The sequence below is a fragment of the Methylobacterium sp. E-025 genome (assembly GCF_022829705.1).
Lineage (GTDB): Bacteria > Pseudomonadota > Alphaproteobacteria > Rhizobiales > Beijerinckiaceae > Methylobacterium.
On the sequence record NZ_JAKSYR010000109.1, the window covers coordinates 110,488 to 154,364 of the forward strand.

The following is a 43,877-nucleotide window of genomic DNA, read 5'->3' on the forward strand; positions in this document are numbered from 1 at the left end:
GGTCGAGAGCCGGTGGGCGATGGCGAGCACGGTCTTGCCCTGCATCAGGGTGTCGAGGCTCTCCTGGATCGCCGCCTCGACCTCCGAATCCAGCGCCGAGGTCGCCTCGTCGAGGATCAGCACCGGGGCGTCCTTGAGGATCACCCGGGCGATGGCGATGCGCTGGCGCTGGCCGCCCGAGAGCTTCACCCCGCGCTCGCCGACCTGGGCGTCGTAGCCGCGCCGCCCCTTGTGGTCGACGAGGTCGTGGATGAAGGCGTCGGCATGGGCGAGCTCGGCGGCGCGGGCGACCGCGTCCATGGTCGCGTCGGGGCGGCCGTAGGCGATGTTGTCGCGGATCGAGCGGTGCAGCAGCGAGGTGTCCTGGCTGACCATGGCGATGGCGCCCCGCAGCGAATCCTGCGTGACGCGCGCGATGTCCTGGCCGTCGACGGTGATGCGGCCGCTCTCGACGTCGTGCAGGCGCAGCAGCAGCGAGGTGATCGTGGTCTTGCCCGCGCCGCTGACGCCGACGAGCCCGACCTTCTCGCCGGCCCGGATGTGCAGCGACAGGTTCTCGATCACGTTGGCGTCGCCGCGGCCGTAATGGAAGCCGACGTTCTCGAAGCGGATGTCCCCGCCCGCGACCTTCAGCACGGCGGCGTCGGGCGCGTCGACGAGCCCGTGCGGACGGCTGATCGTCTGCATGCTCTCCTGGATCACGCCGACGTTCTCGAACACGCCGCGCACGGTCTGCATCACCCAGCCCGACATCGCGAGCAGGCGCAGCACCAGCGCGAGGCCGGCGGCGGCCTCGCCCGTGGTCATGCCGCCGCGCTGCCACAGCATCAGGCACAGGGCGCCGGTGGCGAGCAGCAGGGCGCTGTTGAGGATGCCGAGCAGGGTCGTCGTCAGCGTCACCAGCCGGAACTGGTGCAGGTAGGTCCGGGTGTTGCTATCGATCGCCTCGCGCACGGCCGCGCGCTCCTCGCGGTCGCGGGCGAAGAGCTTGACGGTGAGGATGTTGGTGTAGCTGTCGACCACCCGCCCGACCAGCGCCGAGCGGGTCTCGGCGGTGCGGTGCGACCGCTCGCGCGCCCGCGGCACGAACCACGCCGTCAGCCCGGCATAGGCCGCGATCCAGGCCACCACCGGCAAGGCCAGCCACACCGAGATCGACGAGAACAGGCCGACCGCGGTGATCGCGTAGATCGCCACGTAGAGCAGGGTGTCGATGAACACGACCGCGATCTCGCGCACCGCCGGGCCGACCTGGACGATGCGGTTGGCGAGGCGGCCGGCGAAGTCGCCCTGGAAGTACGAGAGCGAGTGGCCGAGCGTGTAGAGGTGGGTGCGCCAGCGGACCTGGTTGGTGGTCTGCGGCACGATGAGCTGGTTCGAGGCGACCTCGTGCAGCCAGATCGTGGTCGGCCGCACCACCACGAGGAACAGCGCGGCGAGCGCCAGCGCGAGCCCATGATCCTGCAGCAGCGTCGTCCGGTCGGCGCCGTTCATCAGGTCGATGAACCAGCGCATCAGCAGGTAGAGCGAGGCCTCGACCGTGCCCGCCACCACCGCGATGACGAACAGGGCGGCGAGCGCGGCCCGCATCGGGCGCAGGTAGAACGCGGCGAAGCCGAGCACGGTCTTGGGGGGCATCCGCTCCGCGTCGAAGGGCGCGAACGGGTCGATGCGGCGCTCGAGCCAATCGAGGAACATGGTGTCACGGTGCTTTGCGTCGGGGAGGCGTGACCCTCATGTAAGCCCGCGGTCGTCCCGGCCAAGCGGGGAGCGATGCCGCAGCGCGTCGGGGCTGCCATGCGTCGGCACGGATCGGCCGTGCCGGCGTGGATTGGTCGGCGGCGCCGAAGCGGATATCCCCGGAGCATGCTCCGCCTCGCGCTCTACCAGCCCGACATCCCCCAGAACACCGGCACGCTGCTGCGCATGGCGGCCTGCCTCGGGCTCTCCGTCGAGATCGTCGAGCCGGCGGGCTTCGACGTGTCCGACCGTCACCTGCGCCGCTCGGGGCTCGACTACCTCGACCACGTCGCGATCACCCGGCACCGTTCCTGGGCGGCGTTCTCGGAATGGCGCCTCCAGGCGGGAATCCGCCTGGTGCTCGCCACCACCGCGGGCGCCCTGCCCTACACGGGCTTCGCCTTCCGCGACGGCGACTGCATCCTGATGGGCCGCGAATCGGCCGGCGTGCCCGAGGCGGTCCACGCCGCGGCCGACGCGCGGGTGGTGGTGCCGATCCGCGCCGGAATGCGCTCGCTCAACGTCGCGGTCGCCGCGGCGATGATCTGCGGCGAGGCGATCCGGCAGGGGGCCGGGCCGACGGCCTGAGGCGCCCGGCCCGCGCGCGCCCGACGGTGTCGCCGGGCGCCTCGCGCCGGTTCGCCGCCGTGGGCGGTGGCTCGCGCCCGCGCGATCGGCGTCACGCCGTCACGCCGTCACGCCGTCACGCCGGCGCGCGGGCCGCGAAGACCTCCTTGGCGGCGAACAGGCCGTTGAGGGCGGCCGGGAAGCCGGCATAGACCGCCATCTGCATGATCACCTCGGTGATCTCGTCGCGGGACAGGCCGACGTTCAGGCCCGCCTCGATGTGCACCTTCAGCTGCGGCGCGGCGTTGCCCATCGCCGTCAGCGCCGCGATCGTGGCGATCTCCCGCGATCGCAGGTCGAGGCCGGGGCGGCTGTAGATGTCGCCGAACGGGAACTCGATCAGGTAGCGGGCGAAATCCGGGGCGATGCCGGACAGCGCCGCGATCACGTGCTCCCCGGCCTGCCCGTCGATCTCAGCGAGCGCGCGGGCGCCCCGCGCGTAGCGGCTTTCCGGGGTCGGGCTCTGGTCGGTCGTCATCGTGCATCCCTTCGGTCGAGCAGGCATAGCCGGCGATCTTCGTGTCGAGGGCGGCCAGGGCGTCCTGCAACGCGGCGACGTGCGTGCGGACCTGCGCGCGATGCCGTTCGAGCAGCAGGCGCCGTTCCGGAGCCGTCGCCGGTCCGGCGCGCCGCAGGGCCGCGTAATGCAGCATCGTCCGGATCGGCATGCCGGTGGTCTTGAGACGGTCGAGGAAGCCGATCCAGGCCAGGATCGACCCGTCGTAGTCCCGGTGCCCCGCGGCGTCCCGCTCGACGAACGGCAGCAGCCCGATCCGCTCGTAGTAGCGGAGGGTGTGGGCCGTCAGGCCCGAGCGTTTGGCGAGTTCGCCGATCCGCATGCACCGCTTGCCTCTCGGCCCTTTGACCCTTTGGGCCCTCGCCACGATGCCACGGCTTCGAGCGCGCTCGAAGTCAAGCGCGGGTCGAAGCCCGGTTTCGCGATGCGTGAATTGACGCCGCCGGGGCGGAGTGGGACATCCCGTCCATGACGATGCCGGACACCGAGACAGCCCGCCCCCGCCTGCCCAAGGCCGACGTCACGGCGCTCAAGGCCGAGGCGACCGCGTGGTTCACGACGCTGCGCGACCGCATCGTCGGCGCGCTCGAGACCTTGGAGGCCGAGGCCGAGGGGCCGTTCCATCCGGACGCACCCGCTGCGGCTGGGCACTTCGAAAAAACCCCCTGGGAGCGGACCGACCACACCGGCCGGCCCGGTGGCGGCGGCACCATGGCGATGCTGCACGGCCGGGTGTTCGAGAAGGCCGGCGTCCACGTCTCGGCGGTGCACGGCGAGTTCGCGCCGGAGTTCCGCGCCCAGATGCCGGGCGCTGCGGAGGATCCGCGCTTCTTCGCCACCGGCATCTCGCTGATCGCGCATCCGTGGAACCCGAACGTGCCGACGGTCCACATGAACACCCGCTTCGTGGTGACGACGAAGACGTGGTTCGGCGGCGGGGCCGACCTCACCCCGGTGCTCGAGCGCCGGCGGACGCAGGACGACCCCGACACGCAGCACTTCCACGCCTGCCTCAAGGCAGCCTGCGACGCCCACGCCCCGGCGGCGAACTACGACAAGTACAAGCAGTGGTGCGAGGAATACTTCTACCTGCCGCACCGCAAGGAGCCCCGCGGCGTCGGCGGGATCTTCTACGACTACCACTGGACCGGCGACCCGCAGGCCGACCTCGCCTACACCCGCGACGTCGGCGGCGCCTTCCTCGCGGCCTATCCCGAGATCGTCCGGCGCAACGTCGCGACGCCCTGGACCGAGGCCGACCGGCTGGAGCAGCAGGTGCGGCGCGGGCGCTACGTCGAGTTCAACCTGCTCCACGACCGCGGCACGATCTTCGGCCTGAAGACCGGCGGCAACGTCGCCTCGATCCTGTCGTCGCTGCCGCCGACCGTGCGCTGGCCGTGAGCGAGGGCCTCCCCAAAAGCTTCGCCCCGCAGCAGGACGCGGCGCTGAAGGCCATCGCCGCCTGGCGCAAGGACAAGGGCGCCGCCCAGGTGTTCCGGCTGTTCGGCTACGCCGGCACCGGCAAGACCACGCTGGCCCGCCGCATCGCCGACGACGTCGACGGCTCGGTGGTGTTCGGCGCCTTCACCGGCAAGGCGGCCTCGGTGATGCGCCAGAAGGGCTGCCAGGACGCCGCGACGATCCACTCGCTGATCTACCGCACCAAGGAGACGGAAGAGGGCGGCCCCGCCTTCTCGCTGAACCGCGCCGGGCCGGCGGCCAAGGCCGACCTCATCGTCATCGACGAGTGCTCGATGGTCGACGCGGACCTGGGCCACGACCTGCTGTCGTTCGACAAGCCGGTGCTGGTGCTCGGCGACCCGGCGCAGCTGCCGCCGGTGCGCGGCGGCGGCTTCTTCACCGAGGCCGAGCCCGACGTGATGCTGACCGAGGTCCACCGCCAGGCCAAGGACGACCCGATCGTGCGCATGGCGATGACGGTGCGCGAGGGCGGCCGGCTCGCGCTCGGCGAGTACGGCGCCAGCCGCGTGGTCTCGCGCCGCGCCATCGACCCGACCCAGGTGCTCGACTGCGACCAGGTGCTGGTGGGCATGAACAAGACCCGCCGTCTCTACAATGGGCGGCTGCGGGAGCTGGCCGGCCACGTCGACCCGATGCCGGCGGTGGGCGAGAAGCTGGTCTGCCTGCGCAACGACCGCACGAAGGGCCTGCTCAACGGCTCGACCTGGACCGTGCAGGCCCTGCGCGCACCGCCCCGCCCCGACACGATCCGCCTCGACGTGGTGCCGGAGGACGACGCCGGCACGCGCAAGCGCGCCATCGACATCAAGGTTTTACGCGCCGTGATTTCCGGGTCGGAGGAGGAGATCCCGGCCTTCCTGCGCCGGGAGACCGACGAGTTCACCTACGGCTACGCCCTCACCGTCCACAAGGCGCAGGGCTCGCAGTGGGACAAGGTGGTGCTGTTCGACGAATCGTTCGCCTTCCGCGAGCACCGGGCGCGGTGGCTCTACACCGGCCTGACCCGCGCGGCGCAGGCGATCACGGTGGTGGTGTAGGACCGGCTCTTCCCTCCCCCGACGGATCTCGTGCTCGCCCGAGATCCGCACCCTGTGTGCCCAAGTCGGGCAGGCCCGACTTGGGTGCGGGGGAGGGCTTGCAGTCTCAGAGCTTCGTCCCGAAGATCTCCGCCACCTGCGGGATGTCCTTGTCGCCGCGGCCGCACAGGTTCATCACCATGAGATGGTCGGCCGGCTTCTTCGGGGCCATCTCCAGCACCTTGGCGAGGGCGTGGGCCGGCTCCAGCGCCGGGATGATGCCCTCGAGCATCGAGCACAGCTTGAACGCGCCGAGCGCCTCCTGATCGGTGGCCGAGAGGTAGGTGACGCGGCCGGCCTCGTGCAGCCAGGCGTGCTCGGGGCCGATGCCGGGATAGTCGAGGCCGGCCGAGATCGAGTGCGCGTCCGCGATCTGCCCGTCGTCGTCCATCAGCAGGTAGGTGCGGTTGCCGTGCAGCACCCCCGGCCGTCCGCCCGAGAGCGAGGCGGCGTGCAGGCCCGACGAGACGCCGTGGCCCGCGGCCTCGACGCCGAAGATCTCCACGTCGCGGTCGTCGAGGAAGGGGTGGAACAGCCCCATCGCGTTGGAGCCGCCGCCGATGCAGGCCACGAGCGAATCGGGCAGCCGCCCCTCGGCCTCCAGCATCTGCTCCTTGGTCTCGCGCCCGATGATCGACTGGAAGTCGCGCACCATCGCCGGATAGGGGTGCGGCCCGGCGACCGTGCCGATGCAGTAGAACGTGTCGGCGACGTTGGTGACCCAGTCGCGCAGGGCCTCGTTCATCGCGTCCTTCAGGGTCTTGGTGCCGGACTCGACCGGGATCACCTCGGCGCCGAGCATCTTCATCCGGAAGACGTTCGGGGCTTGGCGCGCCACGTCGACGGCGCCCATGTAGACCACGCAGGTCAGGCCGAACCGGGCGCAGAGGGTCGCGGTGGCGACGCCGTGCTGGCCGGCGCCGGTCTCGGCGATGATCCGCTTCTTGCCCATCCGGCGGGCGAGCAGGATCTGCCCGAGGACGTTGTTCACCTTGTGCGAGCCGGTGTGGTTCAGCTCGTCGCGCTTGAAGTAGATCTTCGCGCCGCCGCAATGCTCGGTCAGCCGCTCCGCGAAGTAGAGCGGGCTCGGCCGGCCGACGTAGTGCTTGAGGTAGCCGTCCATCTCGGCCTGGAACCCCGGGTCGGCCTTGGCCGCGGCGTAGGCCTCTTCCAGGGAGAGGATCAGCGGCATCAGCGTCTCGGCGACGAAGCGGCCGCCGAAGATGCCGAACCGGCCGCGCTCGTCGGGGCCGGTGCGGAACGAGTTCGGAGGGGGAGAGAGGGTCACGGATCGCGTCCTTGTTCGCGAGGGTGGGGTCGCGACGCGGTGATCGCGAAGGGCGGTCCGGGTGCGTGGCGCACCGGGCGCGCCGGGTCGGGTCCGGTTTGCGGTAGGATCGCCCCGCGGGTCAACACGCGCCCGCGCATGGCGGCCGGGGCCGACCGTCGCGGCGGGACGAAAAAGGGCCGGGCGTCGCCGCCCGGCCCTCGTCGTCCGATCCCGTCCGTGCCGGGCTATTGCGGCTTGTCGGCGGGGACGCCCTGCTCGCTGCCGTTCGCCTTGAGATCCTGGGCCTTCTGCTCGGCCGCGGGGTCGGCCTTGGCCGGCGCCTCGGTGGTCGCGGGCGCCGGCGGCGCGGTCGGCGCAGGCGCCGTGTCGGCGGCGGGCGACGGCCCGCTGCTTTCGGGCGCCGACTTCTGCTCGACCGCGTTGCGGTTCTCGGAGCCGGCGCCGGCGGGCGCGCCCGGCGGCTTCTCGGTCACCGGCTTGGCGCCCTCCGCCTTGGTGTCGGCGGGCTTGGCCGGGCTGTCCTTGCCCTCGGAGGCCTTGCCGGCCGCCGGCTTCTCGGAGGTCGGCTTGTCCGCCGGCTTGGCTTCGGCGGGCTTGGCTTCGGCGGGCTTGTCGGCGGGCTTGGCATCGGCCGGCTTGGCATCCGCCGCCTTCTCGACCGCCGGCAGCGGCTTGGGGCTGTCCGACAGGGTGTGGAGGTAGGCGATGACGTTGGCGCGCTCCTGAGGCGAGCCGATGCCGGCGAACGCCATCTTGGTGCCCTTCACGTAGGCCTTGGGGCTCGTGAGGAACTCGTCGAGGTCGGCGTAGGTCCAGGTGCCGCCCTTCTCCTTCATGCCGGCCGAGTAGTCGAAGCCCTCGTGGCTGCCCTTCTTGCGCTCGACCACCTCCCACAGGTCGGGGCCGACCTTGTTCGGGCCGCCCTTCTCGAAGCTGTGGCAGGCCTGGCACGCCTTGGTGCCGCCCTGGCCCTTCTCGACGTTGGCGGAGGCCAGCCGCACGGCGATCGGCTCGACCTTGGCGGCCTTGGGCGCCGCGGCGCTCTCCTCCTTGGCCTCGGGCAGGTCGTAGCCGGCCTTGCCCGCGGGCTTGGGATGGTAGATCAGCTCGGCGACGAAGCCCGATCCGGCCACCAACAGCAGGGCGCCGAGCACCGCACCGGCCACCTTGTTCAGCTCGAACGAGTCCATGCTTTCTTCAACTCCTGTCGCGCTGCGCGGCGGGCGAATCCGCGCCCGGCCTGCCGGCGCCGGACTTTGGAAGATTTCGAGGGTGCTTAGCCGTTCGAAGCCGACCTTGACAATGGCGGAATGGGTGACAGTCGGCACACGATTGGTCGCACGCCGCCGCCCGCCTCGACGCGCCCGGGCGGCGCGGGGTGCCCGCGCCGCGCGCCCGAGGGCCGGCGCACGGCTTCGATGACAAGCCGGCGGGCGCCTGTTAAGCACCGGCCCGCGGCCCGGCCGCCGTCCCGCAGATCGCCCGTCGATGTCCGATCCCCTCGTCCTGATCCCCGCCCGCCTCGCGGCGACGCGGCTGCCGAACAAGCCCCTGGCGCTGATCGCCGGCGAGGCGATGATCGTGCATGTCTGGCGCCGCGCGGTCGAGGCCGGGATCGGGCCGGTGGTCGTCGCCACCGACACCGCCGAGATCGCCGCCGCGGTCGAGGCGGTGGGCGGCGTCGCGGTGATGACGCGGGCCGATCACCCGTCGGGCTCCGACCGCCTCGCCGAGGCCCTGGAGATCGTCGACCCGCAGGGCAACCACGACGTCGTCGTCAACGTGCAGGGCGACCTGCCGACGATCGATCCGCGGGCGATCGGGGCGGCGGTGGCGCTGCTCGCCGACCGCGCGGTCGACATCGCCACGCTGTGCGCGCCGATCGTCGACCCGGCGGAGGCCGAGAACCCGAACGTGGTCAAGCTCGTCGGCCACACGGTCGGGCCGGAGCGCCTGCGCGCGCTCTACTTCACCCGCGCCCGCGCCCCCTGGGGCGACGGGCCGCTGTTCCACCATATCGGCCTCTACGCCTATCGCCGCCGGGCGCTGGCGCGCTTCATGGCGCTGCCGCCGGGCGAGCTCGAGACCCGCGAGAAGCTGGAACAGCTCCGCGCGCTGGAGGCCGGGATGCGCATCGACGCCGCGATCGTCGACGACCTGCCGCTCGGCGTCGACACCCCCGCCGATCTGGAGCGCGCCCGCGCGCTGCTCGGCGCCCGCCGCCTCAACTGACCGTTGCGATGACCGATCCGAAGACCATCAGCTACCAGGGCGAGCCCGGCGCCAACTCGCACATCATCTGCGAGGAGGCCTACCCGGACTGGACCGCCCTGCCCTGCCCCACCTTCGAGGACGCCTTCGCGGCGGTCACCGAGGGCCGTGCGCAGGCGGCGATGATCCCGATCGAGAACTCGATCGCCGGCCGCGTCGCCGACATCCACCACCTGATCCCGACCTCGGCCCTGCACATCGTCGCCGAGCACTTCCTGCCGATCCACTTCCAGCTCATGGTGCTGCCGGGCACGCGGATCGAGGACCTGCGCTCGGTCCACACCCACGTCCACGCGCTCGGCCAGTGCCGTCGCATCATCCGGCGGCTCGGCCTCAAGGCGGTGGTGGCCGGCGACACCGCGGGCGCCGCCCGCGAAGTGATGGAGGCGGGCGATCCTTCCCGCGCGGCGCTGGCGCCGGCTCTGGCGGCGGAGGTCTACGGCCTCGACATCCTCGCCCGCGACGTCGAGGACGAGGCCCACAACACGACGCGCTTCGTGGTGTTCCGCCCCGAGGCCCTGCCGGTGGCGGCGGGCGACCGCCCGATGGTGACGAGCTTCGTCTTCCGGGTGCGCAACATCCCGGCCGCGCTCTACAAGGCGCTCGGCGGCTTCGCGACCAACGGCGTCAACATGTCGAAGCTCGAGAGCTACATGGTCGACGGCGAGTTCACCGCGACGCAGTTCTACGCCGAGGTCGACGGCCATCCCGAGGAGCCGGGCCTCGCCCGCGCGCTGGCCGAGCTCGCCTACTTCTCGCGCGAGCTGCGGATCGTCGGGACCTACCCGGCCCACCCGTTCCGCGACGCGGCGCGGCCGGCGGCGGAGTAGCTCACTCCCGCCCGATCACCCGGTCGACCACCACGTCGGACCAGAAGCCCGGCCGGAAGCCGCGCTTGAGCGCCTCCGGGTCGTAGACGGTCTCGACCCAGGTCAGGAAGTCGAGCCCCTGCCCTGCGCCCTCCAGGGCGTAGCGGGCGAAGAACGCATCCAGGATCCCGGTCTTGGCGAAGCGGAAATGGCCGTAGCGGGCCGAGAGCTGGCGCGCGGCCTCCGCCACCGGGCGGTCCTCGTGCAGGATCAGGTAGAGGGCGGCGCCCAGGCCCGCCCGGTCGGCGCCCGACTTGCAGTGCATCACCGCCGGGTATTCGAGGCCGGCGAAGAAGTCGCGCGCGGCCAGGATCGTCTCGCGGGAGGGCGCCTCGCGCGAGCGCAGCACGAACTCGACGAGCTTGAGCCCCTGGCGCTCGCAGGCCTCGCGTTCCAGCGGCCAGGAGCCGTGCTCGCGCCCGCCGCGCAGCGAGACCACGGTGCGGACCCCCTCCGCCCGGAAGCGCGCCAGCTGGTGCGGGCCCGGCTGGGCCGAGCGCCACATCTTGCCCGTGCCGATCCGGTGGCGGTTGAGATAGGCCATCCGGAAGATGCCGTGATCGACGAACAGCATGTTCGCCCAGGCGCCGAGCCGTGCCGGCGCGCCGCTGATCGGCCGCGCGAAGCGCTCGATGCGGGCCATGCGCCGGGCGTAGCGGGTCTCGGGGCTGAGGAAGCGGTTGAACACGGGCTCTCGCGGTGGTGGCGAGGGGCAGGCTCTATCAGCGCGCCCCCGGGCCGGCAATTCGGCATCTCCCTTGCCTGTGCCCGTCGCGAAGGGCGCTTGGCTGCCTTCTGTTCGCCCCGATCGGGGGCGAACCTGACGGCCTGCCGCGGGTTGCCCCCCGCCAACCGCACGATCGAACCGAAGGGTCCGGCCATGAGCACCCGCACCACGAGCATCCGCCGGGCCCGCAACGCGGATGTCGGCGCGCTGTCGGCGGTGTTCGATGCGGCCTGGCGCGAGGCCTATCGCGGGATCATCCCGGGCGTCGCGCTGGAGCGGCTGATCGCGCAGCGCGACGGCGCGTGGTGGCGCGCCGCGCTCAAGCGCGGCCGGCCGATCGCGGTGGTCGAGACCGCCGACACGGTGGTCGGCTACGCCGGCTACGGCCGCGCCCGCAGCCGGTCGCTCGGCGTCGAGGGCGAGGTCGACGAGCTCTATCTCCGGCCGGAATACCAGGGCGTCGGCCTCGGGCGGCGCCTGTTCCTGGCGGTCCGCAACGACCTCGCCGACCACGGCCTGGCGCGGATCGGCGCCTGGACGCTGGAGGACAACGCCCGCGCCGCCGACTTCTACGCCGGCCTCGGCGGGCGACCCGGCCCGCGCGCGCTCGACCGCTTGGCCGGCGTGCCGCTGCCGAAGGTCGGCTACCTGTTCGGCTGACGGTTCTTCCCGTTCGTCGCGGCGTGCGGCGCGGCGCGGATTTGCTTCGCGCGCCAAGGGCTTTATGAGACCCGCGCAACGGGGCGAGGCCCCGATCTTCCGGGATGCGCCAGCGCCATGATCATCGACAACATCTCGATCGGCAAGAACCCGCCGCACGACGTCAACGTCATCATCGAGGTGCCGCTCGGCGGCGAACCGATCAAGTACGAGATGGACAAGGAAGCCGGCGCGCTCGTCGTCGACCGCTTCCTCTACACCCCGATGTTCTACCCGGGGAACTACGGCTTCATCCCGCACACCCTGTCCGGCGACGGCGACCCCTGCGACGTGCTGGTGGCCAACACCCGCGCCGTGGCGCCCGGCGCGATCATGAGCGCCCGCGTGGTCGGCGTGATGGTGATGGAGGACGAGGGCGGCGAGGACGAGAAGATCATCGCCGTGCCCTCGCGCCACCTCACCAAGCGCTACGACCGGATCGAGAACTACACCGACCTGCCCGAGATCACGATCCAGCAGATCCAGCACTTCTTCGAGCACTACAAGGATCTCGAGCCCGGCAAGTGGGTCAAGTTCGTGCGCTGGGGCGACAAGGCCGAGGCCCACCGCCTGATCCACGAGGCGATCGACCGCGCCAAGAAGGCCAAGGCCTGAAGGGTTTCCCCGGGCCGATCGAGGCCCGCGCCCGGCTCCCTTCCCCGCGGACGGGGAGAGAGCCGGGCGCGTCGAAGAGATGACGTCAGAGCGCCTCGCCGCGCAGCAGGCGCGGCTGGGCGCCGCGCGCGGCGGCGGCCTCGCCGACGAAGAAGCGCTTGAGGCCGGGCATCCGGTCGACGAGGCCGAGGCCCAGGTCGCGGGCGATCCGCAGCGGCAGGGCGTCGTTCGAGAACAGCCGGTTGAGCCCGTCGGTCGCCGCCGCCATCGCCAGCGTGTCGAACCGGCGCGCCCGCTCGTAGGCGACGAGCACGTCCGCCGCGCCGGGATCGAGCCCGAGGCGCAGGGCGCCGGTGACCGCCTCGGCGAGGGCCGCCGCATCCGCCAGGCCGAGATTGAGGCCCTGGCCCGCGATCGGGTGGATGACGTGGGCGGCATCCCCCAGGAGCGCGAGGCGTTCGGCGCGGAAGCGCCGGGCGATGCCGAAGGCGAGCGGATGGGCGCTCGGGCCCTGCTCCAGGGCCAGCCGCCCGAGATCGGGCGTGAACCGGCGCTCGATCTCGGCCAGCACCGCGTCGGGCTCGCCCCCGAGCAGGGCGTCGACGTCGGCGGCCCGCTCGGTCCAGACGATCGAGGAGCGGTGCCCTTGCGGCCCGTCGGCCAGCGGCAGGATCGCGAACGGCCCGCTCGGGAGGAAGTGCTCGGTCGCCCGGCCCCCGTGCGGACGCGCGTGCCGGATCGTCGCGACGATGCCCGTCTGCGGGTACGACCAGCCGACCCAGCCGATCCCGGCCGCCTCGCGCAGGCGCGAGCGCGCCCCGTCGGCGGCCACCAGCAGCGCGGCCCGGAGGGTGCGGCCGTCGGAGAGGGTGGCGCGGATCGCGTCGCCGTCGGGCACCGCGCGGGCGATCCCGACCGGGTCGAGCGCGACGCCGGCCGCCGCGCAGGCCGCGCGGAGCGCCGCCGCCAGCGTCTCCGCCTCGACCATGTGGGCGAAGGGGCCGTCGGAATCGCGCGGCGTCTGCGCGAAGGTCAGGAAGACCGGGCGGACCGGGTCGGCGAGCCGGCTGTCGCTGATCGCCATCTCGGTGATCGGCGCGGCCGCCGCCCCGAGCCGGTCCCAGATCCCGAGCCGCTCCAGCATGCGCCGGCCGCCGGCCGCGATGGCGAAGGCCCGGCCGCGCTGCCGCTCGGCCGCGCGCGGAAGGCCCGGATCGCAGACCGTGACGGCGAGCGCGTCGCCGTGCGCCTGGCGCAGCGCCAGGGCCAGCGACAGGCCCGGGATGCCTGCGCCCGCGAGCAGCAGGTGGCGGCTGCCCGGGCGGGTCGTCGAACCCCTCATCGCCTCGTCCTCATCGTTCCCTCGCGCGAGGAAGTGACACCGCTTCCGCCCGCAGGCAACGCGCGGGCTCGTCCGGCGGGCGCAGGGAAGCGCGGTCGCACCGCGAGCCCGATGGCGAGGCAGGCCGCGCGGATGCTATGGCGGACGCCTCCTCGCCCCGAAAGCCCGCCGCACAGCCATGCCGACCGATCCCGTCCCGCCGACCGATTCCGGCATCGTCGCCGAGCTTCTCGCCATCCTCGACCTCGAGCGGCTGGAGACCGACCTGTTCCGCGGCGTCAGCCCGCGGAACGGCTGGAAGCGGGTGTTCGGCGGGCAGGTGGTGGGTCAGGCGCTGGTCGCCGCGACCCGGACGGTGCCGAGCGCCCGCGCGCCGCACTCGCTCCACGCCTACTTCCTGCTCGGCGGCGACCCGAGCGTCCCGATCGTCTACGAGGTCGAGCGCATCCGCGACGGGCAGAGCTTCACCACGCGCCGGGTCAAGGCGATCCAGCACGGGCGCGCAATCTTCGCGATGACCGCCTCGTACCAGGTGACGGAAGCCGGCCACGCCCACCAGGCGGCGATGCCCGACGCGCCGCCCCCGGAATCGCTGCCCGACACCAAGTCCCTGCTCGCCAGGGGCATGCCCGGCATCCCCGCGGCGGTGGCCGGCTATTTCGGCCGTCCGCGCCCGATCGAGCTGAAGCCGGTCGATCTGCGACGCTATCTCGAAGGCGAGCCGCAGGCGCCGCTGTGCAACGTCTGGCTGCGCGCGGCCTCGCAGCTCCCCGACGATCCGGCGATCCACCAGGCGGTGCTCGCCTACGCGTCCGACATGACGCTGCTCGATGCCACGCTGATCGTCCACGGGCGCTCGGTGTTCGATGCCGACATCCAGTCGGCCAGCCTCGACCACGCCCTGTGGTTCCACCGCCCGTTCCGGGCCGACGAGTGGCTGCTCTACGCCCAGGACAGCCCCAATTCCGCCGGCGCGCGGGGGTTCGCCCGCGGCCAGATCTTCGCGCGCGACGGGACGCTGGTGGCGTCGGTGGCGCAGGAGGGCCTGATCCGCCCGCGGCCGGCCTAGTTTGGCGTCAAACCGCCGGCAGGCCGCCGCACGCGCCGAATTACTGCGCTTCTGATGAGCATTTGCCCGTTTTGTGTGCGATTACTGCTCAGCTTGAGCCCGTCCCCGCGCCAGTCCGCGACCAAAGCGTGTGCATCCGGTGGTCGCGTGAAAAGGTTCCCAAAAAGTTCGGCGCTGGCATAGTCCTTGAATGAGGGCCCGGCGATCGCGGGGTCATTCGGATCCTGCGCGACCATCCTGGACCGGAACCCCCTGCCGAGCGTCGGCTGCGGCACACGGTTCCCAACCCACGCAGGGGGCGCCAAGCATGAAGATCGTGATGGCCATCATCAAGCCGTTCAAGCTGGAGGAGGTGCGCGACGCACTGACCGGCATCGGCGTGCACGGCCTGACGGTGACCGAGGTCAAGGGCTACGGCCGCCAGAAGGGCCACACCGAGATCTACCGCGGCGCGGAATACGCCGTGAGCTTCCTGCCTAAGCTGAAGATCGAGGTCGCGGTCGCCGCCGACCTGACCAGCACGGTGATCGACGCCATCGCGGGCGCCGCCCGCACCGGCCAGATCGGCGACGGCAAGATCTTCGTCATGCCGCTGGAGAAGGCCGTCCGGATCCGCACCGGCGAGACCGACGCCGACGCGCTCTGAGCCGGCCCGCGAGGGCCGCCGCCCTCACCACCCATTTCTGCCTCGCAACAATCCTGACAGCACCGCGACCCGGGAGTCTCGTGTCCATGAAACTTCGCAACGCCCTCGCGCTCGGACTGGGAGGGGCCGCGCTCGCCCTGGTCCTCGTCGAGCCGTCCCTCGCGCAGACGCCGGTGCCGGAAGCGGCCTCGGCGCCCGCGCCCGTCGCCCTGGTGCCCAACAAGGGCGACACCTCCTGGATGCTGATCTCGTCGGCCCTCGTGCTGATGATGAGCGTGCCGGGCCTGGCGCTGTTCTACGGCGGCCTCGTGCGTACCAAGAACATGCTCTCCGTCCTGACCCAGGTCTTCGCGATCGTCTCGATCGTCTGCCTGCTGTGGGTGTTCTACGGCTACAGCCTCGCCTTCACCAACGGCGGCACCATCAACGACTTCGTCGGCGGCTTCTCGAAGGCGTTCCTGAAGGGCGTCGACCCGAACTCGACCGTCGCCACCTTCTCCAACGGCGTCGTCATCCCGGAATACGTCTACATCTGCTTCCAGATGACGTTCGCGATGATCACCCCGGCCCTCATCGTCGGCGCCTTCGCCGAGCGGATGAAGTTCTCGGCGCTCGTGGTGTTCACCATCCTCTGGGTGACGCTGATCTACTTCCCGATGGCGCACATGGTCTGGTACTGGGGCGGCCCGGACGCGGTCGGCAACGCCGCCAAGGCGCTCGCCATGGCGACCGACGACGCGGCCAAGAAGACCGCGCAGGACGCGCTCGACGCCGTCAACGCCGATGCGGGCTTCCTGTTCAAGAAGGGCGCCCTCGACTTCGCCGGCGGCACCGTCGTGCACATCAACGCGGGCATCGCCGGCTTCGTCGGCTGCCTGATGCTCGGCAAGCGCATCGGCTACGGCCGTGACCTGCTCGCCCCGCACTCGCTGACCATGACCATGATCGGCGCCTCGCTGCTCTGGGTCGGCTGGTTCGGCTTCAACGCCGGCTCCAACCTCGAGTCGAACGGCACCACGGCGCTCGCCATGATCAACACCTTCGTCGCGACCGCGGCGGCGGCGGTCTCCTGGCTGTTCGTGGAGTGGGCGATGAAGGGCAAGCCGTCGCTGCTCGGCATGGTCTCCGGCGCCATCGCCGGCCTCGTCGCCGTCACCCCGGCCTCGGGCTTCGCCGGCCCGATGGGCTCGATCGTCCTCGGCCTCGTCGCCGGCGGCGTCTGCTTCGTGATGTGCTCCACCGTGAAGAACGCGATCGGCTACGACGACTCGCTCGACGTGTTCGGCGTCCACTGCATCGGCGGCATCCTCGGCGCCCTGGCGACGGGCATCCTGGTGGATCCGAAGCTCGGCGGCGTCGGCATCCCCGACTACGCGACCAAGCCCGGCGAGATGGTTCTCGGCACCTACGACATGATGAGCCAGTTCATCATCCAGGCCGAGGCCGTCGGCCTCACCCTGCTGTGGTCGGGCATCGGCTCGGCGATCCTGTACAAGCTCGTCGACCTGACGATCGGCCTGCGCGTGACCCAGGACGAGGAGCGCGAGGGCCTCGACATCGCCGATCACGGCGAGCGCGCCTACAACTACTGATCCATCGACGTCCCCGTGACGCCGACGAAGCCCCGGTGCCCCGCACCGGGGCTTCTTTCGTGGCGGCCATCCCCGAGGCGGTCGCGGGGCAGCGGTCGGGGGATCCGGTCCTTCGTCCGGAGGCGTCTCGAACCAAGCCGATGCGTGCAACGTGTCCCGAGGCTCGCGACCAAGTCCAGGATCAGTCCTCGATCGTCGAGCGATTCGCCGATGCAGTCGATCCGGCCCGGTTCGGCGGCGCTTGGTAACGATCCGTTAACGAAGACGCACGGAATTCCGGATGATCCGCGCCGAATGGGCCGACTGGTTGTGGTGCGACGGCAACACATCTTGAGCTTGGGGCGGCTGCGGCCGCGATTGCCCGTTTCGTAGGCAATTGCCCGAAAGTTGTTTTTGCGGAGGGTGGGAACTTTCGGCACCTTGGCCGCAGCAAAAACAAACGGGGCTCGGACTATGACCTTGAAGCTGTTCCTCCAGGGCGCCACGGCGTCGATCGCCACGCTGCTCTGCGTCGGACAGGTGTCGGCCGCCGACCTGTCGGCCAAGCCCGCTCCGCCCCCGGTCCCCGAGGCCTGCAAGGTCGCGATCACCTTCCCGGCCTACGGCGGCGTCATCAAGCAGAACCCGAACCCGAGCTGCTTCACCATCGGCGGCATCGGCGAGATCTACGTCGGCGGCGCGGTGACCGGCTACGCCTACACGCAGACCAACCCGTTCAACACCGCGGTCACGCCGCCCGGCGTTCCCGCCGACCGCGCCGGCCGCGTCGACTTCTCGAACCTGCAGGGCTTCATCCAGAAGGCCGACGGCCCGTTCCAGTTCTACGTCGCGGTCGGCGCCTACACGATCCCCGGCCTCGGCGCGCCGATCTACAGTGCCTTCGATCAGACCGATCTGCTCTTCACCCCGGTCTCGATCGCGTTCGGCAAGTACCAGATCAACGACGAGTGGTCGCTCCAGGGCGGCCGCATGCCGACCAACATCGGCTCGGAGCTGCCGTTCACCTTCCAGAACCTGAACATCTCCCGTGGCCTGCTGTTCAACCAGGAGAACGTGATCAACCAGGGCGTCCAGGTGAACTACGCCAGCGGCCCGTGGGCGGCCTCGCTGGCGGCGACCGACGGGTTCTTCTCGGGTGAGCTCAACTGGATCACCGGCCTGATCACCTACAAGATCGACGACGCCAACACGATCGGCATCAACGGCGGCACGCACTTCAGCAGCTTCAATTCCGGCCTGCAGAGCCTGCGCTTCCAGTACGCCACGCCCCTGTCGCTGCAGAACAGCAGCATCATCAGCCTGAACTACACCTACTCGGCCGGCCCCTGGATCGTGACGCCCTACATCCAGTACACCAACGTCGAGCGCAACGCCGCCCTCGGGCTCAACGGCGCCGAGACCTTCGGCGGCGCGATCCTCGCGAGCTACGCCTTCACCGACAACTTCGCCCTGGCCGGCCGCTTCGAGTACATCGCCCAGAGCGGAAACCGCTTGAGCCTGTTCCCCGACACCTCCGTCCTCTACGGCGCCGGCAGCGAGGCGCTCTCCTTCACCGTCACGCCGACCTTCACCTTCGGCCAGTACTTCCTCCGCGGCGAGTACTCGCGGGTCGAGCTCTACGACATCACCCGCGGCAGCCTTGCGGCCGGCACCCTCGGCACCGGCTTCGGCCGCACCGGCAACCGCACCTCGCAGGACCGCTACATGGTCGAGACCGGCATCACTTTCTGATCCCGGCGGCCTGCGGGGCCGTCCTCACGGTCCCGCATTTACCACGCCAACGAAAACGGGCGGCCCGATCGGGCCGCCCGTTTTCGTTGGCGCGCTGCCGGGTGGCGCGCGGGCCGCGTTCCTACGCCGCCTGCGTCAGGGCCGCCTTCTCCCGGGCGAAGGCCCAGTCGAGCCAGGGCGTCAGCGCCTCGAGGTCGCTCTGCTCCACCGTGCCGCCGCACCAGATGCGCAGGCCGGGCGGCGCGTCGCGGTAGGCGCCGATGTCGAGGGCCACGCCCTCGCGCTCCAGGGTCTCGACGATGCCCTTGGCCACACGCTCCACCACCGCGTCGCCCAGCGCCAGCACGTCGGCATCGGCGATGACGAGGCACACGCCGGTGTTGGAATACGTCGCCGGGTCGACCGCGAGGTTGGCGATCCAGGACGTGCGCGCGACCCAGTCGTGGATCACCCGCGCGTTGCCGTCCGCCCGCGCATGCAGGGCGTCGAGCCCGCCGAGGTCCTGCGCCCAGGCCAGCGTGTCGAGGTAGTCCTCGACCGCGAGCATGGAGGGCGTGTTGATGGTGTCGCCGGAGAAGATCCCCTCGATCAGCTTTCCGCCCTTGGTCAGGCGGAACACCTTCGGCAGCGGCCAGGCCGGGACGTGGCTCTCGAGGCGGGCGACGGCGCGGGGCGAGAGCACCAGCATGCCGTGCGCCGCCTCGCCGCCCATCACCTTCTGCCAGGAGAAGGTCACCACATCGAGCTTGTCCCAGTCGAGCGCCTGGGCGAAGGCGGCCGAGGTCGCGTCGCAGATCGTCAGCCCCTCGCGGTCGGCGGCGATCCAGTCGCCGTTCGGCACCTTCACCCCGGCGGCGGTGCCGTTCCAGGTGAAGACCACGTCGTTGTGCTTCGTGTCGATCGCCGACAGGTCGGGCAGCACGCCGTAGGGCGTCTGGTGGATGCGCGGGCTGATCTTGAGCTGCCTCAACGCGTCGGTGACCCACTCCGAGCCGAACGCCTCCCAGGCCGCCACCTCCACGGTCCGCGGCCCGAGCATCGACCACATCGCCATCTCGACGGCGCCGGTGTCGGAGGCCGGGACGATGCCGATGCGGTAGTCGGCCGGCACGCGCAGCACGTCGCGGGTCAGGTCGATCGCCCGGCGGAGCTTGGCCCTGCCGGCGACCGAGCGATGCGAGCGGCCGAGCGGCGCGTCGGCCAGGGCCGCCGGGGTCCAGCCGGGGCGCTTGGCGCAGGGGCCGGAGGAGAAATGGGGCACCCGGGGGCGGGTGTCGGGTCGGCGCAACATGAGGATCCATCCTTACAGATGGGCGCACCTCGTCGGGGAGGCGTGTCCCGCCGCCGGGATGCGCCGATGCCGGCGGCCGTGCAAGGGCCGGATGCCGGTTCTCGCCGGCACTGCTGCCCGGAACGCGTTGCGGAAAGGATGTCCGTCTCGCCGCCGGCTTCGGATGCGCGCTGTCGGCCCGTCGCATCCCTCCGCTCCAGGGACGCAGCGTGCCTTCCATCATCGGAGACCAGGCCTGCTCTCCGGGAAGAGGTCGTGTCGCCGCGAGGCGGCTCTCATCGCGAAGAGGTAGGACCGCTCAGCACATGGCCGTTGCCGTCACGGATGTCTCTTGCCCTGCGGCCGGCTTCACCGTCTCATGGGCGCGATTCGAGCGTTCAGGTGGCGCGATCGCGCAGAGCGGGGACCTATTCATGAGCATTCGAGCACGCCAGATCGCGATGATCACGACTGCGATGGCGATGATGATCGGCATGTCGATGTGGATGCGTAGCACCTGGGGCCTGACGAGCGATCGCGCTTACGGATTTTCGGGTGTCTTTACGTGGGCTGTCGCGATCATCATCGTTGGCCAACGGTACGCACGGGTGCATCTGAGCCTTTCAGACTATCACGCCATCCACTCGGCCGGATTTGGCGCCCTCTTGCAGGGAGCGATGGCGTCAGGATTTGCACTGGGCCCATCGGGTGATGATCCGAGCACGGTGCTGGCGTGCCTTGCGATGGTTCCCGCCCTGGCAATCGACACCATCAGCCTGCGTGCCTTGTTCTCACGTGAAGAGCGAGAAATTCTCGAGAGCCATCGAGGCTGGTGGCGCGCGAAGTCTGCGACGGACGGGCCTGCGAAAGCCGAGTCGATTTCGTAGCCGTTCCGTCTCCGAACATTCGTCGGGTCGGATGCCTCATCCGTCCTGCGACGGGCCGTGCCTCGACCCGAGCAGATCCGGCCGGCGCTCGGCGGTGATCCGCTCGGATTCGGCCCGGCGCCAGGCGCGGATTGCGCCGTGGTCGCCGCCGGTCAGCACCTCCGGGATCGTCCGGCCCTCCCAGTCGCGGGGGCGGGTGTAGTGCGGGTATTCGAGCCGGCCGCCCTCGAAGCTCTCCTCGTCGCCGGACGCCGCCTTGCCCATCACGCCGGGCAGCAGGCGCACGCAGGCGTCGATCAGGGTGATCGCCGCGATCTCGCCGCCGGAGAGCACGTAGTCGCCGATCGAGACCTCCTCGAGGGCGCGGCCGGCGATCACCCGCTCGTCGACCCCCTCGAAGCGGCCGCAGACGATCAGCGCGCCCGGCCCGGCGCTCAGCGCCCGCACCCGCGCCTGCGTCAGCGGCTTTCCGCGGGGCGACATCAGCAGGCGGGGGCGGGCGTCATCCGGCCCGGTCGCGGCGTCGATGGCGGGGCCGAGCACGTCGCAGCGCAGCACCATGCCGGCGCCGCCGCCGGCCGGGTTGTCGTCGACGCTGCGGTGGCGGCCGAGCCCGTGCTCGCGGATGTCGCGGGCCTCGCAGACCCAGTCGCCGCGGGCGAGCGCGCTGCCCGACAGCGAGGCGCCGAGCGGCCCGGGAAACATCTCGGGGTAGAGCGTGAGGATCGTCGCCCGCCAGGGCGGGGCGGAAGGGGGCGGGTTCGTCATGGCCGCTTGATGGCGCCGGGACGCCTGCGCGGTCAACGCCGCGGCACCGAGCGCCGCCCTCGCGCGTTCAGGACTTCGATGATCAGACCGCTCCTCGCCCTCCTCCTCGCTCTCCCGGCCCTGGCGCACGGCGCGCAGGCGGCGGAACCCCTGGGACCGCCCGGCGCCCCGGCTGCCGCCTTCCCGAAGCCCGACCGGCCGGTGGCCGAGATCGTCGCGGCGCAATGGGCCTTCGAGGCGCAGCGCGACAAGGCCGACGAGTTCGGGCAGGTCGCCCGCCTGATGGGCTTCAAGCCGGGCGAGACGGTGGCCGACATCGGCGCCGGCAGCGGCTACTACGTCACGCGGCTGAGCCCGCTGGTCGGGCCGCAGGGCCGGGTGCTCGCCGAAGACGTGACGCCGCGCTACCTCGCCGACCTCGAAGCCCGGCTGCGCAAGGCCGACCTGTCCAACGTCACGGTGGTGCGCGGCGAGCCGCACGACCCGCGCCTCGCGCCCGGATCGGTCGACGCGGCGATCCTGGTGCACATGTACCACGAGATCACCCAGCCCTACGGCCTGCTCCACAACCTCGCCGCCGCGATGAGGCCCGGCGGCCGGGTCGGGATCGTGGACGCCGACGACATCCCCTCGCGCCACGGCACGCCGCCCAAGCTCCTGCGCTGCGAGCTGTCCGCCGCGGGTTTTCGCGAGACGGGCTTTTCCGTGCTCGACGGCGGGGTGGGCTACCTCGCGGTGTTCGAGGCGCCGGCCCCCGACCGGCGGCCCGATCCGAAGACGATCACGCCTTGCAAGGACGAGGCGACGCGGGGGAAGGCGCGATAGGGGTCGAGGCCCGGCTTCGCGACCGCCCTCCTCCGATCCATGCCGGGCATGCGGACGGGCGCCGGCACTGGTCGGAAGGCGGCGTCTGCAAGCCGCCGTCCAATGCAAGCCGGCGTCCAAGGGCGGCACGGGGGGCTCGCGGTAGGGCGATGACCGGATCCGACCGCCGGACGCTCAGGCGCGTTCGTCGATCTCCGGGACGCCGCTGCTCCGGTCGGCGTAGGCGGCGATGAAGGTCGGCCGGGTCTGCCAGCGCCGCCAGAAGGCATCGAGATGCTCGAAGCGCTCATCGAGGGGCGTCGCGTTGACCGGAAACTTGGAGAACGCGATCGCCGTCGCCAGCGTGATGTCCGAGAAGGTCGGCTGATCGCCGCCCAGGAGCCACGCGCGGCCGTCGGCGAGATGCCGGTCGACCAGGCCGGCATGCGCCAGCGCCACCTTGCGCGAATGCTCGCCCCAGGCCGGGTTGCTGGTCAGCTCGAGCTTCGGGCCCAGGCCCTGGTGCAGGACGTGGAACGCGGTGACGATGGGGTAGAGGATGTGCACCCACACCCGGCTGTCCCACATCTGGTCGAGGCCGCGCTCGAGCGCCGTTTCGCCCATGATCTTGCGGCCTTCGAACGCGTCGTCGAGGTAGCGGGCGATGGCGGAGGTCTCGCTGAGAAAGGACCCGTCCGCGAGCGCGAGGGTCGGCGTCTCGCCCCAGGCGTTCATCTTCAGGTGCTTCCATCCCCGTTGCTCGCCGACGGGCGACATGTCGTAGACCGTCTCGTCGAAGCGGTCGGCGATGCCCTTCTCGTGCATGAAGATCCGCAGGCGCTGCGGGTTCGGGAAGGCCGAGGGGGAGGTGAAGAGCCTGAGCTTGTCGGACATCGTCGTCTCGCTTTCCATCACGTTCGCCTGTCTGTCAGATGACAGGCAGCACGCTACGTCCCGGCGCTTGTCTCGTCAACCCCTGTCTGCCATATGACAGATGGAGGTTGGGCATGGCAGCGACGTCGAAGGAGAACGTGCGGGAGGCGATCCTGGCGGCCGCCCGGGAGGCGGCGATGGCCTACGGCTACGGCGGTCTCAATTTCCGCGACCTCGCCGAGACCGTCGGCATCAAGGCCGCGAGCATCAACTACTACTTCGCCAACAAGGCTCTCCTCGGCGAGGCGGTCGCGCGCCGCTATTGGGAGGACATCGCGCGCGACCTCGAGGACGTGTCGTCGCATGCCTCGAGCCCGACGGAGGCGCTGAGACGGTACCCCGGCATCTTTCGCCTGTCGCTGGCGCGCGACAACCGCATGTGCCTCAGCAGCTTCATGGCGACGGAATACGATGCGTTGCCCGAGCCGGTCCTGAAGGAGGTTCAGGCTTTCGCCGACGTCAACACGGCGTGGCTGCGTCGCCAGCTCGTCGCTGCCGAGCTGGTCGCGCCGAACGAGGGCGAGGCGAGAGCGCGTGCCGTCTACGCGGCGGTCGCCGGCGCACAGATCGTCGCGCGAAGCCGCGCGGACATAACGCTGTTCGATTCCCTGATCCAGAGTTATCGGGAAGCGGGGCTGCTGCCGAACTGATCGGAGCTGAACGGCAAGATCGCGCTGTCCGAACCGACGTTCCCGGGCGGGATCGCGACCGAGACGCGCATCGGGTCGCCCCGATGCCCCTCACGAGCGCCAGCGCAGCTCCCGCGACTCCAGCGGGTTCGCGAACGGGCGCCCGGCGCGCGCGGCCTCCAGCGCCTCGCGCTTCAGGCGAAAGTACCATTGCGAGGGCAGGTCGCCCTGGCCGAACAGCACCATGGTCGGCTTGCGGTCGAGGCCCAGTTGCGCGTGCTGGAGCACCTGCTGGTCCTGGGTCAGGAACTGGCGCATCAGCGGGCGGGCGACGGGCTTGAGCAGGTTGAGGCCGGGGACGTTCCAGTAGAGCGCGTTGGTGAGCATCGTGCGGTTGGCGGTCAGCGGCGTCGCGAACGTGTAGTTCGCCAGGCGCTTCGCGCCCGCCGTGATCCGCTCCAGGCGCACGCCGGGAAGGCGGAACTCGATCTCGACGTCGGGCACCCCGCCGAGCAGGCGGTAGACCGGCGAGCTCGTCGTCGTCGCGTGGCTCGACATGACGAAGCCGTGCGGCACCGGCCGAAACGTCTTCTTCTTCTCGCGCAACGCCTTGGACGGCCGGAACCACCACGAATCGTGGACGAAGGCGACGTGGCCGGGATCGACGAGGCTCAAGGTCGTCAGGTCGAACGAGGCCTCGACCACGAGCTCGACCACGAGCGAGCCGACCGGGTGGAAGTCGAGCGCCGGCAGGGCGGGCGTCTCGCCCGGCGTCCCGAGATGCGGGTTGACCCAGACGAAGCCGGCGCTCTCGATCACGGGGAAGCGCTGCACCACGATCTTCGAGAAGTCGGCCGTGTCGTGCTCGGAGAGGGTCGGCACGTCGCGGCAGCGGCCTTCGGTGGAGAAGCGCCAGCCGTGGAACGGGCAGACCAGCTCGGCACCGTCGAAGCCGCCCTTGGACAGCGCCATGCCGCGGTGCGGGCAGCGGTCGCGCAGCGCGAACGGGGCGCCGTCCGCATCGCGCCCGATCACGATCTGCTCGCCGTTCAGCTCGACCGCGCGGAGCGCCTTGCCGGTCAGGCCCGAGGCTTGGCCGACGCAGTACCACGCATCCGGCAGCGGCCGGCGCATCGCATCGGGGTCGAGGGCCTCGTCGGCGGCCGGGTCGCGTGCGGGACCGCTCGCGTGGAGAGCGATCGGGGAGGCGGACATGGGGTCTCGCAACGGTTCGGGAACGTCCTCATACGCCGCCCCGCCGGATGGGGAAAGCGAGGCCACCGTTCCAACCCCGCCGCGCGACGGTGTGACCCCGCGGAACGCGCGCCTCGAGCGCGATGGGCCGTCATGCCCCGGCACCCGCCCGCACGCCCGCCGCTCCGGCGTCGCGCGGCCGGCCCTGCAGCCAGCGCAGCACCGGCCGCTCGACGCTGCGATGGAAGGCCTCGGTCGCGGCGATCGACACGGCGACGAGGAGCAGCGTCAGCGGCCAGAGCAGGCCGGCGCTCAGCGGCAGCCGCGGCAGGACCGCCTTGGCGGCAAGGAAGACGAAGGGGTGCAGCAGGTAGAGCGCGTAGGACGCGTCGCCGATCCGCGCGATCCGCCGGGCGATCGCCTGGTCGAACCGGAGCCCGCCGAGGACGAGGCCGGCGACGATCAGCACCGCGCCGCCGCCCCAGATCAGGGTGCGGGCCCAGCCGTAATTCCCGGGCGCAGACGAGGCGTCGAACCCGGACAGGTCGATCGTCGCCCAGACGCCGATCCCGAGGCCGCAGAGCAGGACGCCGCCGGCGACGCCGAGCCGGACGCCGCGGCGGAACAGCAGCGCGAGGCCGATGCCGGCGGCGAATTCGAGCACGATCGGCCGCAGCCAGAACCGGAGCGGGTCGAAGGCCGGCGGCCGCAGCCAGGCCAGGAGCACGCCGACGGCGAGGATCGAGACGGCCGCCAGCGCCGCCCGGTCGCGCAGGGCCGCGGCGGGCGCGGAGGCCTTCATCGCCCGCGCCGCGAGCATCATCGCCCCGGCGAAGACGAGGTAGAACGCCATCTCGTAGTTCAGCGTCCAGCCGAGATCGAGGATCGGGAACGGGTAGTCCGGCCCGAAGCCGCGGGTGTCGAACGGGATGAACAGGTACGAGGTCGCCACGTCCGCCAGGCTCGGGGCGGCGGCCTGGCCGGCGGCGGCCGCGGCCAGCAGGACGACGAGGCGCAGCGTGAGCGCGAACCAGTACAGCGGCACGATCCGCAGCAGGCGGCGCTTGAGGAAGCGCGCGGCGCCCCCGGGCGCGCCGAACAGCGGCTCGGACGCGTAGACGATGATGAAGCCGGAGATGACGAAGAACAGGTCGACGCCGGCCCCGAGCGGCAGGGCGGCGAAGCGCGGCATGGCGAGGCCGCGCGCCTCCGCCTGGAGCGCGAGCAGGAGCTCGGCATGGAGCAGGACGACCATCACCGCCGCCACCGCCCGCAGGATCTGCACGCCGTCGAGGCGGTGAAGGCGCCCCGGCGCCGGCCGATCGAGGGCGCCCGTCGTCGTCGCGGCGGTCATGCCGGCCGGTCCAGCGAAGCGCCCGCGATCGCGGCGGCCCGTCGCTTACCGGCCGCCACGCGGCGGACGATCTCGGCCAGGCTCGCCTGCATCCGCGCGGCGCCGTAGCGCGCGCGGGCCGTCGCCTGCGCCCGGGCGACCTGGGCCGAGAGCCCCGGTGGCGCGGACAGGACGCGGGCGATGGCGTCGGCGAGCGCCCCCGCGTCGCCGGGCGGCACCAGGGTCCCCGCTGCGCCCCGGTCGAGGATCTCGGCCGCCGCGCCCGTATCGGTGGCGATCACCGGCGTCCCGACCAGCATCGCCTCGACCAGGGTGCGCCCGAACGGCTCGGGTGCGATCGAGGGATGGATCACCGCGTCCACCGCGCGCATCAGGCGCGTCACGTCCCCGCGCTGGCCGAGGAAGTGGACGCGGTCGGCGAGCCCGCGCTCGGCCGCGCGCGCATGCAGACCGTTCGCGTAGGCGTCCTCGCCGAACAGGGCGGTGCCGGCGACGATGCACGCCGTGCCGGGCGAGCGGGCCAGGGCCTCCAGCACCACGTGCTGCCCCTTCCACGGGGCGAGCCGGCTGAACACGCCGACCAGTGGGCCGTGCGGCAACCCGAGGCTCGTGCGCAGGGCGGCCGGGTCGCCGGGCTCGCCGTCGAGGTCGAGGCCGTTGGGCACAACCTCGACGAGATCCCGGCGCCCGCCCGCCGCGACGAAGGCGTCGGCGGCGGCCTGCGACGGAACCACGACCCCGGCGGCGAACGCGTTGGCGAGGCGGACCTGAAGCCCACGCTGCGCCGCCCCGAAATGCGCGGGATCGAGGATGTCGTGCAGGTGCCAGATCAGCGGGCGGCGCACGAGAGCCGCGGCGAGGGCCGAGAGGATGAAGGCCTTCTGCGAGTTGGCGTAGACCACGTCGTGGGCCTTCGCGGTCCGCGCCAGCGCGAGGATCGTCGCGGCGAGCCGTCCGGCCAGCGGAATCGCGCGCCAGGGCGAGCCGTCGCGGCGCAGGGACGACAGCCCGGATCCGTGCCGCGCACGGACGACCGCCAGCCCCCGCTCCCGCAGCGCGGTCGCGAGCGGCCCGTCCTCGAACAGGAAGGCGGTGGCGCCGCGCCAGGGTCCCACGGCATCGCACAGCACCATCTCGGCGCCCGACATCGTGCTGGTGTGGTTGACGAACACGACCCGCGGACGGTCCATCACGCGGCTCCGAGATAGCGGCGCGCCGGCTCGTGCCCGGTGTCGTAGAACGGGTGGTCGTCGGCCCGCACCATGGTGATCGCGAGCCCGAACACGTCGCCGCCGGCCTCGCGCAGGCCGTTGACGGTGGCGCTGATCGCCGACACCTGCGAGCGGCCCCAGCGGGTGCAGCACAGCACGCCGTCGACCTGCCGCGCCAGGATCTGGGCGTCCATCAGCATCGCCGCGGGCGGGCTGTCGATCAGCACCAGGTCGTACTTGCGGGCCCAGAGCAGCAGCTCGGTCATGCGCTTGCCCATCAGCAGCTCGGTCGCTTCCGTGGTCGCCGCGCCGGCGGGGATGGCGTCGAGGTTGGGCGTCGCCGTCGCGATCACCGCCTCCCGCGGCAGGGCCTCGCCGCGCAGCACGCCGGCGAGGCCGGGGCCGGCGGGCAGGTCCAGAGCCGTCTCGAAGACCGGGCGGCGCAGGTCGCATTCGAGGACGAGCACGCGGCGCCCGCTCGCCGCGTTGAGCTGGGCGAGCGCGAGGGTGGTGAAGGACTTGCCCTCGCCGGGCGCGGCCGAGGTGAGCAGGATCGCGCGGCTCGTGCCGTCGGCGCCGGCCAGCATCAGCCGGGCGCCGAGGTTGCGCAGGACCTGCTGCATCAGCGGATCGCTGCGCGCGTCGCGCAGCGCCGCGGCGAGCGGCAGCTCGCCGGCGGCGGCCCCCATCCGTCCGAGCAGCGCCGGTCCGCCGGCGGCGCGCAGGTGCGGCAGCTGGGCGAAGACGGGGGCGTGGGCCACCGCGGCGAGCTGCGTCGAGGTCCGAACGCTGCGGTCGGCGCGTTCGCGCAGCAGCGCGGCGGCCGCGGCCAGCGTGGCGGCCAGGACGAAGCCGGCGCCGAGGAACAGCAGCGGCTTCGGGGTGACCGGCGCGGCCGGCACGTCGGCGAGGCTGACGAGCCGGGTGCTGCCGACGAGGATGCGGCGCTCGGTCTCGAGCTCGTTGGCGCGCTTGTACAGGTCGGTGTACTGGCCGCGCTTGATCTCGGCGTTGCGCACCATGCCGGCGACGACCGATTCGTCGTCCATCGCGGACGCCGCCTCGGCCTTCGCGGTCTCCATCTGCTGGCGCAGCGACTTGGCGAGCGCGCTCGACGCGTCGAAGGTCTTCTTCAGGCCGGCGCTGATGCTCGCGACCTCCCGGTCGACGCGCAGCTTCAGGCCGGCGAGCTCCGTGCGCATCGCCTGCAGCGTCGGATGGTTCGGCCCCAGCACCGTGCCGGTGTTGGCGATCTGCGCGGCCACCACGTTCATCTGCTGCTTGAGGTCGCCGATCGTCCGGCTCGCCAGCACCGCCGGAGCGTTGATCGAGCCCCGGGCCTGGTCGGCGTTGATCTCGGAGAGGCGCGCAGCGGCGTCGGCCTTGGCGGTCTCGGCCGCCGAGAGCTGCTGGGTGATGGTGCTGAGCCGCTCGGAGGTGATCGGCGCGTTGGCGCCCGACATCAGGCCCTTGCGCCGGCGGAAGGCCTGGATCTTGGCCTCGTCGTCGCGCAGGGACGCGTCGAGCTGGCGGATCTCCTTCCACAGCCACTCGGTCGCCGCCTCGCGGCTGTTGGCGAGCACGCCGCGCTGGTCGTCGAGGAAGGCGGTGATCAGCGCGTTGGTCAGCGCCTGGGAGGTCTCGGCGTTCGGCGAGCGGTAGGCGATGTTGATGACGCGCGAGCGGCCGGCGCCGGTGACGACGTAGCGGCGCTGCAGGTAGTCGACCACCAAGTCGGTGTTGCCGCGCAGCTTGTCGCAGCCGTCCTCCTTGGACGGCAGCAGGCTCGCGAGGAGCCCGCCGCGCGCGATTTGCCGGCACTCGGCCACAACCTTCTCGACGACGTCGCCCGAGGCGACCAGGCGCATGATCCGCGGCGCGCGGATCACCAGCATCTGGCTCTCGATGTCGGCCGGGTCGCCGAGCTTCTGGATCCAGGCGACCGACGCGTTGGCGTTGTTGCTGCCGGGCTCCGGCTCGGCCACGATCACCGAGCCGACCGCCAGGTACTGCACCGGCGCGACCATCAGCAGCCCGATCGCCACCGACATGACGCCGATGAAGACCGCCGCGAACAGGCGCCGCCGCCGCCAGATCGTCGCGAACGGGCCGGCCTGGTCGGTGCCCGGGCCCGAACGCGGCGCGGCCGGCACGGCGGTGCGGGCGGGGTTGAGGTAGGACGTCGTCATCGTCGACCACCGGGTCTGGCGCCGGTTCGCGAACGGGGTCGCGCGACCGTGCGGAAGGGATTGTGAGGTTCGGGCCGCCGCGCGCGGGCCGAGCGTGGCGGATTCGGTCAGGCCAGGGCCTTGAGGCGGTGGCCCGAGCGCTCCTGGCCGGCGCCGAGGTCGCGGTGGAGGGCCATCTGCTCGTCGACGAAGCCGGCGAACCGGGTGCGGAACACCTCCGGGGCGAACAGCGCCGCCTGGGCGCGGCAGGCGGCGCGCGAGAACATGCCCTCCTGCTCCGTGAAGTCGCGGACGCAGGCCGCGATCGCGGCGGGGTCCGGCTCGGCGAAGAACATGCCCGAGCGGTTGGGCGGGAGCGTCGCCACGGTCTCGCGCGCGCCGCCGCGGCCGAGCGCCAGCACGGGGGTGCCCTCGGCCTGCGCCTCCACCGGGATGATCCCGAAATCCTCCTCCGCCGCGAACACGAAGGCGCGCGCCGTCCCCATCAGCCGGCGGAGCTCGGAATCCCCGACGAAGCCGGCGAACGTCACGTTCGGCCCGGCCGCCTCGCGCAGGCGCGCCTCCTCGGAGCCGGTCCCGGCGACGACGAGCCGGAGGTCCGGCATCAGGGCGAAGGCCTCGATCACCGCGCGCACGTTCTTGTACGGCACGAGGCGGCTCGCCACGAGGAAGTGGTCGCCGCGCGGCAGGTCCGCCCGGATCGCCGATTGCGTGACCGGCGGATGGATCACCTCGGCGGCGCGGCCGTAGACCTTGCGGATGCGCCGGGCGACGAAGGCGGAGTTGGCGACCACCGCGTCCGGCCCGCTGGCGGTGCGGGTGTCCCACAGGCGCATCCGGTGCAGGATCATGCGGGCGACCATGCTCTTGACGCCGTGCTCGTACCCGCTCTCGCGCAGGTAGCTGTGCTGCATGTCCCAGGCGTAGCGCATCGGCGAATGGATGTAGGACACGTGGACCTGGCTCGGCCCGGTCAGGATGCCCTTGGCGACGGCGTAGCTGCTCGAGATCACGAGGTCGTAGGCCGAGAGGTCGAACTGCTCGACGGCGATCGGCATCAGCGGCAGGTAGGCGCGGTGCCGGGTGCGCACCAGCGGCATCCGCTGCAGGAAGCTCGTCCGCGTGGCGCCGACGCCGATCTTGGTGCGGTCGGCCGGGCTCAGGAAGTCGAACAGCGTGAAGACGTCCGCCTCGGGATAGATCGCCAGGATCTCGTGCAGGACGCGCTCGGCACCGCCGACGACGTAGAGCCAATCATGGACGATCGCGACGCGCATCTTCGAGACCTCGAAGGAAGGGGGCACCGAGGCGAAGCCCGGTATGGATGCAACTTACAGGTGTAGTCACCTGAATGGTCGCGGCCAATGCTGGTGATAGGCGGAGATGCTTGCACTTTTAGAAATATCGACGGCTCAAAGGCCTGCCGACAGCGCAAAGATTGCTGAATTCGTCCGCTTGGTAAATCTTAACTATGCTGAAGCGGCTCGGCGCGCGGTTCCGGCCCGCCGCCGGCCGCGCCGGCCTCAGAGCGGGTGCGGCGGCGGGTCGGCGCCTGCGAGCACGGCGTCGAGGAGGTCGGCGTAGCCGCGGGCGGTGGCGTCCCAGGTGTAGCGGGCCTGGTTGCTCCGGCCCTTCGCGACCAGGCTCTCGCGCAGGGCCGGCTCTTCGATCAGCCGGCGCAGGCAGGCGGCCAGGGCGCCGGCATCGGTGGGATCGAAGGTCAGGGCGCCCTCCCCTGCGACCTCCGGCGTCGCGGAGCGGTCCGAGCACACCACCGGGCAGCCGAGCGCCTGCGCCTCCAGCACCGGCAGGCAGAAGCCTTCCGCGAAGGACGGGACGCAGAGGCACAGCGCGCCGCGGTAGAGCGCGGCGAGCCTCTGGTCGTCGATGCGCGACAGGCGGACCACGCGGGAAGCCGCCCCGAGCCGCCGGAGCGTCCCGGCGATGGCGTCGGCGGGGTCCTCGCCGACATGGACGACGGCGAGATCGGGATGGGCGTGCGCGATCGAGGCCACCGCTTCGGCGAGCAGGCCGAAGTTCTTGTTGTGCGTGGCGTTCCCGACGGCGAGCACGTAGGGGCCGGCGACCTCCGCGGGCGCCCCGACGGCGAGGGCCGCAGGGTCGAGCACGGAAGCCGAGGGGATCACGCGGACGCGCCCGCGGACGGCAGGGTAATGCTGCTCCAGGTCGCGCCGCGTCGCGTCCGAGACGGCGACGACGGCGTGGTTGCGCGCCAGCATCAGCCGGAAGATCCAGTCGGTGGTGAGCGCCTCGCGCGGGCCGGTGCTCTGAGGGATCGTGCGGAAGTACAGGTCGTGGACGACGACGATGCGCGCTCGCCCGCCGGCGCCCGCGCCGTAGGGGTCGATGTTCAGCACCACGTCGATGGCGTGCCGCCGGCAGCAGGCCGGAACGGTGACGAGCTGGGCCAGCACGTCGAGGACCACGATGCGCGGGCGGCGCACCGTCACGACCGCGACGGCGTCGCGCCACGCCGCGGGAAGCTCGGCCCGGGTCCAGGGCGAGCGCAGCACCACGGCGACGTCGGGCCGCCGGACGAGCTCGCCGATCAGCGCGAAGGCGACGCGGGCGACGCCGGACGGCTTGCCGCCGAACTGGCTCGGCATGTTGAGCAGGATGCGCTTCATCGACTGGCAATAACCCCGGACTAGGGTCGATCTAGCACCGTCAGATTGATCAGATGCGTATTCTCCACCTCTCATCGCTGTATCAGCCCGAACAGGTCGGGGGGGCGGAGCTGATGGTGGAGACCCTCGTGCGGATGCAGGCGGGTCTCGGGGCGCAGGTCGGCGTCGCCTGCCTGTCGCGCCGGGCGGAGCCGCCCGACCGGTCGGGCGCGGCGACGATCTACCGCCTCGGCCACGGCACGCCGTTCCACGTCCTCGACTGGGCCGAGCACGGGCGGCTCGACCGCCTGCGCTACAAGCTCGCCGCGCAGTGGGACGGGCGCACGCTCGCCGCGATGGAGGCCGCGGTGCGGGATTTTTCGCCCGACGTGGTGAACACGCACTCGATGTCGGAGCTGACGCCGCGGATCTGGCCGATGCTGCGCCGGCTCGGGGTGCCGGTCGTCCACACGCTGCACGACTTCACGAGCCTGTGCAGCAACGGCGCGATGGTGCGGCACGGCCGCGCCTGCGAGCGGCAGCACGCCAAGTGCCGCGCCTACGCGCTCCTGCACCGGCTCTGCCAGCGGCCGGTCGACGCCGTGGTCGGTGTCGGCAGCGACATCCTCGCCCGCCACCTCGCGGCCGGGTTCTTCCGCGACGTGCCGGCCGCGTTGCGGCAGGTGATCTGGAACCCGATCGAGGCGGGGCCGCCGCCGGCGCCGCGCGCCCTCCCCTCGGGCGAAGTCACATTCGGCTACATCGGCCGGATCGAGCCGTCGAAGGGCGTCGACACCCTGATCGAGGCCTGCCGCCGCCTGCCCGGCACCGGCTGGCGGCTGCGCGTCGCCGGGCGCGCCGTCAACGGGCTCGACCGCTACGAAGGCCTCGCCGCCGGGCTGCCCGTCGCCTTCGACGGGTTCGTCGCGGCCGACGCCTTCCTCGACGGCATCGACTGCCTCGTCGTCCCGCCGGTCTGGCCCGAGGCCTTCGGGCGCACGGTGGCCGAGGCCTACGCCCGCGGCGTGCCGGTGATCGGCACCGCCGTCGGCGGCATCGCCGAGCAGGTCGGCACCGACGATCCCGCCTGGCTCGTGCCGCCCGGCGACGCGGCGGCGCTGGCCGCCGCGATGGCGCGGATCGTCGCCGACCCCGCCCGCCTCGCGACCGGCCTCGGCAACGCCGCCGCGGTCGCCGAAGGAACCCGGCCGCAGGCGGTCGCCACCCGCTACCTCGACCTCTACCGCAGCCTCCTCGCCCGTGAGCCCGCCGTCGCCCACGGATCGGCGTCCCAAGGATCGACGTCCCAGGGGTCAACGCCTCGAGAATCAACGCCTCAAGGATCAAGGCGCCATGCGCATCCTGCACCTTAGCTCGCTCTATCCGCCCCATATCGTCGGCGGCGCCGAGCGGTCCGTCGAGCATCTGGCCGAGGAGCTCGCCGGCCTCGGGCACACGGTCGCCGCCGCCTGCATCGAGCGGCAGGCCGAGCCCAAGACCGTGCGCAACGGCGTCACGGTCTACCGCATGGCGCATCACAACGACTTCTGGCTCGAGGACTGGGCGCAGCACGGCCGCTTCGCGCGCAACGCCGCCAAGCTCAAGCAGCAGTGGAACTTCGCGATCGCCGCCGATTTCGGCCGGGTGCTCGACGACTTCCGGCCGGACGTCGTCAACACCCACTCGCTGCTCGACATCTCGACGCTGGTCTGGCGCGAGGCGGCCCGGCGCGACATCCCGATCGTGCACACGGTCTGCGAGTACGACCTGATCTGCGGCAACGCGGCGATGTTCAAGCACGGCGCGCCGTGCACGCACTGGCACCTCGGCTGCAAGGTCGTGAACGCCTCCAAGCAGCTGACCAACCGCTGGGTCGACGCGGTGGCGAGCGTCGGCACCCGGATCCTGCAGACCCATGTCGACCATGGCCTGTTCCGCCACCTCGCTCCCGAGCGGCGACGGGTGATCTACTATTCCTGTACGGTGCCGGACGGCGATCCCGAGGCGCGCCGCCGGGTCGACCGGAGCGCCACGCCGATGACCTTCGGCTATCTCGGGCGGATCAACGTCGAGAAGGGCGTCGGCACGCTGATCGACGCGCTGGCCGAGATCGGCTCACGAGCGCACGCCACCGAAGGGAATCCCGCCTCCGGCGGCTGGCGCTGCCTGATCGCGGGCCAGGCGATGGACGACTCGATCGAGCGGTTCAAGGCGAAGGCCGAAGGGCTGCCGATCGAGTTCGTCGGCTGGGTCGACCCGAAGGACTTCCTCACCGAGGTCGACGTCCTCGTCGTGCCCTCGTTCTGGGCCGAGCCCTCGCCGCGCACGGTCTACGAGGCCTACGCCATGGGCGTGCCGGTGATCGGCGCCGATTCCGGCGGCATCCCCGAGCTGATCGGCGAGGACAACGCCGACTGGCTGTTTCGCGCCGGCGATGCGCCCGACCTCGCGGACCGCATCCGCACGGTGCTGGCCCGCGGCCGCGCCAGCCTGCCGGACGAGCGCGCGTTCCAGCACGTCCTGCGCGAATCAACCTCCGAGCGCGTCGCCGAGAAGTATCTCGACCTCTACGCCGAGCTTCTCGCCGAGCGCCGCGGCATCGCGCCGGAACCGTCGCCAGCGCACGGCATCCATCATGGCGCCTAGCCCGCCCGGCCCGTCCGCCGCGGCGCCGGACGCGGCTGCGACCCGGGACGATATGGCCGGCCGCTCCGTCCGGGCGGCCGGGTGGGTCGCCGTCAGCGCAATCGGCAACGTCGTCCTGAGCTTCGTGGTGTTCCTGGTGCTGGCGCGCCTGCTCGACCCGAGCGAGTTCGGCCTCGTCGCCGTGGCGGTCGTGTTCATCGACATCCTGCTCATCGTCACGCGGGGCGGCCTGCCCGACCTCGTCGTGCAGACCGACCGGCTCGACGACGGCTTCGTCGACACCGCCTTCTGGGTGGCTTTGGCCTCCGGCTGCCTCTACGGGCTGGCGCTGGTCGCGCTGTCGTGGCCGATCGCGTGGATGCTGCGGATCCCCGAGCTGCAGCCGGTGCTGGCGGCGCTCGCCGCCACCTTCGTGATCGCGGCCGCGGGCGTGATCCACGAGGCGCGGCTGCAGCGCCTCTTCGGCTTCCGCAGCCTCGCGATCCGGGCCCTCGTCGCCAACCTGATCGGCGGGTCGGTGGCGATCGCGCTCGCGCTGAACGGGTTCGGGGTCTGGAGCCTGGTGATCCAGCGGCTGCTCGCCACCGGCATGACGACGCTGCTGACCTGGGCGGCGTTTCCGTGGCTTCCCGGATGGCGCTTCGTGCGCGCCCATGCCCGCCGCCAGCTCGCCTTCGGCTCCCGGGTGTTCTCGACCCAGCTCCTCCTGACGCTCAGCATCCGCAGCCAGGAGGTGGTCGCCGCCTACTTCCTCTCCACCGCCGATATCGGCCTGCTGCGCATGGCCTGGCGCTGCATCGACCTGATCAGCCAGGTCGCGGTGATCCCGCTCGCGGCGGTCGCGCTGCCGACCTACGCCCGGCTGCAGGACCGGCCGCGCGACCTGGCCGCGGCCTTCGACGGCTTCGTCGCGATGTCGGCGGTGCTGGCGCTGCCGGCCTTCGTCGGCATGGCCGTGGTGGCGCCGCACCTCGTGCCGCTGCTCTTCGGCGAGCAGTGGCGCGACGCGGTGCCGGTGCTGCGCATCCTGGCGCTGCTCGGCCCGGAATTCGTCGCGACCTCGATGCTGTGGATGATCTTCACCGCCTCCGACCGGACCGGCACCGCGCTGGTCCTGTCGGCCGCGCAGTTCACGATCACGATCCTGGCCTCGTTGGTGACGGCGCCGTTCGGCCTGTCGGCCCTCGTCGTCGGGCACGTGCTGCGCGCCTACCTGTTCTCGCCCGTGGTGGTGCGGGCCGCCGGCCGGTTCGTGCCGGTCGGCACCTTGGCGGTCGCCGCCTCGCTGGCGCCGATCCTCGCCTGCTCGCTCGCGATGGGCGCCACCGTGTTCCTGGCGCAGGATCGCCTCTACGCGCGGCTCGGCGACCACGCCGGCCTCGCGGCCGCGATCGGCCTCGGCATCCTGGTCTACGGGATCCTGGCGCTGCTGTTCCTGCGCGCGCCGCTGCGCCGGAGCGTCGCGCTGATCCTGAACCGCAAGGCCGCCCTGGTCGCCGCCGCCGCGCCGCGCGCCGAGGCGGTGCCCGCGGCCGCGACGCCTTAGAGGAGGTGCGATCGATGAGGCCCCATGGACCGACCCGCCGCATCGTGCTGGCGGCGGGCGCGTCGGCGCTGGCGGCACGCCCGGCCCTGGCCGGCCCGCTGCCGTCGTATCCGAGCGAGGACTTCGCGCAGTCCGTCGGCATCAACACCCATTTCGGGCACGACGGGACCCCGTACGTCGACCGGTTCGCGCGCTGCGCGGCGGCGCTCGACGCCCTCGGGATCCGGCACCTGCGCGACGACATCGTCCTGCCGGCGGGCGAGCCGCCATCGGGGCCGCCGCCGCAGTTCCGGCGGATCGCCGAGCTGGCGCGGGCCGGCTACCGGTTCAGCCTCGTCTTCTACGACGGGCTCGACGTCGGGCCGCTGGTGCCGCCCCGGCGCCTGCCCGACATCGCCGCCTGGAGCGCGGGCGGGCTCGCGATCGCCGAGGGCAGCAACGAGCCCAACATCGCCGCCGGCGCCGGCCGCCCGCAGGCCTCGGCCGAGCACCAGCGCGCGCTCTACCGGGCGGCACGCAACGCCGGCGGCGCGGTGAAGGTCGCCGGGCCGAGCTACGTCCAGGCCAACGTCGCGGCGGCGGAGTCCCTGGCCAACGCCGTCGACTACGGCAACATCCACCCCTACCCCGGCATGGAGCACCCGGAGAACGCCGGCAACGGCGACCTGCGCCGCTTCGTCGCCGCCGCTCAGCCCATCTTCGGCCGCGCGCCGCTGCTCGCCACCGAGAACGGCTACCACACCGCGCTCGCCACCCGGAGCTTCCACTTCCCGGTCTCGGAGGCCGTGCGGGCGCGCTACACGCCCCGCCTGCTGCTGTGGAGCTTCCTCCAGGGCATCCGCCGCACCTACCTCTACGAGCTGGCCGCCTCGGTCGACCGAGGCGAGGGCGACCCGGAAGGCCGGTTCGGCCTCTTGCGCTTCGACGGCTCAGCCACGCCGACCTTTTCCGCGGTCGCCAACCTGATGCGCCTGTTCCGGGCCGGCCCGGCCTTGGCCGGCCCCGCCCTCGACGTGGCCCTCGACGCGACCCCGCGCGACCTCCAGGCGATCCGCTTCCTGCGCGGCGACGGCGCCGTCCTCGTGCCGCTCTGGCTCGGGATCGACGGCTGGGACCGGGTGCAACGCCGGGCACGGCCCGACGCGCCGGCGCAGGGCGTGACCCTCACCCTCTCGGGCGTCCCGAAGGCGGCGCGGCTGCACCGCTTCGCCGACGACGGCTCGGTCGGCGTGGAAACGCTCGGCCCGGCCCGGACGCTGACCCTCGGCGTGACGGACCGGCTCGCGATCCTCGAGCTGGTGTAGGGCGGCCCTACCGCACCGCACCCCGGGTGTTGACGGAGAGCGCGTAGATCGACTTGGTCGAGGCCATGAACAGGCGGTTGCCGTCGGCGCCGCCGAAGCACAGGTTGGCGCAGCGCTCCGGCAGGCGGATCCGGCCGATCGCCCTGCCCTCGGGCGAGATCACCAGGACGCCGTCGAGATCGGCGCCCATGCCCCAGCCGCACCAGAGGTTGCCGTCGGCATCCGCCCGGAACCCGTCCGCGGTGCCCCTGCCGCAATCGAACAGCACCCGGCCGTCGGCGAGCGCGCTGCCGTCCCCGACCACGTCGTAGACCCGGATCACCCGGTTCGGCTGGGCGCGGGATTCGATGACGTAGAGCTTGGTCTCGTCGGGCGAGAAGCACAGCCCGTTCGGGCCCGCGATGTCGGCGACGACGACCCTCGCCTCGCCGGTCCGCGGATCGAGGCGGAAGACCTGGCCCGGCCGTTCCGGCTGGGCCATTGCCTCGTAGGGGTTGGGGCCGAAGGCCGGGTCGGTGAACCAGATCGCGCCGTCGGAGCGGCAGACGACGTCGTTCGGGGCGTTGGCGGGCTTGCCGTCGAACCCGCTGAACAGGGTGGTGATCGTGCCGTCGTGCTCGGTGCGGGTCACCCGGCGGGATTTGTGCTCGCAGGTGACGAGGCGGCCCTGGCGGTCGCGGGCGTTGCCGTTGGCGTAGTTCGAGGGCTTGCGGAACACGCTCGTCGTGCCCGTCGCCTCGTCCCACCGCATGATCGCGTCATTGACCACGTCGCTGAACAGCAGGCAGCGCATGTCGCCGAGCCAGACCGGCCCTTCCGCCCAACGAAAGCCCGTGGCGATCCGCTCCACCGTCGCCGAGAAGATCCGGTACCGGGCGAACGACGGGTCGAGGATCTCGATCGCCGGGTCGGGCAGGCGCTCGGACGGCTCGAAGGCGGCCTGCGCAGGCCCGGCCCACGCCGTCGTGGCGGCGGCGCCCGCCAGCGCCAGCAGGGTCCGGCGATCGAGTGCGCCCATCGTGTCCTCCCGGCCGGTGTCGTCCCGGCCTGTCCGTCGCTCGGTCCCCGGCGGGCACGGCGCATGGCGTGCGGCGTGTCCGCTCCTTCCGTGGCGTCGGAACCCTCAGGTGATCGGCGCCGGGTTGAACAGCGTCAGGTCGTTGAACAGGCCCCAGCGGTCGGACCACGGCGTCTTGCGCCCGCTCGCGACGTCGAGGATGAGCTGGAACAGCTCGCGGCCGACCTCCTCGATCGTCGCGTGGCCGGTGGCGATGCGGCCGGCGTCGAGGTCGATCAAGTCGGACCAGCGCTGGCTGAGCTCGGTGCGGGTCGCGACCTTGATCACGGGGCATTGCGCGAGGCCGTAGGGCGTGCCGCGGCCCGTCGAGAACACCTGGAGGGTGATCCCGGAGGCGAGCTGCAGCGTGCCGCAGACGAAGTCGCTCGCCGGCGTCGCCGCGAAGATCAGGCCCTTCTCGCGGACCCGCTCGCCCGGGGCGAGCACGCCGGAGATCGCCGAGGTGCCGGATTTGGCGACCGACCCGAGCGCCTTCTCGACGATGTTGTTCAGCCCGCCCTTCTTGTTGCCGGGGGACGGGTTGGCGCGCCGGTCGGCCTCGCCCTTGGCGAGGTAGTCGTCGTACCACGCCATCTCGCGCACCAAAGCCTCGGCCACCGCCGGCGTCTTTGCGCGCGGCGTCAGCAGGTGGATCGCGTCGCGGACCTCGGTGACCTCCGAGAACAGGACCGTGCCGCCGGCGGCGACGATCAGGTCGGCGCAGTACCCGAGCGCCGGGTTGGCGGTGACGCCGGAGAACGCGTCGCTGCCGCCGCATTGCAGGCCGACCACGAGGTCGGAGGCCGGGCAGGTCTCGCGCCGGCGCCGGTTCAGGATCGCGAGCCGCGCCTCGGCCATCGCCATGATGCTGTCGAGCATCATGGAAAAGCCCTGGTGGCGCTCGTCCTGCATCCGCACGACGCCGCCGTCCTGCGCGTCGTCGCCGTCCGGCAGCAGGCGCTCGGAGACGAGCTTCTCGCAGCCGAGGCCCACCACCATCACCTCGCCGCCGAAATTCGGGTTGCGGGCGAGGCTCTGGAGGGTGCGGATCGGGATCACCGCCTGCGGCGCGTTGATCGCGACGCCGCAGCCGTAGGCGTGGGTCAGCCCGACCACGTCGTCGACGTTGGGGAAGCGCGGCAGCAGCTCCGCCTTGATCCGCCGGATCGCCACGTCGAGGGTGCCGGCGACGCATTGCACGCTGATCGAGATCGCGAGGATATTCTTGGTGCCGACCGAGCCGTCCGGGTTGCGGAACCCCTCGAAGGTGCAGCCGGTCAGCGGCGGCAGGGGCGCCGGCACGCGGGTCGCCATCTCCAGCGCGTCGAGGGCGGGGGCGGTCGGGGTGGCCACGCGCGATTCCTCGACCCAGGCGCCGCGCGGGATATCCTGCGTCGCGATGCCGACGACCTCGCCGTAGCGCCGGACCTCGCCGCCCTCGGGGATCGCGGCGAGCGCCACCTTGTGGCCCTGCGGCACGAACTCGACGAGGGTCAGCCCGTCCGGGAACACCGTGCCGGCCGGCAGCCCGAAGGCGTTGACGACGATGGCGACGTTGTCGCTCGCGTGCAGGCGGATGGTGCGGGGGGCGTCGCCCAGGGCGGGCCCGGCCGGCGGCACCGGCGGGGCTTCGATCACGGCGTCTGGCATCGCATGCTCCCTGGCGGTCGGCGGTCGGTCAGGCGCGGCGCAGCTCCACCCGCCGGATGTCGCCGACGAGGAGGAGATAGGCGCTCATCGCCACGAGCGCGTTGATCCCGACGAAGACCAACGCCGTGTCGAACGAGCCCGAGGACTGGACGAGATAGCCGATGATGATCGGCGTGGTGATGCCGGCGGTGTTGCCGAACATGTTGAACAGCGCGCCGCTCAGGCCCGCCGCCTCCTTGGGCGAGGTGTCGGACACCACCGCCCAGCCGAGCGCCCCGAGGCCCTTGCCGAAGAAGGCCGCCGCCATCAGGCCGATCACCAGGGCATGCGAGTCGACGTAGTTGCAGGCGATGATCACCATCGACAGCAGCATGCCGGCGATGATCGGCAGCTTGCGGGCGATGTTGAGCGAGCCGGTCCGGCGCAGGAGCGCGTCGGAGATCACGCCGCCGAGGATGCCGCCGACGAAGCCGCACAAGGCCGGGAGCGAGGCGGTGAAGCCGGCCTGGAGCACGGACATGCCGCGCTGCTTGACGAGGTAGATCGGAAACCACGTCAGGAAGAAGTAGGTCATCGCGTTGATGCAGTGCTGCGCCACGTAGATGCCGAGCAGCATCCGGTTGCCGAGGAGCTGCTTGATCGTTCCCCAGGTGCCGGCGGCGGGGGCGGCGCCCGCCCGCACCGGCTTCGCGTCGCGCGCTGTCGACATGGTCGCGCCCGACGGCGCGGCGCCGACCTGCACCAGCGCGCCGCCCCGGGCGATCTCGTCGAGCTCGCCCGAGGTGACGCTCGGATGGTCCTTGGGGTCGTGGATCAGCCAGACCCAGAGCAGCACCATCGCCAGGCCGATCAGGCCCATGCTGAAGAACGCGTAGCGCCAGCCGAAGCTCTGGGTCACCCAGGCGGTGAGCGGCGCGAACAGCACCGGCGCGAAGTATTGGGCCGCGTTGAACACGGCCGAGGCCTTGCCGCGCTCGGCCGCCGGGAACCAGGCGGTGACGAGGCGGGCGTTGCCGGGGAAGGACGGCGCCTCGGCGATGCCCACCAGCATCCGCATCAGGAAGAACACCGCCACCGCGGAGCCCGCGCCGAGGAAGCCGGCCCAGCCCTGGACGAAGGTGAAGAACGACCAGAAGAACACGCCGCCGGCATAGATCCACTTGGTGCCGTAGCGGTCGAGCAGCCAGCCGCCGGGCAGCTGGGCCGCGACGTAGGACCAGCTGAAGGCGGAGAGGATGTAGCCCATCTGCACGGGCGTGATGCCGAATTCCTGCGCGATCGGCACGCCCGCGATCGAGATGATCGCGCGGTCGGCGTAGTTCAGCACCGTGACCGCGAACAGCACGAGGAGGATCAGGTAGCGCACGCGCATGCGCGTCGCGCTCTGCACCGGAATCGCCAGCGACATGGTTTCCTCCTCGGGATCGCCCGACGGATGCGTGCCCGTCGCGGTCGGTTTCCTTGAGGTTTCCAGATTAGTCCGCCCGGTCGATACCTTCCAATCCAAACGATGGATCGATCGATACCATCGCGGCATCGATCGATCGAGCCTGGGTCAAGCGGCGCCGACCTCGTGGTTCGCCATGATCTCCAGCGCGCGGACCATCGCCGAATGGTCCCAGGCCGCCCCGCCGTTGGCGACGCAGGCCGAGAACAGCTGCTGCGCCAGCGCCGTGGCCGGCAGGCTGAGCCCGAGCGCCCGGGCGCCCTCCAGCGCCAGGTTCAGGTCCTTCTGGTGCAGCCCGATGCGGAAGCCCGGATCGAAGGTGCGGTCGATCATGCGCTTGCCGTGCAGCTCGAGGATGCGCGAGGTGGCCAGGCCCCCGGTGATCGCCTCGCGGACCTTGGCCGGGTCGGCGCCGGCCTTCGAGGCGAACAGCAGGCCCTCGGCCACCGCCTCGATGGTGAGCGCGACGATGATCTGGTTGGCGACCTTCGCCACCTGGCCCGATCCGACCGGGCCGACATGGGTCACGGTCTTCCCCATGGCCGCGAACAGCGGTTGTGCGCGCCCGAAATCGGCCTCGTCGCCGCCGACCATGATCGAGAGGGCGGCGTTCTTCGCCCCGACCTCGCCGCCGGAGACCGGCGCGTCGAGATAGGCGCCGCCGCGCTCCCTGATGCGGGCGGCGAAGTCCTTCGTCGCGATCGGCGAGATCGAGCTCATGTCGATCACGGTCGTGCCGGGCCTCAGGCCCGCCGCGACGCCGTCCGCGCCGAACAGCACCGTCTCGACGTCGGGGGTGTCCGGCAGCATCAGGATGACGACGTCGGCGCGCTCGGCGACCTCGGCGGCGGTGGCGCAGGGCGTGCCGCCGGCGGCGACCAGGGCCTCGGGCACCGCCCGGCGGCTCTTCAGGAACAGGCTGTGCCCGGCGGCGATCAGGTGCCCGGCCATGGGCGCGCCCATGATGCCGAGGCCGATGAATCCGATGTTCATGGTGGTGTCTCCCGGAATGGCGCATCCGCCCTCCCCCGCGGAGGGGGAGGGTCGATCCTGGCTCAGCCCCTGAAGCGGGCGGCGAGCGCCTCGGACTGCCGCGCGAGCAGGCCCATGTCGGAGCCGACCGCGGTGAAGCGGGTGCCGGCGGCGATGTAGCGGTGGGCCAGTTCCTCGTTGGCGGTGAGGATGCCGGCATGCTTCCCGGCCTTCCCGATGCGGGCCACGGTCTCCTCGATGATCGCCACCACGTCCGGATGGTTCTGCTGCCCGAGGTAGCCGAGGCTGGTCGAGAGGTCGCCGGGGCCGACGAAGACGCCGTCGACGCCCTCCACGCCGGCGATCTCGTCGAGGTTGTCGAGCGCCCGCCGCGACTCGATCTGCACGGCCACGAAGATCTCGGCCTCGCAGCGGGCGTGGTAGTCGGGGATGCGGCCGAAGCGGGCGGCGCGCGGCGCCTGCGAGAAGCCGCGCACGCCGCGCGGGGCGTAGCGGGTCGCGGCCACCGCGCGGCGGGCCTGGTCGGCGTCGTCGATGTTGGGGATCATCAGCGACTGCACCCCGGTGTCGAGGATGCGCTTGATGGTGATCGCCTCGTCGCTCGGCACCCGCACCATGGCGTGGGCCGGGCTCTCCATCATCGCCTGGACCTGACTGTAGACGTCCCGCAGGTCGTTGGCCGAATGCTCCATGTCGAGGAGCAGCCAGTCGAAGCCGGAGCCGGCTACGACCTCGGTGGAGATCGGGCTGGCGAGGCTGCACCACAGGCCGATCTGCTGCCGGCCCTGGCCGAGCGCCGCCTTGAAGCGGTTGGAGAGGATGTCCATCGGATGTGCTCCTTCGTGGAATCGATCTGAGAGGTCGAGCGTCGTCCGGATCACGCGCCTCCCTCTCCCCTCTGCGGGAGAGGGTGGCCCGCGAAGCGGGTCGGGAGAGGGGAGCGCCGGTGCCGGATACGGCGCTCCCCTCTCCCGACCCCTGCCGACGCAGGGGCCACCCTTCCCCGCAGAGGGGGAGGGATCTGAAGCGTCCGTCGCCCTCAGCGCACGAGGCACGGGCGCTTGTTGTCGAAGG

The 43,877-nt window shown here is 71.8% G+C and carries 39 protein-coding genes (1 of these 39 running past the window's edge); 18 read left to right on the forward strand and 21 right to left on the reverse strand.

Annotation, left to right across the window (positions count from 1 at the left end):
* A protein-coding gene (locus MKK64_RS15280; protein ID WP_147859056.1) for an ABC transporter ATP-binding protein crosses the window boundary here: on the reverse strand, positions 1–1,698 show its 5' portion. It extends 186 nt beyond the left edge of the window; only the first 1,698 of its 1,884 coding nucleotides appear in the window; the start codon lies at positions 1,696–1,698; its stop codon lies beyond the left edge, outside the window.
* Positions 1,699–1,866: 168 nt separating this feature from the next.
* On the opposite strand from MKK64_RS15280, the gene MKK64_RS15285 reads away from it, so the two are divergent.
* Positions 1,867–2,328 (forward strand): tRNA (cytidine(34)-2'-O)-methyltransferase, encoded by a 462-nt coding sequence (locus MKK64_RS15285; RefSeq protein WP_147842697.1) that lies wholly within the window; start codon positions 1,867–1,869, stop codon positions 2,326–2,328.
* Between the two features lie 115 nt (positions 2,329–2,443).
* Here MKK64_RS15285 and MKK64_RS15290 read toward each other — a convergent pair whose 3' ends face one another.
* Positions 2,444–2,845 carry a carboxymuconolactone decarboxylase family protein gene (locus MKK64_RS15290; protein WP_147727510.1) on the reverse strand — a complete coding sequence of 134 codons (402 nt, stop codon included), beginning with the start codon at positions 2,843–2,845 and terminating at the stop codon, positions 2,444–2,446.
* Entirely contained in the window at positions 2,781–3,206 is a 426-nt protein-coding gene (locus MKK64_RS15295) for a MerR family transcriptional regulator (RefSeq protein WP_243935734.1), read from the reverse strand. Before MKK64_RS15295 ends, MKK64_RS15290 begins: the two co-directional genes overlap by 65 nt.
* A gap of 152 nt (positions 3,207–3,358) precedes the next feature.
* On the opposite strand from MKK64_RS15295, the gene hemF reads away from it, so the two are divergent.
* Positions 3,359–4,285 (forward strand): oxygen-dependent coproporphyrinogen oxidase, encoded by a 927-nt coding sequence (hemF, locus tag MKK64_RS15300; protein WP_243935785.1) that lies wholly within the window; start codon positions 3,359–3,361, stop codon positions 4,283–4,285.
* A complete protein-coding gene (locus tag MKK64_RS15305) occupies positions 4,282–5,403 on the forward strand; it encodes an ATP-dependent RecD-like DNA helicase (protein WP_243935735.1) in 1,122 nt (373 codons plus the stop codon). Before hemF ends, MKK64_RS15305 begins: the two co-directional genes overlap by 4 nt.
* A gap of 106 nt (positions 5,404–5,509) precedes the next feature.
* Here the strand turns inward: MKK64_RS15305 and trpB are convergent, their stop codons facing one another.
* Both trpB and MKK64_RS15315 read right to left on the reverse strand, forming a co-directional pair.
* Entirely contained in the window at positions 5,510–6,730 is a 1,221-nt protein-coding gene (gene trpB, locus MKK64_RS15310) for a tryptophan synthase subunit beta (RefSeq protein ID WP_147844278.1), read from the reverse strand.
* Between the two features lie 227 nt (positions 6,731–6,957).
* Positions 6,958–7,923, reverse strand: coding sequence for a c-type cytochrome (locus MKK64_RS15315; protein ID WP_243935736.1), 966 nt, complete (start codon positions 7,921–7,923; stop codon positions 6,958–6,960).
* A 298-nt stretch (positions 7,924–8,221) separates the two neighbouring features.
* Here MKK64_RS15315 and MKK64_RS15320 point away from each other — a divergent pair, with 298 nt between their 5' ends.
* The gene (locus MKK64_RS15320) at positions 8,222–8,965 is read left to right on the forward strand and encodes a 3-deoxy-manno-octulosonate cytidylyltransferase (RefSeq protein WP_147729379.1); all 744 of its coding nucleotides are present in this window, start codon (positions 8,222–8,224) and stop codon (positions 8,963–8,965) included.
* An 8-nt stretch (positions 8,966–8,973) separates the two neighbouring features.
* On the forward strand, positions 8,974–9,834 hold the full coding sequence (locus tag MKK64_RS15325; protein ID WP_243935737.1) for a prephenate dehydratase: 861 nt from the start codon (positions 8,974–8,976) through the stop codon (positions 9,832–9,834).
* A gap of 1 nt (position 9,835) precedes the next feature.
* Here the strand turns inward: MKK64_RS15325 and MKK64_RS15330 are convergent, their stop codons facing one another.
* Complete coding sequence (locus MKK64_RS15330; RefSeq protein WP_147844116.1) at positions 9,836–10,561, reverse strand: tyrosine-protein phosphatase; 726 nt, start codon at positions 10,559–10,561, stop codon at positions 9,836–9,838.
* Between the two features lie 192 nt (positions 10,562–10,753).
* Between MKK64_RS15330 and MKK64_RS15335 the strand changes: the two genes are divergently transcribed.
* The gene (locus MKK64_RS15335; RefSeq protein ID WP_147844117.1) at positions 10,754–11,260 is read left to right on the forward strand and encodes a GNAT family N-acetyltransferase; all 507 of its coding nucleotides are present in this window, start codon (positions 10,754–10,756) and stop codon (positions 11,258–11,260) included.
* Positions 11,261–11,377: 117 nt separating this feature from the next.
* Positions 11,378–11,914 carry an inorganic diphosphatase gene (gene ppa, locus MKK64_RS15340; protein WP_147730016.1) on the forward strand — a complete coding sequence of 179 codons (537 nt, stop codon included), beginning with the start codon at positions 11,378–11,380 and terminating at the stop codon, positions 11,912–11,914.
* Between the two features lie 85 nt (positions 11,915–11,999).
* Here the strand turns inward: ppa and MKK64_RS15345 are convergent, their stop codons facing one another.
* Entirely contained in the window at positions 12,000–13,256 is a 1,257-nt protein-coding gene (locus MKK64_RS15345; RefSeq protein WP_243935738.1) for an FAD-dependent monooxygenase, read from the reverse strand.
* Positions 13,257–13,434: 178 nt separating this feature from the next.
* Between MKK64_RS15345 and tesB the strand changes: the two genes are divergently transcribed.
* The 4 genes from tesB (at position 13,435) to MKK64_RS15365 (ending at position 18,294) form a co-directional block, all read left to right on the forward strand.
* On the forward strand, positions 13,435–14,325 hold the full coding sequence (tesB, locus tag MKK64_RS15350) for an acyl-CoA thioesterase II (protein WP_243935740.1): 891 nt from the start codon (positions 13,435–13,437) through the stop codon (positions 14,323–14,325).
* Positions 14,326–14,632: 307 nt separating this feature from the next.
* Complete coding sequence (locus MKK64_RS15355) at positions 14,633–14,971, forward strand: P-II family nitrogen regulator (RefSeq protein WP_147728184.1); 339 nt, start codon at positions 14,633–14,635, stop codon at positions 14,969–14,971.
* A gap of 86 nt (positions 14,972–15,057) precedes the next feature.
* Entirely contained in the window at positions 15,058–16,563 is a 1,506-nt protein-coding gene (locus MKK64_RS15360; RefSeq protein WP_147728185.1) for an ammonium transporter, read from the forward strand.
* A 453-nt stretch (positions 16,564–17,016) separates the two neighbouring features.
* The gene (locus MKK64_RS15365) at positions 17,017–18,294 is read left to right on the forward strand and encodes an outer membrane beta-barrel protein (protein WP_147728186.1); all 1,278 of its coding nucleotides are present in this window, start codon (positions 17,017–17,019) and stop codon (positions 18,292–18,294) included.
* A gap of 121 nt (positions 18,295–18,415) precedes the next feature.
* Here MKK64_RS15365 and MKK64_RS15370 read toward each other — a convergent pair whose 3' ends face one another.
* Positions 18,416–19,585: a phosphoserine transaminase gene (locus tag MKK64_RS15370; protein ID WP_243935742.1), complete on the reverse strand. Its 1,170-nt coding sequence runs from the start codon at positions 19,583–19,585 to the stop codon at positions 18,416–18,418.
* Between the two features lie 305 nt (positions 19,586–19,890).
* Here MKK64_RS15370 and MKK64_RS15375 point away from each other — a divergent pair, with 305 nt between their 5' ends.
* A complete protein-coding gene (locus MKK64_RS15375; protein WP_243935744.1) occupies positions 19,891–20,451 on the forward strand; it encodes a hypothetical protein in 561 nt (186 codons plus the stop codon).
* 36 nt (positions 20,452–20,487) lie between these two features.
* On the opposite strand, the gene trmD is transcribed toward MKK64_RS15375, so the two are convergent.
* Entirely contained in the window at positions 20,488–21,219 is a 732-nt protein-coding gene (gene trmD, locus MKK64_RS15380; RefSeq protein ID WP_243935746.1) for a tRNA (guanosine(37)-N1)-methyltransferase TrmD, read from the reverse strand.
* Positions 21,220–21,297: 78 nt separating this feature from the next.
* Here trmD and MKK64_RS15385 point away from each other — a divergent pair, with 78 nt between their 5' ends.
* Positions 21,298–22,044 carry a class I SAM-dependent methyltransferase gene (locus MKK64_RS15385; protein WP_243935747.1) on the forward strand — a complete coding sequence of 249 codons (747 nt, stop codon included), beginning with the start codon at positions 21,298–21,300 and terminating at the stop codon, positions 22,042–22,044.
* Between the two features lie 174 nt (positions 22,045–22,218).
* On the opposite strand, the gene MKK64_RS15390 is transcribed toward MKK64_RS15385, so the two are convergent.
* A complete protein-coding gene (locus MKK64_RS15390; protein ID WP_243935749.1) occupies positions 22,219–22,917 on the reverse strand; it encodes a glutathione S-transferase family protein in 699 nt (232 codons plus the stop codon).
* Positions 22,918–23,030: 113 nt separating this feature from the next.
* Here MKK64_RS15390 and MKK64_RS15395 point away from each other — a divergent pair, with 113 nt between their 5' ends.
* A complete protein-coding gene (locus MKK64_RS15395; RefSeq protein ID WP_243935751.1) occupies positions 23,031–23,606 on the forward strand; it encodes a TetR/AcrR family transcriptional regulator in 576 nt (191 codons plus the stop codon).
* A gap of 90 nt (positions 23,607–23,696) precedes the next feature.
* On the opposite strand, the gene MKK64_RS15400 is transcribed toward MKK64_RS15395, so the two are convergent.
* The 6 genes from MKK64_RS15400 to MKK64_RS15425 all read right to left on the reverse strand — a co-directional run bounded on the left by MKK64_RS15400 (position 23,697) and on the right by MKK64_RS15425 (position 32,181).
* Positions 23,697–24,800 (reverse strand): aromatic ring-hydroxylating oxygenase subunit alpha, encoded by a 1,104-nt coding sequence (locus MKK64_RS15400; protein ID WP_243935753.1) that lies wholly within the window; start codon positions 24,798–24,800, stop codon positions 23,697–23,699.
* Between the two features lie 130 nt (positions 24,801–24,930).
* On the reverse strand, positions 24,931–26,133 hold the full coding sequence (locus MKK64_RS15405) for an acyltransferase family protein (protein ID WP_243935755.1): 1,203 nt from the start codon (positions 26,131–26,133) through the stop codon (positions 24,931–24,933).
* Positions 26,130–27,323: a glycosyltransferase gene (locus tag MKK64_RS15410; RefSeq protein ID WP_243935757.1), complete on the reverse strand. Its 1,194-nt coding sequence runs from the start codon at positions 27,321–27,323 to the stop codon at positions 26,130–26,132. The genes MKK64_RS15405 and MKK64_RS15410 overlap by 4 nt, the downstream gene beginning before the upstream one ends.
* Entirely contained in the window at positions 27,323–29,533 is a 2,211-nt protein-coding gene (locus tag MKK64_RS15415) for a GumC family protein (protein ID WP_243935759.1), read from the reverse strand. The genes MKK64_RS15410 and MKK64_RS15415 overlap by 1 nt, the downstream gene beginning before the upstream one ends.
* Before the next feature lie 107 nt (positions 29,534–29,640).
* Positions 29,641–30,810: a glycosyltransferase gene (locus MKK64_RS15420; RefSeq protein WP_243935761.1), complete on the reverse strand. Its 1,170-nt coding sequence runs from the start codon at positions 30,808–30,810 to the stop codon at positions 29,641–29,643.
* A gap of 246 nt (positions 30,811–31,056) precedes the next feature.
* Positions 31,057–32,181: a glycosyltransferase family 4 protein gene (locus MKK64_RS15425; RefSeq protein ID WP_243935763.1), complete on the reverse strand. Its 1,125-nt coding sequence runs from the start codon at positions 32,179–32,181 to the stop codon at positions 31,057–31,059.
* A 53-nt stretch (positions 32,182–32,234) separates the two neighbouring features.
* Here MKK64_RS15425 and MKK64_RS15430 point away from each other — a divergent pair, with 53 nt between their 5' ends.
* From MKK64_RS15430 to MKK64_RS15445, 4 genes are read left to right on the forward strand one after another with little or no spacing between them, the layout of a single operon-like run.
* A complete protein-coding gene (locus MKK64_RS15430; RefSeq protein WP_243935765.1) occupies positions 32,235–33,533 on the forward strand; it encodes a glycosyltransferase family 4 protein in 1,299 nt (432 codons plus the stop codon).
* Positions 33,514–34,806, forward strand: a complete 1,293-nt coding sequence (locus MKK64_RS15435; RefSeq protein WP_243935767.1) for a glycosyltransferase family 4 protein — start codon at positions 33,514–33,516, stop codon at positions 34,804–34,806. Before MKK64_RS15430 ends, MKK64_RS15435 begins: the two co-directional genes overlap by 20 nt.
* A 52-nt stretch (positions 34,807–34,858) precedes the next feature.
* Positions 34,859–36,352 carry a lipopolysaccharide biosynthesis protein gene (locus tag MKK64_RS15440; protein ID WP_243935769.1) on the forward strand — a complete coding sequence of 498 codons (1,494 nt, stop codon included), beginning with the start codon at positions 34,859–34,861 and terminating at the stop codon, positions 36,350–36,352.
* 14 nt (positions 36,353–36,366) lie between these two features.
* On the forward strand, positions 36,367–37,656 hold the full coding sequence (locus MKK64_RS15445; RefSeq protein ID WP_243935771.1) for a hypothetical protein: 1,290 nt from the start codon (positions 36,367–36,369) through the stop codon (positions 37,654–37,656).
* A 7-nt stretch (positions 37,657–37,663) separates the two neighbouring features.
* Here MKK64_RS15445 and MKK64_RS15450 read toward each other — a convergent pair whose 3' ends face one another.
* The 5 genes from MKK64_RS15450 to MKK64_RS15470 form a co-directional block, all read right to left on the reverse strand.
* Positions 37,664–38,674, reverse strand: a complete 1,011-nt coding sequence (locus MKK64_RS15450; protein WP_243935774.1) for an SMP-30/gluconolactonase/LRE family protein — start codon at positions 38,672–38,674, stop codon at positions 37,664–37,666.
* A gap of 105 nt (positions 38,675–38,779) precedes the next feature.
* Positions 38,780–40,363, reverse strand: coding sequence for a galactarate dehydratase (garD, locus tag MKK64_RS15455; protein WP_243935776.1), 1,584 nt, complete (start codon positions 40,361–40,363; stop codon positions 38,780–38,782).
* A gap of 28 nt (positions 40,364–40,391) precedes the next feature.
* A complete protein-coding gene (locus MKK64_RS15460) occupies positions 40,392–41,771 on the reverse strand; it encodes an MFS transporter (protein WP_243935778.1) in 1,380 nt (459 codons plus the stop codon).
* Positions 41,772–41,918: 147 nt separating this feature from the next.
* Positions 41,919–42,803, reverse strand: a complete 885-nt coding sequence (locus MKK64_RS15465; RefSeq protein WP_243935780.1) for a 2-hydroxy-3-oxopropionate reductase — start codon at positions 42,801–42,803, stop codon at positions 41,919–41,921.
* 62 nt (positions 42,804–42,865) lie between these two features.
* On the reverse strand, positions 42,866–43,630 hold the full coding sequence (locus tag MKK64_RS15470; RefSeq protein ID WP_147729409.1) for an HpcH/HpaI aldolase family protein: 765 nt from the start codon (positions 43,628–43,630) through the stop codon (positions 42,866–42,868).
* Between the last annotated feature and the right edge of the window lie 247 nt (positions 43,631–43,877).

Bases quoted from the DNA above. Each gene is read 5' to 3' on its own strand.
- MKK64_RS15345 (WP_243935738.1), bottom strand. From the start codon at position 13,256: ATGAGGGGTTCGACGACCCGCCCGGGCAGCCGCCACCTGCTGCTCGCG.
- MKK64_RS15470 (WP_147729409.1), bottom strand. From the start codon at position 43,630: ATGGACATCCTCTCCAACCGCTTCAAGGCGGCGCTCGGCCAGGGCCGG.
- trmD (WP_243935746.1), bottom strand. From the start codon at position 21,219: ATGACGAACCCGCCCCCTTCCGCCCCGCCCTGGCGGGCGACGATCCTC.
- MKK64_RS15315 (WP_243935736.1), bottom strand. From the start codon at position 7,923: ATGGACTCGTTCGAGCTGAACAAGGTGGCCGGTGCGGTGCTCGGCGCC.
- tesB (WP_243935740.1), top strand. From the start codon at position 13,435: ATGCCGACCGATCCCGTCCCGCCGACCGATTCCGGCATCGTCGCCGAG.
- MKK64_RS15355 (WP_147728184.1), top strand. From the start codon at position 14,633: ATGAAGATCGTGATGGCCATCATCAAGCCGTTCAAGCTGGAGGAGGTG.
- MKK64_RS15325 (WP_243935737.1), top strand. From the start codon at position 8,974: ATGACCGATCCGAAGACCATCAGCTACCAGGGCGAGCCCGGCGCCAAC.
- MKK64_RS15440 (WP_243935769.1), top strand. From the start codon at position 34,859: ATGGCCGGCCGCTCCGTCCGGGCGGCCGGGTGGGTCGCCGTCAGCGCA.
- MKK64_RS15335 (WP_147844117.1), top strand. From the start codon at position 10,754: ATGAGCACCCGCACCACGAGCATCCGCCGGGCCCGCAACGCGGATGTC.
- MKK64_RS15370 (WP_243935742.1), bottom strand. From the start codon at position 19,585: ATGTTGCGCCGACCCGACACCCGCCCCCGGGTGCCCCATTTCTCCTCC.
- MKK64_RS15320 (WP_147729379.1), top strand. From the start codon at position 8,222: ATGTCCGATCCCCTCGTCCTGATCCCCGCCCGCCTCGCGGCGACGCGG.
- MKK64_RS15430 (WP_243935765.1), top strand. From the start codon at position 32,235: ATGCGTATTCTCCACCTCTCATCGCTGTATCAGCCCGAACAGGTCGGG.
- MKK64_RS15360 (WP_147728185.1), top strand. From the start codon at position 15,058: ATGAAACTTCGCAACGCCCTCGCGCTCGGACTGGGAGGGGCCGCGCTC.
- garD (WP_243935776.1), bottom strand. From the start codon at position 40,363: ATGCCAGACGCCGTGATCGAAGCCCCGCCGGTGCCGCCGGCCGGGCCC.
- MKK64_RS15365 (WP_147728186.1), top strand. From the start codon at position 17,017: ATGACCTTGAAGCTGTTCCTCCAGGGCGCCACGGCGTCGATCGCCACG.
- MKK64_RS15400 (WP_243935753.1), bottom strand. From the start codon at position 24,800: ATGTCCGCCTCCCCGATCGCTCTCCACGCGAGCGGTCCCGCACGCGAC.
- MKK64_RS15295 (WP_243935734.1), bottom strand. From the start codon at position 3,206: ATGCGGATCGGCGAACTCGCCAAACGCTCGGGCCTGACGGCCCACACC.
- MKK64_RS15285 (WP_147842697.1), top strand. From the start codon at position 1,867: ATGCTCCGCCTCGCGCTCTACCAGCCCGACATCCCCCAGAACACCGGC.
- MKK64_RS15385 (WP_243935747.1), top strand. From the start codon at position 21,298: ATGATCAGACCGCTCCTCGCCCTCCTCCTCGCTCTCCCGGCCCTGGCG.
- MKK64_RS15450 (WP_243935774.1), bottom strand. From the start codon at position 38,674: ATGGGCGCACTCGATCGCCGGACCCTGCTGGCGCTGGCGGGCGCCGCC.
- MKK64_RS15420 (WP_243935761.1), bottom strand. From the start codon at position 30,810: ATGCGCGTCGCGATCGTCCATGATTGGCTCTACGTCGTCGGCGGTGCC.
- MKK64_RS15410 (WP_243935757.1), bottom strand. From the start codon at position 27,323: ATGGACCGTCCGCGGGTCGTGTTCGTCAACCACACCAGCACGATGTCG.
- MKK64_RS15290 (WP_147727510.1), bottom strand. From the start codon at position 2,845: ATGACGACCGACCAGAGCCCGACCCCGGAAAGCCGCTACGCGCGGGGC.
- MKK64_RS15390 (WP_243935749.1), bottom strand. From the start codon at position 22,917: ATGTCCGACAAGCTCAGGCTCTTCACCTCCCCCTCGGCCTTCCCGAAC.
- MKK64_RS15375 (WP_243935744.1), top strand. From the start codon at position 19,891: ATGGCCGTTGCCGTCACGGATGTCTCTTGCCCTGCGGCCGGCTTCACC.
- MKK64_RS15445 (WP_243935771.1), top strand. From the start codon at position 36,367: ATGAGGCCCCATGGACCGACCCGCCGCATCGTGCTGGCGGCGGGCGCG.
- MKK64_RS15415 (WP_243935759.1), bottom strand. From the start codon at position 29,533: ATGACGACGTCCTACCTCAACCCCGCCCGCACCGCCGTGCCGGCCGCG.
- MKK64_RS15405 (WP_243935755.1), bottom strand. From the start codon at position 26,133: ATGACCGCCGCGACGACGACGGGCGCCCTCGATCGGCCGGCGCCGGGG.
- MKK64_RS15395 (WP_243935751.1), top strand. From the start codon at position 23,031: ATGGCAGCGACGTCGAAGGAGAACGTGCGGGAGGCGATCCTGGCGGCC.
- MKK64_RS15460 (WP_243935778.1), bottom strand. From the start codon at position 41,771: ATGTCGCTGGCGATTCCGGTGCAGAGCGCGACGCGCATGCGCGTGCGC.
- ppa (WP_147730016.1), top strand. From the start codon at position 11,378: ATGATCATCGACAACATCTCGATCGGCAAGAACCCGCCGCACGACGTC.
- MKK64_RS15435 (WP_243935767.1), top strand. From the start codon at position 33,514: ATGCGCATCCTGCACCTTAGCTCGCTCTATCCGCCCCATATCGTCGGC.
- hemF (WP_243935785.1), top strand. From the start codon at position 3,359: ATGCCGGACACCGAGACAGCCCGCCCCCGCCTGCCCAAGGCCGACGTC.
- MKK64_RS15425 (WP_243935763.1), bottom strand. From the start codon at position 32,181: ATGAAGCGCATCCTGCTCAACATGCCGAGCCAGTTCGGCGGCAAGCCG.
- MKK64_RS15465 (WP_243935780.1), bottom strand. From the start codon at position 42,803: ATGAACATCGGATTCATCGGCCTCGGCATCATGGGCGCGCCCATGGCC.